40 protein-coding genes and 2 pseudogenes (2 of these 42 running past the window's edge) are annotated in these 57,671 nt (G+C 68.1%); 18 read left to right on the top strand and 24 right to left on the bottom strand.

Going from position 1 to position 57,671, the window contains the following annotated elements; translation table 11 throughout:
- Both aroC and fabI read right to left on the bottom strand, forming a co-directional pair.
- On the bottom strand, positions 1–810 hold the 5' portion of the coding sequence (gene aroC, locus HXX10_RS10370) for a chorismate synthase (RefSeq protein WP_296522108.1). Its footprint begins 357 nt before the window's first position; the window shows 810 of its 1,167 coding nt (coding positions 1–810); its start codon is at positions 808–810; its stop codon lies off the left edge, out of view.
- A 161-nt stretch (positions 811–971) separates the two neighbouring features.
- Positions 972–1,790, bottom strand: a complete 819-nt coding sequence (gene fabI, locus HXX10_RS10375) for an enoyl-ACP reductase FabI (RefSeq protein ID WP_296522109.1) — start codon at positions 1,788–1,790, stop codon at positions 972–974.
- A 405-nt stretch (positions 1,791–2,195) separates the two neighbouring features.
- On the opposite strand from fabI, the pseudogene HXX10_RS28955 reads away from it, so the two are divergent.
- Positions 2,196–2,285, top strand: a pseudogene (locus tag HXX10_RS28955) (FAD-dependent monooxygenase); the annotation flags it as partial.
- Positions 2,286–2,390: 105 nt separating this feature from the next.
- Positions 2,391–3,350, top strand: a complete 960-nt coding sequence (locus HXX10_RS10380) for a hypothetical protein (protein ID WP_296522110.1) — start codon at positions 2,391–2,393, stop codon at positions 3,348–3,350.
- Here the strand turns inward: HXX10_RS10380 and HXX10_RS10385 are convergent.
- A complete protein-coding gene (locus tag HXX10_RS10385) occupies positions 3,341–4,327 on the bottom strand; it encodes a hypothetical protein (protein WP_296522112.1) in 987 nt (328 codons plus the stop codon). The two genes, HXX10_RS10380 and HXX10_RS10385, sit on opposite strands and share 10 nt — an antisense overlap.
- Before the next feature lie 217 nt (positions 4,328–4,544).
- Between HXX10_RS10385 and HXX10_RS10390 the strand changes: the two genes are divergently transcribed.
- Positions 4,545–5,801: a tyrosine-type recombinase/integrase gene (locus tag HXX10_RS10390; protein WP_296522113.1), complete on the top strand. Its 1,257-nt coding sequence runs from the start codon at positions 4,545–4,547 to the stop codon at positions 5,799–5,801.
- Positions 5,802–6,002: 201 nt separating this feature from the next.
- Positions 6,003–8,594, top strand: coding sequence for a hypothetical protein (locus HXX10_RS10395; RefSeq protein ID WP_296522114.1), 2,592 nt, complete (start codon positions 6,003–6,005; stop codon positions 8,592–8,594).
- A 40-nt stretch (positions 8,595–8,634) separates the two neighbouring features.
- On the opposite strand, the gene HXX10_RS10400 is transcribed toward HXX10_RS10395, so the two are convergent.
- Both HXX10_RS10400 and HXX10_RS10405 read right to left on the bottom strand, forming a co-directional pair.
- On the bottom strand, positions 8,635–9,657 hold the full coding sequence (locus tag HXX10_RS10400) for a J domain-containing protein (protein WP_296522115.1): 1,023 nt from the start codon (positions 9,655–9,657) through the stop codon (positions 8,635–8,637).
- Positions 9,658–9,772: 115 nt separating this feature from the next.
- Positions 9,773–10,180, bottom strand: a complete 408-nt coding sequence (locus HXX10_RS10405) for an RT0821/Lpp0805 family surface protein (RefSeq protein WP_296522116.1) — start codon at positions 10,178–10,180, stop codon at positions 9,773–9,775.
- A 174-nt stretch (positions 10,181–10,354) separates the two neighbouring features.
- Here HXX10_RS10405 and pdxH point away from each other — a divergent pair, with 174 nt between their 5' ends.
- Both pdxH and HXX10_RS10415 read left to right on the top strand, forming a co-directional pair.
- On the top strand, positions 10,355–10,996 hold the full coding sequence (gene pdxH / locus HXX10_RS10410) for a pyridoxamine 5'-phosphate oxidase (RefSeq protein ID WP_296522117.1): 642 nt from the start codon (positions 10,355–10,357) through the stop codon (positions 10,994–10,996).
- A 62-nt stretch (positions 10,997–11,058) separates the two neighbouring features.
- Positions 11,059–11,808: an SDR family NAD(P)-dependent oxidoreductase gene (locus HXX10_RS10415; RefSeq protein ID WP_296522118.1), complete on the top strand. Its 750-nt coding sequence runs from the start codon at positions 11,059–11,061 to the stop codon at positions 11,806–11,808.
- A gap of 187 nt (positions 11,809–11,995) precedes the next feature.
- On the opposite strand, the gene HXX10_RS10420 is transcribed toward HXX10_RS10415, so the two are convergent.
- The 4 genes from HXX10_RS10420 to HXX10_RS10435 all read right to left on the bottom strand — a co-directional run bounded on the left by HXX10_RS10420 (position 11,996) and on the right by HXX10_RS10435 (position 17,041).
- Positions 11,996–13,495, bottom strand: coding sequence for a CoA-acylating methylmalonate-semialdehyde dehydrogenase (locus HXX10_RS10420; protein ID WP_296522119.1), 1,500 nt, complete (start codon positions 13,493–13,495; stop codon positions 11,996–11,998).
- 216 nt (positions 13,496–13,711) lie between these two features.
- Positions 13,712–15,571, bottom strand: a complete 1,860-nt coding sequence (locus tag HXX10_RS10425) for a phosphoenolpyruvate carboxykinase (GTP) (protein ID WP_296522120.1) — start codon at positions 15,569–15,571, stop codon at positions 13,712–13,714.
- A gap of 139 nt (positions 15,572–15,710) precedes the next feature.
- A complete protein-coding gene (locus tag HXX10_RS10430; RefSeq protein WP_296522121.1) occupies positions 15,711–16,685 on the bottom strand; it encodes a magnesium transporter CorA family protein in 975 nt (324 codons plus the stop codon).
- Between the two features lie 164 nt (positions 16,686–16,849).
- The gene (locus HXX10_RS10435) at positions 16,850–17,041 is read right to left on the bottom strand and encodes a hypothetical protein (protein WP_296522122.1); all 192 of its coding nucleotides are present in this window, start codon (positions 17,039–17,041) and stop codon (positions 16,850–16,852) included.
- Positions 17,042–17,448: 407 nt separating this feature from the next.
- Here HXX10_RS10435 and HXX10_RS10440 point away from each other — a divergent pair, with 407 nt between their 5' ends.
- Positions 17,449–18,117, top strand: coding sequence for a L,D-transpeptidase (locus tag HXX10_RS10440; protein WP_367141956.1), 669 nt, complete (start codon positions 17,449–17,451; stop codon positions 18,115–18,117).
- A gap of 244 nt (positions 18,118–18,361) precedes the next feature.
- Here HXX10_RS10440 and HXX10_RS10445 read toward each other — a convergent pair whose 3' ends face one another.
- Complete coding sequence (locus tag HXX10_RS10445) at positions 18,362–19,735, bottom strand: aminotransferase (RefSeq protein WP_296522124.1); 1,374 nt, start codon at positions 19,733–19,735, stop codon at positions 18,362–18,364.
- A gap of 229 nt (positions 19,736–19,964) precedes the next feature.
- Here HXX10_RS10445 and HXX10_RS10450 point away from each other — a divergent pair, with 229 nt between their 5' ends.
- The gene (locus tag HXX10_RS10450) at positions 19,965–20,804 is read left to right on the top strand and encodes a DUF1499 domain-containing protein (RefSeq protein ID WP_296522125.1); all 840 of its coding nucleotides are present in this window, start codon (positions 19,965–19,967) and stop codon (positions 20,802–20,804) included.
- On the opposite strand, the gene HXX10_RS10455 is transcribed toward HXX10_RS10450, so the two are convergent.
- On the bottom strand, positions 20,786–21,703 hold the full coding sequence (locus HXX10_RS10455; protein ID WP_296522126.1) for an MBL fold metallo-hydrolase: 918 nt from the start codon (positions 21,701–21,703) through the stop codon (positions 20,786–20,788). The genes HXX10_RS10450 and HXX10_RS10455 overlap by 19 nt on opposite strands.
- A 193-nt stretch (positions 21,704–21,896) precedes the next feature.
- Here HXX10_RS10455 and HXX10_RS10460 point away from each other — a divergent pair, with 193 nt between their 5' ends.
- From HXX10_RS10460 to HXX10_RS10480, 5 genes are all read left to right on the top strand, one after another.
- Positions 21,897–23,090, top strand: a complete 1,194-nt coding sequence (locus tag HXX10_RS10460) for an MFS transporter (RefSeq protein WP_296522127.1) — start codon at positions 21,897–21,899, stop codon at positions 23,088–23,090.
- Positions 23,091–23,259: 169 nt separating this feature from the next.
- A complete protein-coding gene (locus HXX10_RS10465; protein ID WP_296522128.1) occupies positions 23,260–24,126 on the top strand; it encodes an IclR family transcriptional regulator in 867 nt (288 codons plus the stop codon).
- A gap of 82 nt (positions 24,127–24,208) precedes the next feature.
- Complete coding sequence (locus tag HXX10_RS10470) at positions 24,209–25,165, top strand: dihydrodipicolinate synthase family protein (RefSeq protein ID WP_296522129.1); 957 nt, start codon at positions 24,209–24,211, stop codon at positions 25,163–25,165.
- Between the two features lie 179 nt (positions 25,166–25,344).
- The gene (locus tag HXX10_RS10475) at positions 25,345–26,724 is read left to right on the top strand and encodes an MFS transporter (protein WP_296522130.1); all 1,380 of its coding nucleotides are present in this window, start codon (positions 25,345–25,347) and stop codon (positions 26,722–26,724) included.
- A 193-nt stretch (positions 26,725–26,917) separates the two neighbouring features.
- Positions 26,918–27,898, top strand: a complete 981-nt coding sequence (locus HXX10_RS10480; protein WP_296522131.1) for a tripartite tricarboxylate transporter substrate binding protein — start codon at positions 26,918–26,920, stop codon at positions 27,896–27,898.
- A 107-nt stretch (positions 27,899–28,005) separates the two neighbouring features.
- Here the strand turns inward: HXX10_RS10480 and HXX10_RS10485 are convergent, their stop codons facing one another.
- The 10 genes and pseudogenes from HXX10_RS10485 to HXX10_RS10530 form a co-directional block, all read right to left on the bottom strand.
- Positions 28,006–29,304 (bottom strand): type II toxin-antitoxin system HipA family toxin, encoded by a 1,299-nt coding sequence (locus HXX10_RS10485; RefSeq protein WP_296522132.1) that lies wholly within the window; start codon positions 29,302–29,304, stop codon positions 28,006–28,008.
- A complete protein-coding gene (locus HXX10_RS10490) occupies positions 29,294–29,632 on the bottom strand; it encodes a helix-turn-helix transcriptional regulator (protein WP_296522133.1) in 339 nt (112 codons plus the stop codon). The genes HXX10_RS10485 and HXX10_RS10490 overlap by 11 nt, the downstream gene beginning before the upstream one ends.
- A 146-nt stretch (positions 29,633–29,778) precedes the next feature.
- Complete coding sequence (araD, locus tag HXX10_RS10495; RefSeq protein ID WP_296522134.1) at positions 29,779–31,509, bottom strand: L-arabinonate dehydratase; 1,731 nt, start codon at positions 31,507–31,509, stop codon at positions 29,779–29,781.
- Positions 31,509–32,480 carry an MBL fold metallo-hydrolase gene (locus HXX10_RS10500; RefSeq protein WP_296522135.1) on the bottom strand — a complete coding sequence of 324 codons (972 nt, stop codon included), beginning with the start codon at positions 32,478–32,480 and terminating at the stop codon, positions 31,509–31,511. Before HXX10_RS10500 ends, araD begins: the two co-directional genes overlap by 1 nt.
- A gap of 222 nt (positions 32,481–32,702) precedes the next feature.
- Positions 32,703–33,694 (bottom strand): annotated as a pseudogene (locus tag HXX10_RS10505) (Bug family tripartite tricarboxylate transporter substrate binding protein).
- A gap of 129 nt (positions 33,695–33,823) precedes the next feature.
- Positions 33,824–34,831 (bottom strand): tripartite tricarboxylate transporter substrate binding protein, encoded by a 1,008-nt coding sequence (locus tag HXX10_RS10510; RefSeq protein ID WP_296522136.1) that lies wholly within the window; start codon positions 34,829–34,831, stop codon positions 33,824–33,826.
- A gap of 207 nt (positions 34,832–35,038) precedes the next feature.
- Positions 35,039–35,836 carry an HAD family hydrolase gene (locus HXX10_RS10515; RefSeq protein WP_296522137.1) on the bottom strand — a complete coding sequence of 266 codons (798 nt, stop codon included), beginning with the start codon at positions 35,834–35,836 and terminating at the stop codon, positions 35,039–35,041.
- Between the two features lie 187 nt (positions 35,837–36,023).
- Positions 36,024–37,010 carry a zinc-dependent alcohol dehydrogenase family protein gene (locus tag HXX10_RS10520; RefSeq protein ID WP_296522175.1) on the bottom strand — a complete coding sequence of 329 codons (987 nt, stop codon included), beginning with the start codon at positions 37,008–37,010 and terminating at the stop codon, positions 36,024–36,026.
- Positions 37,011–37,297: 287 nt separating this feature from the next.
- On the bottom strand, positions 37,298–38,275 hold the full coding sequence (locus tag HXX10_RS10525) for a tripartite tricarboxylate transporter substrate binding protein (protein ID WP_296522138.1): 978 nt from the start codon (positions 38,273–38,275) through the stop codon (positions 37,298–37,300).
- A gap of 177 nt (positions 38,276–38,452) precedes the next feature.
- On the bottom strand, positions 38,453–39,412 hold the full coding sequence (locus HXX10_RS10530; RefSeq protein WP_296522139.1) for a tripartite tricarboxylate transporter substrate binding protein: 960 nt from the start codon (positions 39,410–39,412) through the stop codon (positions 38,453–38,455).
- Between the two features lie 381 nt (positions 39,413–39,793).
- Here HXX10_RS10530 and pepN point away from each other — a divergent pair, with 381 nt between their 5' ends.
- From pepN to HXX10_RS10545, 3 genes are all read left to right on the top strand, one after another.
- Positions 39,794–42,445 (top strand): aminopeptidase N, encoded by a 2,652-nt coding sequence (gene pepN / locus HXX10_RS10535; RefSeq protein ID WP_296522140.1) that lies wholly within the window; start codon positions 39,794–39,796, stop codon positions 42,443–42,445.
- Positions 42,446–42,840: 395 nt separating this feature from the next.
- Positions 42,841–45,258 (top strand): PAS domain-containing sensor histidine kinase, encoded by a 2,418-nt coding sequence (locus HXX10_RS10540; protein ID WP_296522141.1) that lies wholly within the window; start codon positions 42,841–42,843, stop codon positions 45,256–45,258.
- 92 nt (positions 45,259–45,350) lie between these two features.
- Positions 45,351–47,222, top strand: a complete 1,872-nt coding sequence (locus tag HXX10_RS10545) for a potassium transporter Kup (protein ID WP_296522142.1) — start codon at positions 45,351–45,353, stop codon at positions 47,220–47,222.
- 101 nt (positions 47,223–47,323) lie between these two features.
- Here the strand turns inward: HXX10_RS10545 and HXX10_RS10550 are convergent, their stop codons facing one another.
- On the bottom strand, positions 47,324–51,721 hold the full coding sequence (locus tag HXX10_RS10550; RefSeq protein WP_296522143.1) for an autotransporter domain-containing protein: 4,398 nt from the start codon (positions 51,719–51,721) through the stop codon (positions 47,324–47,326).
- 259 nt (positions 51,722–51,980) lie between these two features.
- On the opposite strand from HXX10_RS10550, the gene HXX10_RS10555 reads away from it, so the two are divergent.
- Entirely contained in the window at positions 51,981–53,750 is a 1,770-nt protein-coding gene (locus HXX10_RS10555) for a winged helix-turn-helix domain-containing protein (RefSeq protein WP_296522144.1), read from the top strand.
- Between the two features lie 87 nt (positions 53,751–53,837).
- Complete coding sequence (locus HXX10_RS10560; RefSeq protein ID WP_296522145.1) at positions 53,838–53,978, top strand: hypothetical protein; 141 nt, start codon at positions 53,838–53,840, stop codon at positions 53,976–53,978.
- Positions 53,979–54,009: 31 nt separating this feature from the next.
- On the opposite strand, the gene HXX10_RS10565 is transcribed toward HXX10_RS10560, so the two are convergent.
- Positions 54,010–56,958 carry a bifunctional [glutamine synthetase] adenylyltransferase/[glutamine synthetase]-adenylyl-L-tyrosine phosphorylase gene (locus tag HXX10_RS10565; RefSeq protein ID WP_296522176.1) on the bottom strand — a complete coding sequence of 983 codons (2,949 nt, stop codon included), beginning with the start codon at positions 56,956–56,958 and terminating at the stop codon, positions 54,010–54,012.
- Between the two features lie 31 nt (positions 56,959–56,989).
- A protein-coding gene (locus HXX10_RS10570; RefSeq protein ID WP_296522146.1) for an ATP-binding protein crosses the window boundary here: on the bottom strand, positions 56,990–57,671 show its 3' end. 791 nt of this gene lie beyond the right edge of the window; 682 of the gene's 1,473 nt are visible here — the last part of the coding sequence; its start codon lies off the right edge, out of view; its stop codon occupies positions 56,990–56,992.

Consider the following 57,671-nt stretch of genomic DNA (forward strand, 5'->3'; position numbering starts at 1 on the left):
GATCCGCATCTCGTCGGCATTCTCCTCGCCGGTGAGCTCGGCGGCGGCGAAGCCGGCCCCGATCTCGACGCCCTTGACGGCGTTGATGCCCATCAGGGCACTGGCGAGATCGGCATCGAGCTTGCCGTAGACCGGCGCGCCGAGCCCGGCCTGCACGCCCTCGGCGACCACCTCGACGACGGCGCCGACCGACGAGCCGCGCTTGCGCACGTCGTCGAGAAAATCGGCGAACACCTGCGCGGCCACGGCGTCCGGACAGAACAGCGGGTTGCGGTCGACCTCGTCCCAATCCCAGCGGGCGCGGTCGATCTTGAAGCGGCCGACCTGGACGAGCGCGGCGCGCACCGAAATGCCCGGCACCACCTTTCGCGCGACCGCCCCGGCCGCGACCCGCGCGGCGGTCTCGCGCGCCGACGACCGGCCGCCGCCGCGATAATCGCGCAGGCCGTACTTGGCGTCGTAGGTGTAGTCGGCATGGCCCGGCCGATAGGTGTCCTGAATGGCCGAGTAGTCCTTGCTGCGCTGGTCGGTGTTCTCGATCAGCAGCGCGATCGGCGTGCCGGTGGTGACCTGGGCGCCGGTCTCGGGGTCCGTGAACACGCCCGAGAGAATCTTCACCGTGTCGGGCTCGCGCCGCTGGGTGGTGAAGCGCGACTGGCCGGGCCGGCGGCGGTCCAGCCGGTCCTGGATCTCGGCGACCTCCAGCGGAATCCGGGGCGGGCAGCCGTCGACCACGCAGCCGAGCGCCGGCCCGTGGCTCTCGCCGAAGGTGGTGACGCGGAAGAGATGGCCGAACGTGTTGAACGACATTTTTTCGGGGGCCCTGTTGCGGGTCTGGTAGCGCGGGGGGCCCCGGGGGTCAAATCGCCCCCTGCCCGCGCCTCGCGCATGCCCCGCCGGCCGCTCGGCCCGGGCTGCGGGAACCCCGTGTGGCCCGATCGGGCGCGCGTCCGCGCCGCGGCCGCGGCCGGTCAGTCCTTGACGACCGAGATATCCGGGGCGTCGGGGCGCTTCATGCCGACCACATGGTAGCCGGCATCGACATGGTGGATCTCGCCGGTGACGCCACGGGCCAGATCGGACAGGAGATAGACGGCGGTGTCGCCGACCTCGTCGATCGTCACGGTGCGCTTGAGCGGCGAGTTGTACTCGTTCCACCGCAGGATATAGCGGAAATCGCCGATCCCGGCGGCCGCCAGGGTCTTGATCGGGCCGGCCGAGATGGCGTTGACCCGGATGTTCTTCTCGCCGAGATCGGCCGCCAGATAGCGCACCGAGGCCTCGAGGCCGGCCTTGGCGATGCCCATGACGTTGTAGTGCGGCATCCACTTCTCGGCGCCGTAATAGGTCAGCGTGAGCAGCGAGCCGCCGTTCGGCATCAGCTTCTCGGCGCGCTGGGCCAGCGCCGTGAACGAGTAGCAACTGATCAGCATCGTCTTGGTGAAGTTGTCCTCGGTGGTGTCGACATAGCGGCCGTCGAGCTGGTCCTTGTCCGAGAAGGCCACCGCATGGACGACGAAGTCGATGGTGCCGAAGGCCTCGGCGGCGGCGGCGAAGACCGCGTCGATGGTGGCCGGCTCGGTGACGTCGCAATGGCCGATCAGCGTGGCGCCCAGCTCGGCGGCGAGCGGCTCGACCCGCTTCTTGAGCACGTCGCCCTGATAGGTCAGCCCGAGCTGCGCACCCTGGGCGTGCGCCGCCTTGGCGATGCCCCAGGCGATCGAACGATTGTTGGCAACGCCAAAAATAAGCCCGCGCTTGCCGCGCAAGAGCCCTGCAGTATCCGGCATGGTGATCCTCTGTGCAACCGGTGACCGGCGCGGCCGCACCTATGGCACAGGCCGGGGGCGGGCGGCAAGGCGAGGGGGGGACGGGCGACCTTGGGCAATTGGGCGTATTTTGACGGGACGGGCGCACTTGAGGAACGAAACGGCGTAAAATTTGGACTCGCGCCGAGTCCCAACCTGCTGGCTCGGTATCAGACTTTGTGACGCCAAGTATTTCCGGCCTGGTTAGCAGGTCCGGCCGCGGAACAACCTCCGATAAAGCGCCGCGAGATGGCAGGATTGCACAGTTTCGCGATATGCGCGATTGTGACCAACGCGACCGCAACCTACGCGCTCAGATCGCCTGTCAGAGTCGAGAATTGCGACGAATAACTCTGAATTATGAACTCCCGCAGATAAGGCACAGCCGTGCATTCAATCGACGTACTGGTCGTCGGCGCAGGTCCAGCAGGGCTCCTTGCTGCCTCCGAGCTTTCTCAAAATCATCGTGTAACGATAATTGACAGCGGCGTTATAGGACGAACACAGAAATTTTGGGTTACGACTGAAAGGCGGCTTCGGAAACATAATCTAACTGACTGTGTCATCAACAGACCAGCTAGAATGACTGCCGGCACCTTCCTTGGTGGGCGGGTTTCTGTTGCTGGCGATTTTGCTGTGGTCGACGACTTAAAGGTTCTGCAAATCCTCATTGAGCGATGTCGCCAAAGAAACGTTTCGATTATCGACCATTGCGCTCTCTTGAATCTTCGATGGAAAAAGGAATCTATTGAATCTACCACAACTAAAGAAATATTTAGCTCTCGTATCGTTCTGGACGCAACGGGCGGCGGGTCGCCAATCGCAAGCGCCTTTCGACTTCATCGAATAGACGGCTTCTACGCGGTTTACGGCGGTCTGCTTCACAATATCAACCTTCATTCCGATGATATCGTTTTAGGTCATGTCGAACATCTTGGAGACCCATGCCCAATCTTCGAAGTGGTGCCAACTAGTCAAAGTAGCGCATATTGCGTAATATTTGTCTTCACAAAAACGCTTGTCACGCCAAACTCACTTGCAACTGCCTTCGAAAGACATTGTCGCCACAATCCGTTTTTCACGCTAACAAAATATACTTGTCAAATCGCAGAGAAGACAGGAGTCATACCAATCGGCCGCGTACGACGCCGAAGGCTTCCTGGTATTGTATCGTTAGGGGAGGCTGGATTTATCCAGCCGCCATTGATGGGAACGGCATTTAATGAAATTTTAGAGTATTCACACTCGATATGCGAGTGCATTTCAAAAAACTTAGAAAGGGATCATTTAGTTTGCCAATTATCAAGCATGCCGTATCCTGTACTAAAGCGACTCCAAGACAGCCTCCAGCTCGCCGTTGCAAGAACGATGATGAGAGGAAACGTGGAACTGTTCGATAAAACGCTTCGCGTCATGAACGGATTTCCCGAAGAAATTATATTCAAGTTCTTTTCTAACGAACTTGCATGGCGGCAGCTCGTCTGGGTTGCGACGAGACTACCTCTAACTTTAGCGTTCATGCGAGAAGACCACTACGTTTGACCCAATATCGGTTTTGCGACGATGATTGCGACATTGAATAAAAGTGGGAGGCTTGTGCGGATTGCAATCCCGAGGTCAACGACATAGTCCGGCGTTCCGCTAATGCGATCAAACAACTGGACCAACGAATTGACTTTCTGAACACCCTCATTGTCAAGACTTTTATAATTGATCAGCAGATTATCTATTTCACTCTGGTAGGAGATGAGTATTTGCTCTTTTGACTTTTTTATAAGCCCGTGCATTGCTAAGTGCGGATATATCAGTGCCGCTGAACAAATGGGCACATATATAAGTGGCCAGAAAAATTGCACAGCTTCAATGTAATCTTGACGGCCAGTCCAATGTCCTTTCATGGTTCCTGCAAACGCGAATGAATATGCAATGCTGAGAATTAGAGTAAATGTCGTAAAGTAGTTAATTAGGTTCCGAAGCTCGGGAGTTCGAGCAGGTGCATACTGAAATGTTTTTATCCCTCGAAATTGCAATTTGTGTATGACCATGATCAGGTCAACCGTGTGAAGGGTCACTACGCCAGCAGCGACGCAGACGGCGCCAGCAGTGCCCCACATGAATAATTGAATTGCCCCTGAGGCGTTGAATCCCATCCCGATAAGGCTCGCCGTTCCAGCAACCGCTATCGTTCCAGCTATCAATACACGAGTACGGCGACCGATGATTCCTTCAGTCACAATGGAGCCATCGATCGAAATTCGAGATGCGCGGTCAATAAGCGCCCCTGATCGAGCGATTAATACCAACCAAGTACCAAACCAGATAAGAAATGAACCTTGTAAGCTCAGCCACTCAGCAATGAACGTTTTCAGATCTCCTTGGAGAAACGCAATAACTACGCCGGCCAGCGTCCATATGACTGCCACACCAAGACCGACTACGAAGTACAGAAAATATCCAACGCGACATGCACTTTCGTTCGTCCTCTTTAAACATTTCTTTGTCTTCGATTGTTTCTTCATTTCGCTTCGTCTGTTTTGTACATGTCCAAAGACCGGGTTTGACGATAATTCAGAGTTATCTTCAGAACTCCTAGTCACCATTCGTCGGCAGGTTGTCTCAGAGGCATGATCGACGCTTGACGTTGCATGAAACTTATCTGGTTAATCCTCCCCGCAATCTCCCCTCGCTTCGGCCCCCGGTATGCCCCATGACGTGCCCGCGCAAAGGGAGGAACCGATGGCGTTCCGGGCGGCGGTCGAGGGTTTTCTGCAGTTCTGTGCGATCGAGCGGCAGATGTCGCCGCACACGGTGGCGGCGTATCGGGCAGATCTCTCTGACTTCCTGAAGTTTTTGCCGATCGGGGCGGCGCCCGGAGAGGTCGGCGAGGCGGCGCTGCGGGCGTATCTGACCGACATGGTGGGGGAGCGCGGGCTCTCGGTCGCCACGGGCCGGCGGCGCTTTGCTTGTCTTCGCGCGTTCTTCCGCTGGCTCACCGAGATATCGACAGGCGCCGTGCTTACCGAGACGGCCGGCGACCGCGCCGTGAGAAACGCATCCTGCGCCGGGGAAACGCCGTCGGTCGGGGGCAGGACGGCCAAGCCGTCGGCCGGCGTGGGGCCGAAGCCCGGCCTTTCGATCGAGGTCGATGGCGTTCGTGGGGCTGGGGCTGGGGCTGGAAGTAGCCTTTCGGCTGGCGGCGGAGCCGAGGTTGAAGCCGGAGACCGGACCGGGCCTGATGTCGACCCCGGCGCTGCGGTGGGGCCCGGCCCCGCCCAAAATCCCACCCTATTGGAAAATCCCTTCAAAACCTTCCGGCTGCGACTGCCGCGGCGAAAGCGGCTGCCCCGCACCTTGTCGCGGCCCGAGGCCGCCGCCCTGATGGGGTCGTTGCGCCGCAGCGTGCCGGAGCGGCCGTCCCCGGCGAGCGGGCGCACTGCCACGGCCGGTCTGCCGCGCGTGTCGCTCTCCCCCGGCGAGGCCGGTTTCGCCATCGCGCTGCAGCTCATGGTGGCGACCGGCATTCGGGTCGGCGAGCTGTGCCGGCTGCGCCTCGACGAGGTGGCGCCGGACGGCGGCGCGCTGCGCATCCACGGCAAGGGGGCACGCGACCGGATGGCCTACATCACCGACGCGGCCTTGGCCGCCGCCCTCGCCCGGTTGCGGGCCGAGCGGGCCGCCTTCGCTGGAGCGGATACGGTCGCCGTGCCGCTGTTCGTCAACCGCCGCGGCACGCCGCTCAGGCCGCAGTCGATCCGGGCCCGGCTGCGGGTGCGGGCACGCGACGCCGGCCTCTCCCGCCGGGTCACGCCTCACATGCTGCGCCACACCGCCGCGACCCTCTTGATCGAGACCGGCGTCGACATCCGCTTCGTGCAGCGCCTTCTCGGCCATGCCAGCATCGCGACCACCGAGATCTACACCCACGTCTCCGACGAGGCGCTACGCACCACGCTGGCCCGCGCCGACGTGCTCGGCGCGCTGCGCCCGCACTGACGGCGAGGCCCGCCTCCCGTCCCTCGCCGCCCCTCCCTGCCCCGACGAAATCCGCCCGGATCGCCCGGCCCCGCCGTTTAGAGGGGGGACGCTGGAGACGGGGGACGAGACATGCGGGCCGAAGTCATGCGGGCCGAAGACACGGGGGCCGAAGACACGGGGGCCGACGCGACGCACCGAACCGGGCAGGCAAGCGCGCCGGTGGGCGAGCCAGCCGCGATGGTCGCGCCGGCGGTGGTCCATGCGGGCGTCGAGGCGACGGCAGTGCCGGCCTGGGACGACGCCCCCGTCACGCCGGCCCGCACCGGCCTGGCGGTCTCGTTCGACGTCTTCGACACCGTGCTGATGCGCCGCTGCACCACGCCGGACGGCGTCTTCGAGCTGGCCTGCCGGCATGCCGGCGCCGATGTCGGCCGCCCCGGCCTGGTCGAGAGCTTCGTGCAGCACCGCAAGCTCGCCGAGACGACGGCGCGGCGCCGCGTTTTTCGCGCCAACTCCGAACCCGCCCGCAGCGGCCGCGTCGACCGTGTCGCCTCGGCCGAAGTGACCATCGAGGCCATCTACCAGGAGTTTCCCCGCCGGCTGTTCGGCCTCGAGGCGCTCGCGCCCGCCGATCTGGCCGAGATCGAGTTCCGCGCCGAGCTCGATCTCTGCGTCGCCGACCCGGAGGTGGCATTCCTGTACGACGAGGCGCGCGACGAGGGCTTTCGCACCGGCTTCGTCTCCGACACCTATTGGGGCGCCGAGCGGCTCGCAAAACTGCTGCGCCACTGCCGGCCCGGCCTCGCCTGGGACTTCCTCTATGCCTCGTGCGACCACGGCACCGCCAAGGCCGACCGCCTGTTCGAGCATGTGCTCGAGGCCGAAAACCTCGATCCGGCGGCGCTGACCCATATGGGCGACAACCCGGCCGCCGATGTCGCCGCCCCGCGAAAGCTCGGCATCGGGGCGCGGCCCTATGCCCAGGCGACGCCCTGGCTCGCCGGCGTCCTCCAGCGCGAGGAGACGATCTTCGCGCTGGCGACCCACGGCGCGCCGATGGGCCGGCGGCTCGACGGCGGCGCCCGCACGCTGCGCCGACGGGCCGCCCGCACCACCCCGGTGACGACGCCCGCCGCCGCGCTCGGCCTTGCGGTGCTGGGCCCGGTGCTCGCGGCCTTCGACCGCTTCGTCGAGGCGCAGGTCCGGCAGATCGAAGCCGAGGGCCGCCGCGTCGCGGTGGCGTTCCTGGCCCGGGACGGCGCCCTGTCGCGCGACGTCTGGACGAGGCTGCACCCGGACCGGCCGGCCGCCTGGCTGGAGATCAACCGCCGCACCGCGGCGCTGGCGGCCGCCGACGGCGAGGCCGGCTTCGCACCGCTGCTCGACCCGATCGACGCCATCGACCGCCCGACCGCGGTCGACATGCTGGGGCTCGACGCGCCGGCGTTGCGGCGTTTCTTCGCGACCAGTGGCGGCGTCGCCACCGGCCCGGCGCTCGCCGCCGCGCTGCCCCGCCTGTTCGGCCGCAAGGCCATCGCGGATCTGGCCGGCGGCATGCGCGACGGCCTCATCGCCCATCTGCGCCGGGAGATCGGCGGCTTCGACGGTCTCGACGACCTGGTGCTGGTCGATCTCGGCTACAGCGGCTCGGTGCAGAAGGGGCTGCGACGCGCCCTCGACCTCGCCCTGCAGGCCGGCGCCGGCCCGGCCGGCCCGCGGCTGCACGGCGTCTATCTGGTCGGCAGGGACGCGGCGCTCGACGACCTCGGCCCCGACACGGCCTCGAGCTTCATCTCCGATCTGGTCGTCTCGCCCCATGTCAAGGAGGCGCTGCTCGGCAACATCGCCGTGCTGGAGCAGCTCTGCGCCGCATCGACCGGCAGCGTACGGGCCTACCGGGACGGCCTGCCGCTGCGCGAGGCGGAGCGACGCGACGCCGCCCATGTGGCGCTCGCCCGCGAGGCCCAGGCCGGCGCGCTGCGCTTCGTCGAAAAGCTCGCCGAGGAGATCCTAGACGGGCGCCCCGATCCGTTCGCCGAGCTCGACACCGCCGCGGCCTGGACGGCGGCGCTGCTGGCCCGGCTGCTGTTTCTGCCGACCGACGACGAGGTGCTGCTGCTCGGCGGCCTCGCCCACGACGTCAATCTCGGCTCGCGCAACACCGTGGCGCTGGCCGATCCGCAAGCCGCCGCCGACGCCGTGCTGGCCCGCGCCCTGCCCGACGCCTGCGCCATGGCGGCGCCGCCGATGTGGCCGGCCGGCAGCCTGGCGGCGCTGTCGCCGCTGCACGGCTTCGCCTATGCGCTGTTCGGTGCCGGCGCGCTGCCGGGCGACGTGTTCGGCGACGTGCCGTGCGGCCGCATCGACGTGACGCTGGTCGGCCCGCGCAAGGCGGTCCCGCTCACGGTGACGTGCCTGCGCACCCCGGCCGGCGATCTGCGCCTGCGGGTGCCGCTCATCGCCGACCGCCGCATCGAGGCCGTCGCCGTGCCGGTCGGACAGCTCGCCGCCCGCGCGCTTTTACGCGGCGTGACGATGCAGCAGGGCGAGACCGGCCGAGAGGCGCTGCACAAGGCGCCGATCACCACGCTCGGGCGGGACCGCCTGCAGGCGGTCGGCGGCACGCTCGCCGACGAGGTGATGCGCAGCGGGCCGGACGGATCGCTGGTGATTCTGCTGCCCAAGACGACCGGCCGGGTCGCCGTGCTGACCCTGGTGCTGACCCCGCTCGGCGGCGCAAGGCCGCTCGCGCTGTCGCTCGCCGACCAGGCCGGCGAGGCGGCGACGACCTCCATCGTGCCGGAGGCGTGAGGAACCGCCCGCGCCCGCCGGCGAGCAGCCGGCGGCGGCCTCACGCCATGTCGCTGCGCGGATCGTAGGGCTTGGCGTCGCGCCAGTGGCGCATCAGGTCGTCGAGCTCGGTGTCGCCGTCCGGCGGCAGCACGATGCGGATGCTGGCGAGCAGGTCGCCGGCACCGCTCTTGGCGGGCAGGCCCTTGCCCTTCAGCCGAAACGTGCGGCCACTCGACGTGCCGGCCGGGATCGCCAGCTCGACCGCGCCGTCGAGCGTCGGCACCCGCACCTTGCCGCCCAGCACCGCCTCGTAGAGCGTCACCGGCAGGTCGAGCCGCAGATTGGCGCCGTCGCGCTCGAACAGCGGATGCGGCGCGATGGTGATGGTGACGAGCGCATCGCCGACCGCGCCGGGACCCGGAAGCCCCTGCCCCTTCAGGCGGATCTGCTGGCCATCGGCGAGGCCGGTCGGGATCTTGACCTCGACCTCCTTGCCGGTCGGCAGGTGCACCCGGCGGGTGCCGCCCTTGGCGGCCTCGTCGAGCGAGATGGTGACGGCCGCCTCGACGTCGCGCCCGGCCGGCGCCTCGCGCATGTCCTCGGGCTCGAACGGCGCGCCGCCGAAGCCGCTCCGGCGGCCCTGGCCGGCCGCGCCCCCGAACATGTCCTTGAGAATGTCCTCGAAGCCGCGCGCGCCCGCCCCGCCGGGACCGCCGCCGCCTCGCCGCATTCCTTCCGGGCCGAACGAGAAGCTCTCGAAATGCGCGCCGCCCGGCCCACCGGCCCCCGCCCCGCCCGGAAACCCGCCCGGGAACCCGCCCGGTTGGGCGCCAGAGCCCTCGAAGCCGTGGAAGCGCGGCTTGCCCTCGGCGTCGATCTCGCCGCGGTCGAATGCCTTGCGCTTCTTCTCGTCGCCGATGATCTCGTAGGCCTGGTTGATCTCGGAGAAGCGCTTGGCGCTCTTCGGATCGTCCTTGTTGGCGTCGGGATGCAGCTTCTTGGCGAGCTTGCGGAATGCGCTCTTGATCGCGCCGACATCCGCCGTCCGCGGCACCCCGAGCACTTCATAGGGGTTGCGCATCGTTCGAAAACTCCAAAATTCCGGTGGGGCGGCGCGCGCCCGGTCGCGGTAAATGTGGGGGGAATCGTCGCTTTCCGCAACGCGGGGGACGCAGTTTGCGGCACGCTCGATGCGTTCAGGCCCGCTTCCACGGCTTGAGCCGCCTCACCTCCCAGCGCCCCGGCGCGATCCGGCAGGCGCCGCCCTCCAGCCAGGTCTCGTGGCCGTCGCGCACATGGCTCGCCAGGAAGTCGCGGCAGGTGCGGCCGTCGTCCTTGTAGGCGGCCGTGAGCGGCGTGACGGTGCCGCGCGCTCCGGTGGCGGGATTCTCCCAGGAGGCGCTCGCCGTGGTGCCGCTGTTGCCGAGCGCTTCGGCGATGGCCGTCCGGGCGACGGCGAGATCAGCCTCGCCCGGCAGGGGGTTCGCCTCGCCCTGGTGGGTCTCGGTCGCGTCCCTGCGGGCCGGCGTCGCGAGCGCGATGCCGCGCCGGCCGAGCGAGCCGGTGGTCGCCGCCTTTCCACCATCCTCGTCGTGGCCGAGCATCGACCCCAATTGATAGGAGCAACCGCCGCCCAAAAGCGCCGCCGCCGCCACGAGCCCGAGCCGGAAGGCTCCCCCGGCACGACGGCGCCATAGGCGTCCGGCCCGGTCGGGCCTATAACCCACGGGCCCGTTCCGGCGGGTCGGCTGCTTGTCTGTCAAGAGGTGCTCCGAGACATGTCCGAGACACGTTCGATTGAACACACGGGTGGGTTAACGTCTGGTGATTTCACCACGGCCGACGAGCCGTTCGTGCTGTTTGCCCAATGGTTCGAGGACGCCCGCCGCAGCGAGCCGGCCGACCCCAACGCCATGGCGATCGCCACCGCCGACGCCGGCGGCATGCCCAATGTCCGAATGGTGCTGCTGAAGGGCTACGACGAGCGCGGCTTCGTGTTCTACACGCACCAGACCAGTCAGAAGGGCCAGGAGATGGCCGCCAACCCGGCGGCCGCGCTGGTGTTCCACTGGAAGTCGCTGCAGCGTCAGATCCGGATGCGCGGCCCTGTCTCGGTGGTGTCGGACGAGGAGGCCGACGCCTATTTCGAGGGCCGGCCACGCCAGTCCAAGATCGGTGCCTGGGCGAGCAAGCAGTCGACCCCGCTGGAGAGCCGGCTGGCCTTCGAGAAGTCGGTCGCCTATTACTCGGCCAAATACGCCATCGGCACGATACCGCGGCCGCCGACCTGGATCGGCTATCGGCTCGCGCCCCTGTCGATGGAGTTCTGGCAGGACCGTCCGTTCCGCCTGCACGACCGCATCGTTTTCAAGCGCGAGCGCACAACCGCACCGTGGACCAAGTTTCGGCTCTACCCTTGAGTTTTCACCACCCCTGAGTTTTTACCGCCGACCCGATTAGTCTCCGACCGAGGGCCGATTCGATGAGCACGTCCATCAGCAACCAGCCGCGCCGCACCCTGTTGCTCACCGGCGCCAGCCGCGGCATCGGCCACGCCACCGTGAAGCGCTTCTCGGCGGCGGGCTGGCGGGTGATCACCTGCTCGCGCCACGCCTTCCCGGAGAACTGCCCGTGGGCGATGGGCCCCGAGGATCACATCCAGGTCGACCTCGCGGACCCGGCCTCGACCCGCGAGGCGATCGCCGAGGTGAAGCAGCGGCTGAACGGCGAGCTGCACGCGCTGGTCAACAATGCCGGCATCTCGCCCAAGGACGAGGAAGGCGGACGCCTGAGCACCATCAACACCACGCTCGACGTGTGGCAGGCGGTGTTCCAGGTGAACTTCTTCGCGCCCGTGATGCTGGCCCGCGGCCTGATCGACGAGCTCAAGGCGGCCAAGGGCTCGGTCGTCAACGTCACCTCGATCGCCGGCTCGCGCGTCCACCCGTTCGCCGGCTCCGCCTACTCGACCTCGAAGGCCGCCCTCGCCGCACTGACCCGCGAGATGGCGTCCGATTTCGGCCGCGTCGGCATCCGGGTCAACGCCATCGCGCCGGGCGAGATCGACACCGCGATCCTGTCGCCCGGCACCGACAAGATCGTCGCGACCATCCCGATGCAGCGCCTCGGCACGCCCGACGAGGTGTCGAAAATCATCTACGTGCTGTGCACCGAGACCTCGTCCTACGTGAACGGCGCCGAGATCCACATCAACGGCGGCCAGCACGTTTAGACAAGCATGATCCCGAAAAGTGGGGACCGGTTTTCGGGACAGATCATGCTCCAAGCAACCGCCCCCGAACCGTCGGTCGTCACCGCCGGACTTGATCCGGCGGTCCATCTCCTTGGAACAAAAGTTTTCCAGGATGGATTCGCGGGTCAAGCCCGCGAATGACGAGTCGAGAAGTCGTGCCGCCGTCTCACTTCATCGTCGGCATCACGAACTCGGCGCCGGAGCGGATGCCGGTCGGCCAGCGGGTCGTGATGGTCTTGAGGCGGGTGTAGAAGCGCACGCCCTCGGGCCCGTGCATGTGGTGATCGCCGAACAGCGACGCCTTCCAGCCGCCGAAGGAGTGGAACGCCATCGGCACCGGAATCGGCACATTGATGCCGACCATGCCGACCTGGATGCGGTGGGCGAACTCGCGCGCCGCGTCGCCGTCGCGGGTGAAGATCGCGGTGCCGTTGCCGTATTCGTGCTCGTCGATCATCCGCGCGGCGGTGTCGAAGTCGGGGGCGCGGGCGACCGCCAGGACGGGGCCGAAGATCTCCTCCTTGTAGATGCGCATGTCGGTGGTCACGCGGTCGAACAGCGAGCCACCGATGAAGAAGCCGTTCTCGTGGCCCTGCAGCTTCAGGCCGCGGCCGTCGACGACGAGCTGCGCACCCTCCTTGACGCCGAGATCGACGTAGCCGCGCACCTTGTCGAGATGCTGCTTCGTCACCAGCGGCCCCATCTCGGCCTCGGGATCGGTGCCGGGCCCGATCTTCAAGGCCCGCACCCGTGGCGCCAAGCGCGCGACCAGCGCGTCTGCCGTCCTCTCGCCGACCGGCACGGCGACCGAGATCGCCATGCAGCGCTCGCCGGCCGAGCCGTAGGCGGCGCCCATCAGGGCGTCGACGGCCTGGTCGAGATCGGCGTCCGGCATGACGATCATGTGGTTCTTGGCACCGCCCAGCGCCTGCGCCCGCTTGCCCGTCTGCGCCGCCGTCTCGTAGATGTATCTGGCGATCGGGGTGGAACCGACGAACGACACGGCCGCGACGCCAGGGTGCAGCAGCAGCGCGTCGACCGCGTCCTTGTCGCCGTGCACGACCGAGAACACCCCGTCCGGCAGACCCGCCTCCTTCAGCCAGTCGGCGATCAGCAGCGAGGCGGACGGGTCGCGCTCGGACGGCTTCAGCACGAAGCAGTTGCCGCAGGCCAGCGCCACCGGGAACATCCACATGGGCACCATGGCCGGGAAGTTGAACGGCGTGATGCCGGCGACGACGCCGAGCGGCTGGCGCAGCGAATGGCTGTCGATGTCGGTGCCGACATTCTCGGTCACCTCGCCCTTGAGGAGCTGCGGCGCACCGGTGGCGAACTCGACCACCTCCAGGCCGCGCTGCACCTCGCCCTTGGCGTCGGACAGCACCTTGCCGTGCTCGGCCGTGATGACGGCGGCGAGCGCATCGGTGCGCTCCTCCAGCAGGCGCAGGAAGCGGTTGAGAATGCGGGCGCGGCGCAGCGGCGGGGTCGCCGCCCAGGCCGGAAAGGCACGCGCCGCCGCCTGGACGGCGGCATCGACCTCGGCCTTCGAGGCGAGCGGCACGGTGCCGGTCTGCTCGCCGGTGGCGGGATTGAACACCGGCGCGATGCGACCGCTGCGGCCGGGCACGCGCACGCCGGCAACGAAATGGGGAATATTGACAGGCATGAGGATCTCTCGTGAGGCAGGAGAGCGATCCTAACGTGAACGCGGCGCGCCGCGCCAGATCGCCCGTGCCTCCCGTCGCGACCAATCCCGGCATTGGTGCGCACGACTGCGCCAGGAGCACCGGACCGGGTCGCCGCGCAGCCGTGGCCGACCCGCTGAAAACGCCGACGGCCGGGCTTTTGAGCCCGGCCGTCGCGTATCAGAGTGCGGAGACGCCTAGCTGTTGATCGTGCCGTAGTCCGGCGGCTGCCAGCGGTTCGGAGACCGATACAGGCCGCTGAGGATCAGGTCGCGCACGGCCAGAAGCTCCTTCGGCAAGCGGTCGAACAGCTTGATGAACAGCTCCTCGTGGCTGAGGATCTCCTTCATCCACTCGGCGCGGTCGACCGACATCACCTCTTCGAACTGGTCACGGGTGAAGTCGATGCCGCGCCAGTCGAGATCCTCGTAGGTCGGCGAGTAGCCGAGCGGGCCCTCGACGGCCCGGGCGTTGCCGTTGGCACGCTCGACGATCCACTTGAGGACCCGCATATTCTCGCCGTAGCCCGGCCACAGGAAATTGCCGTCCTTGTCCTTGCGGAACCAGTTGACGCAGAAGATGCGCGGCGGGATCGGGAACTTGCGGCCCATGTCGAGCCAATGGTTGAAGTAGGTCCCCATGTGGTAGCCGCAGAACGGGATCATCGCCATCGGGTCGCGGCGAACCTCGCCGATATTGCCGAAGGCGGCGGCCGTCATCTCCGAGCCCATGGTGGCGGCGGCGTAGACGCCGAAGGCCCAGCTCAACGGCTGGTAGACCAGCGGCGTCACGGTCGAGCGGCGGCCGCCGAAGATCAGGGCCGAGATCGGCACGCCCTTGGGGTTCTCGTAGTCCGGATCGATGGCCGGGTTCTGCGAGGCGTGCACCGTGAAGCGGCTGTTGGGATGCGCCGCCTTGCGGCCGGAGTCGGGCGTCCAGTCCTTGCCCTGCCAGTCGAGCGCGTGCTTGGGCGGATCGCCGTCCATGCCCTCCCACCAGACGTCGCCGTCGTCGGTCAGCGCCACGTTGGTGAAGATGGTGTTCTTCTCGATGGTCTTCATCGCATTGGGGTTGGACTTGTAGTTCGTCCCCGGCGCGACGCCGAAATAACCGGCCTCCGGATTGATCGCGTAGAGCTTGCCGTCGGGCGCCGGCTTCAGCCAGGCGATGTCGTCACCGATGGTCGAGACCTTCCAGCCCTCGATCTCCTTGGGCGGGATCAGCATGGCGAAATTGGTCTTGCCGCAGGCGCTCGGGAACGCCGCCGCCACGTAGGTCTTGCGGCCCTTCGGGTCGGTGACGCCGAGGATGAGCATGTGCTCGGCCATCCAGCCCTCGTCGCGTCCGAGCACCGAGGCGATGCGCAGCGCCAGACACTTCTTGCCGAGCAGCGCGTTGCCGCCGTAGCCGGAGCCGTAGGACCAGATCAGCCGCTCCTCCGGGAAGTGCACGATGTACTTCACGGTCGGATTGCACGGCCAGGGAATGTCCTTCTGGCCCGGCGCGAGCGGCGCGCCGACCGTGTGCAGGCAGGGCACGAAGACATCGCTGTCGCCGAGCGCGTCGTCGACCGCGCGACCCATGCGGGTCATCAGCTTCATGTTGGTGACGACGTAGGGCGAGTCGGTGATCTCGTAGCCGATATAGGCGATGTTGGAGCCGATCGGGCCCATCGAGAACGGGATCACATACATGGTGCGCCCGGCCATCGAGCCGTCGAACAGCTTGCCGAGCGTCGCCTTCATCTCCTTCGGGTCGACCCAGTTGTTGGTCGGCCCGGCATCCTCCTTCTTGAGGCTGCAGATATAGGTGCGGTCCTCGACGCGCGCGACGTCGCTCGGATCGGACAGGGCCAGGAACGAGCCCGGCCGCTTGGCCGGATTGAGCCGCTTGAAGGTGCCGTTCTTCACCAGCAGCTCGCACAGGGCGTCGTATTCCGCCTGCGAGCCGTCGCACCAGTGCACGTCGGCCGGCTTGCACAGCGCGACCATCTCGGAAACCCACGCCTTCAGGCGCGCGCTTTTCACATGGGGGGGAATCTTGGTGGTGGCCAGCATGTCCCTCGGTCCGCTCCTTGAATTTACCTCCGTCGCTATAGCAGCTTCGGATAACCGTCGCCATGCGGGGGATCGCGCATCGGCTAGGTACTTTTCCGCAGCCCCCGGGCATTACCAGGCCGCGGCGCGGCTGCCTATTTCAGAGCCACTTCTTCCACTTGAAGAGGACGTAGGGCACGATGGCGGCGGCGACCATCAGCAGCAGCGCCATCGGGTAGCCGTAGGCAAACTCCAGCTCGGGCAGGTGCTTGAAGTTCATCCCGTAGATCGAGGCGATCAGCGTGGGCGGCATCAGCACCACGGCGGCGACCGAGAAGATCTTGATGATGTTGTTCTGCTCGATGGTCACCACGCCTACCATCGCATCGAGCAGGAACGTGATCTTGTTGGCCAGATAGGTCGCGTGGTCGGACAGCGACTGGACGTCGCGTTGCATGCCCTTGAGGGTGGCGCGCTGGTCCTTGGCCCAGCGCATCCCGTCCGCCTCGTTGGCCAGATAGAGAAGCAGTCGACCGATCGACACCAGGCACTCGCGGGCCTTGGAGGTCAGGTCACCGGTGCGGCCGATGGCGCGCAGAATGTCCTGGCTCTGGATGCGTTCGCCGTCGGGACGCTCCGGCTCGAAGATGGTGCGGGAGACGCCGTCGACCTCGCTGCCGATTCGCTCGAGAATATCGGCCGAGCGGTCGATGATGGCGTCGAGCAGCTCCATCAGGACGGTCTCGCCCGTGATGCCGGCCGGGCATTGGCGGGCGAGCTTGTTGGCGACGATGCTGAACGGCCGCGGCTCGTCGTAGCGGACCGTGATCAGGCGGTGGCCGGAGAGGATGAAGGTGACGGCCGTGGTGGTCGGATTGTCGGACTCCGACCGGCACATCAACGTCGCCGTCATGTAGCGGGCGCCGTTCTCGACATAGAGCCGGCTGGTCGGCTCGATCTCCTGCATCTCCTCGCGGGTCGGAACGGCGACCCCGATGGCCCGCTCGACCATCTTGTCCTCGGGCGGCACCGGGGAGAGGAGGTCGATCCACACGGCGGCGTCCGGGATGTCGCCGTCGGGATCGACGGCGACGCCCTCGAGCGACGAGCCGGAGAGAAGCCTGACAGCGAGCATCCGGGCCTCGGCGGTTGGTGACGTCCGCCGAAGCGGGATGCTTTAATCGACTGCGAGTCGCGTCCCGCGGCAAGCCCCTTCGGAGCGCCGCCCGCTCCCGCCGCGGGCAGCCGGGGCTCCCCGCCGATCTCGGCGGTGCGGCCGCGGCGCGTCAGTCCGGGAGGTCAGCCGGCAAAGTCGTGCTGATCGCCCCAGCACTCGTCGTCCTCGGCCGTGTGGATGGCCTTGGCAGGTTCTGGCAAGTGCTGGCAATCCAGCGCCGCGGTGACGGCGGCGATACCGATGCGGGCGAAATGCTGGTCGTGGACCGCGTCGGCGACCGCCTCGGCGGTCGAAGTCTTGGCGGGGTCGGTCATCTTATCGCTCCTAGCTTGCCGCCCGGCGGCGTCAGGCCGGGCCGGGCCGCCCCGTCTTGCCGGTACACCTCGGTGGAAATGGGTGAGAAACCGACCGAGAACGGGGCCATTGCGTACCGATCGACGGGCGACCGTGAACCCTTTCATAAGCCCTGGCATGTTAAACGACGTGTAAAGGTGGCCGCATGATTTTCCATCGGTTCAGACATCCGATCAAAACATGAAGACCTCCGTCAAACTCCTGACGACTCGCCGTATTTTTGCCACCTTCGGCGGATGTGCGGCAATCCCGCAACAGGCGCGGGCGTTTGTGCCACGAAAGCGTCCCACAGCCTGGAACGCCGGCCCGGATTTGGTTACACCATGAGTCGAACATGGCATTCGCAGGAACGAAGGTGGGGCCGGCGATGATTTCGAAAGCAATCGTTGTTGTGCTGGCGGGACTGACGCTCGGCGCATGCGTGACGGGGGCGACACCCGAGCCGTCGTCCGATGCGAACCTGAAGCCGCGCGATCGCGAGTATCTGGCCAACGCGCCATACGCCAAGGCGTCGATCCCGGCCCCGTATCAGCGGCACATCGTCGACTACCACCGCATGGAAGCCCCGGGCACCATCGTGGTCGATTCCGATGCGCGTTTCCTCTACTACGTGCTGCCGAACAAGAAGGCGATCCGCTACGGCGTGACGGTCGGCGAAGAGGCTCAAGCGTGGTCGGGCGTCGCCAAGATCGGCAACATGGCCGAGTGGCCGGGCTGGACGCCCACCCAGGGCGAGCACGAGCGTCTCGGCAACCTGCCTAAATTCGTCCCCGGCGGCCCGCACAACCCGATGGGCGCGCGTGCGCTCTATCTCTATGCCAACGGCAAGGACACGCTGTTCCGCATCCACGGGACGAACCAGCCGGAATACATCGGCGCCGCGATCTCGTCCGGTTGCATTCGCCTGACCAACGAAGACGTCATCGACCTCTACGGCAGGGCCAAGACGGGCACGCCCGTGGTCGTGCTGGCGCCGGGCACCGGCGGTCAGTCGCCGATGAGCGGTGCGCGCGTCGCCGCTGTGGGGGGCGGCTGATCGCGCTTGCAAGGCGCGCCGGGCTGGGGGGCTGACGGCGCGATTTCAAAGTCCCGCGTCTTCGAGACGCGGGACTTTTTTTATGCGCGGATGACAGAAAAGCCGTCATTCCGGGGCGCGGGCGGAAAACCCGCGAGCCCGGAATTCATACGCCCTGCGCTGACTGCTCTCGAAAGAGCGGGATTATGGATCCATGGCTCGGCGCGTTGCGCCGCCCCGGGACGACGGATCAGGGAACAGCGTCTCACCCCTTCCGCACCCACTCCAGCGTCCGGGCGAGCGCGCGGTCGAAGCGGACGAACATCTCGTCGATCTCGGCCGGCGAGATGACCAAAGGCGGGCACACCGAGATGGTGTCGCTGGCGAGCGCCCGGACGATCAGGCCCTCCTCCTCGGCGAAGCGCACGCAGCACGCCGCGACGCCACGCTTGGGGTCGAAGCCCTGCTTGGTCGCCTTGTCGGCGACCAGCTCGATGCCGCCGACCAGGCCGAGCCCGCGCGTGTTGCCGACCAGCGGATGATCGGCGAGCCGTCGCAGATGGCCCTGGAACTGCGGCGTCTTGGCCGCGACCTGCTCGACGATCTTTTCGCGCGCATAGATTTCCAGCGTTTTCAGCGCCACCGCGGACGCCACCGGATGCCCCGTATAGGTGAAGCCGTGGCCGAAGGTGCCGATCTTGCGGCTTTCGACCAGCATCGCCTCGTACATCTGCTCGGGGATCGTCACGGCGGCGATCGGGATGTAGGCGGAGGACAGCGCCTTGGCGACCGAGATCGAATCGGGGCGGAAGCCGAGCGCCTGGCAGCCGAACATCTTGCCGGTCCGCCCGAAGCCGCAGATCACCTCGTCGGAGATCACATAGAGGTCGTACTTGTCGCACACCGCCTGGATCTTCGGGAAATAGCTTGCCGGCGGCACCACGACGCCGCCCGCCCCCATCACCGGCTCGGCGATGAAGGCCGCGACCGTCTCCGGCCCCTCGGCCTCGATCAGCGCCTCGAGCTCGGCCGCGAGCCGGGTCGCGAACTCGTCCTCGCTCTCGCCATCCTGCGCGCCCCGGTAGTGATGCGGACACGCCGTGCGGAGGATGCCGGGAATCGGCAGATCGAAATCGGCGTGATTCGCGGCGAGCCCGGTGAGCGAGGCGGAGGCGACCGTCACGCCGTGATAGGCCTTGTCGCGCGCCACGATCTTCTTCTTGCTCGGCCGGCCGAGCGCGTTGTTCATGTAGCGCACCAGCTTGAGCTGTGTGTCGTTGGCCTCCGACCCGGAGTTGCAGAACAGCACCTTGGAGGTCGGCACCGGCGCCAGCGCCTTGAGGGTCTCGGCGAGCTCGATCGCCGGATCGTGGCTCTTGCCGTTGAACAGATGCGCGAAGGACAGCTTGCGGAGCTGGGCCGTGGCGGCCTCGATCAGCTCCTCGTTGCCGTGGCCGAGCGACAGGCACCACAGCCCCGACATACCTTCGATATAATCCTTGCCGCTGGTGTCGTAGACGAACACGCCCTGCCCGCGCTCGAGCATCAAAGGCCCGGTGTCTCGATGGGTGGCGAGATTCGTGTAGGGGTGGAGAACGGTCTCGATGTCGCGGACGGCTTGGTTTCCGAATACGGTCATGTTTGAAACTTTCGACGTGCATGCAAAGGAGCCGGACCATAGCAAGGCTCGCGGCGGAACGCTCGCGCGTCCTCGCCGCGGCCGGCCCGTGCGAAAGGCGCGGCCTTGCCATGATCCAGGCGCCGGACGACACGCTGGGCGAGTTGCCGCGAGCCGTTGCCAGCCGCGGCGCTTCGCTCTATCGGTGAGCCCGACGGGCCCCCGCTTGCGCGCCCGGAAAGGCTGAACGATGGCGCGCCGCCGGCTGGCCGAGGACCCGCTCTCCCGCTTCGCCGTCTGGGCGCGGCGGCTTGCTTTGTTCTCGCTCGCCGTGGTGCTGCTCGCGATCGTCATCGCGCGCGCCGGCCTCCTCGACACCCTCCCCGTGCTGGTGACATTCGGGGCGGGCCTGGTGCTCGCCGTGCTCGGGATCCTGGTCGCCTTCGTCGCCTTCGGGGTGATCTGGCACACCGGCGCACGCGGCTTCGGCCACGCCGTCGCGGGCCTCGCCATCGGCGTGGTGCTGATCGCCTACCCGGCCTATCTCGGCTACAAGGCGACCAAGCTGCCGATGATCGCCGACATCACCACCGACGCGATCGATCCGCCGCGCTTCGAGGCGATCGCGCGGCTGCGCACCCGGCAGGCCAATCCGGTTCTCTATGCCGGCCTCTATGCGGCCGAGCAGCAACGGACCGCCTATCCGGACATCGAGCCCCTGATGGTGACGGTGACGCCGGAGGCCGCCTACGAGGCGACCATGACGCTGGTCACCAAGCGCAAGTGGCGCGTCGTCAACGCCCGCCAGCCGCAACCCGGACGCCGCGACGGCTATATCGAGGCAGTGGCGCTGACCCCTATCATGGCTTTCCGCGAGGACGTCGCCATCCGCATCCGGCCGGTCGGCACCGGCGCCCGCGTCGACATGCGCTCGGCCTCGCGCTACGGCCGCGTCGACTTCGGCGTCAATGCCCAGCGCATCCGCAGCCTGCTCGAGGACGTCGACGACCTCACCAGCATCACCAAGCCGGAGCGCCCGGCGCCGAAGCCGGCCGCGCCCGCCAAGGGCGGTCAGGCCGCCAAGCGATAGAGGCCGGCGACCGACGGCGCGCCCTCGGTCGCGACCACGCCGCGCGTCACCAGATCCTCGAGATGCGCCAGCACCGACAGCCCGGCCGCGCCCGTGAGCCTGGGGTCGAGCCCGATATAGATGGCGCGCACCAGCGTCGGGATGTCGGCCGCGCCCTTGCGCAGCCGGCCCAGGATCGACGCCTCGCGGCCCTCGCGGTGGCGAATGTACTGGACGACGAAGCCTGGCGCGTCGCGCACCGCGCCGCCGTGGCCGGGCAGATAGATGGACTCCGATCGCGTCGCCAGCTTTTGGAGCGAGGCCATGTAGTCGCTCATCGCGCCGTCGGGCGGCGCCACCACCGACGTGGCCCAGGCCATCACGTGATCGCCCGACAGCAGCATGCCGGTGTCGCGCAGCGCGAAGGCCATGTGATTCATCGTGTGGCCGGGTGTCGTGATCGCCTCGACGACGAAGCCGCCGGCCTCCACGGTGTCGCCGTCGGCGAGGATCTGGTCGGGCCGAAAGTCGATATCGTTCGACGCCTCCATGCGCGGCACCTCGCCGAGATTGAGCGCCCGCGCCGCGCGGTGCGGCCCCTCGGCGAGCGTCGGCGCGCCGGTGGCGGCCTTGACGGCCGCCGCTCCCGGCGAGTGGTCGCGATGCGTGTGGGTGACCAGGATGTGCGTGACCGTCTCGCCCCGCACGGCATCGAGCAGCGCCGCGATGTGGCTGGGGTCGTCCGGCCCCGGATCGACGATCGCCACTTTTCCGCGGCCCAGAATGTAGCTCACCGTGCCCTTCCAGGTGAACGGGCTCGGATTGTCGCAGAGGAGGCGCCGCACACCCGGCGCCACCTCCTCGACCCGCCCGGCCGGCAGATCGAAGCTCTTGTCGAACACGATGTCGTTGCTGCTCATCTCTCGGGGGTCCTGCGGGCGCCTGCGGACGTCGACGGTCGACATCCGCGGCGCCGGCTGAGGTAAGCGGTCTTGTTCGCGATGCCAAGCCCTTTGCGGCCGCATGCTTGCGGCCACCTCTGGGCGAACCGCCGGTCGGTCTGGCAGGATGCGCCGCCGCGCCGCAACCCGCCGTTGGTAAAGAAGGTCGTCGATGCCCCCCCCGACTAAGATCCCCTCGGGCGCCGCGCTGGTGCTGGCCGCCGGCTTCGCCGTTCTGTTCGTCGGCGGCGGGGCGCGCTTCGCCATCGGCCTGACGTTGAAATCCGTGGTCGACGACCTGGGCTGGGCGCGAAGTGATCTCGGCGCCGCCGTGGCGCTGTTCCAGGTCGTCTCGGCGACCTGCATGTTCCTGTCCGGGCGCCTGTCGGACCGGGCGAACCCCCGCACCGTGCTGGCCGGCGGTCTCTTGGTCGCCGGCCTCGGCATCGGCGCCATGAGCCTGATGGCGGCGCCCTGGCACGCGCTCGTGCTCTACGGCCTGGTGTTCGCCGCCGGCAACGGCGCCGCCTCCTTGATCCCGGTCAGCGTGATGGTGACGCGCGCCTTCCCGGCGCGCACCGGCCTCGCCAACGCCGCCGTGACGTCGGGCATGAGCCTCGGCCAGCTCGTGGTGATCGCCGTGCTGGCGGCCGTGCTGGTGGCGATCGGCTGGCGCTCGGTCTTCCTGTGGCTCGGCGCCGCGCATCTGATCCTGCTGCCGCTCCTGTTCGGCGCCATCCGGGGCGGCGAGACGGGTGGCGAGGCACACACGCGGCGGGCCGCGAAGGGCCTGTCGATCGGCGACGCGGCGCGGACAAGACCGTTCTGGGCGATGCTCGGCGTCTACGCGATCTGCGGGCTCGACGACTTCTTCGTCTCGACTCATGTGGTGGCGTTCGCGCAGGACCGCGGGCTCGACGCCTTCTTGGCCGGCAACCTGCTCGCCCTGATGGGGCTGACGGCGCTGCTCGGCGTGATGGCGGCCGGCGTGTGGAGCGACCGCGCCGGTCCAGTGTGGCCGGCGGCGGCCTCGTTCATCGCAAGGCTCGCGGTGTTCGGCCTGATCCTGGTGGACCAGTCGACCGTCTCGGTCGCGCTGTTCGCGCTGGTGTTCGGCGCGACCTTCATGGTGACGGCGCCGCTGACCGTGGTGTTCGTCGCCGAGCATTTCGGCAGCCGCAATCTCGGCGCGCTGACCGGCCTCGTCACCATGGTGCACCACATGGCCGGCGGCCTCGGTGCCTGGCTGGGTGCGCTGAGCTTCGATCGGCTGGGCGGCTACGACGCCGCCTTCGCCCTGATGCTCGCCTCGAACATCCTGGTGCTCGGGCTGCTGCCACTGCTGCGGCGGCCAAGGGCCAACTGAACACCCGAAATAAATTCGGAATCCGAAATTATTACCGCGATCCGTACGATTCCGGATGCAGGCACCAAAGTGCTTGTCCGCCGTTGACACAACACGGCCCGGACCCTACTTTCGACCCAAGAACGCGAAATTAATTTCGCTATCCGAATAAGTCAAGGGGAAAACGACCATGGCCTCGCCCAACGGGATCGCGACACAGGCCGCGGCCGGGCGTCCCGGCATGCCCCGGCTCGACCCCAAGGAGGCGAAAAGCTCGGTGCAGTCGCTGGCCAAGGGGCTGCGGGTGCTGGAAGCCTTCTCGGGCGGTGCCGACGAGATGACGCTGAGCGAGATCGCGGTGGCGTCGGGGCTCGACGCCGGCACCACGTTCCGGATGCTCAACACGCTGGTGTCGGCCGGCTATGTCGTGCGCATCCCCGAGAGCCGCCGCTTCCGCCTGTCGCTCAAGGTGCTCGACCTCGGCTTCAACGCCATCGCCCACAAGGACCTGCGCGCCGTCGTCCGGCCGCTGCTGCAGTCGCTGGTCGACGAGGTGAGCGAGGCGGCGAGCTTCGCCGTGATCGAGGGCGGCGACGTCCTCTACATCGAGCGCGTGCGCGCCGGCTTCACAAGGCTCGGCGTCGACATCCGCATCGGCACCACCATCCCGGCGGCCGTCACCTCGATCGGCCGCGCCATCCTGGCCTTCCTGCCCGAGCACCGGCTGGAGCGGGTGCTCGCGACGCCGCCGCGGCACCCCAGCGCCAGCCTTCCGACGCCCGAAAGATCCGTCCTGGAGCCGCTCCTCGCCGCATTGCGGCGTGACGGCTACGTCCTGGAAAAGTCCATCATCACCCCAGACCTGCGCCTGCTCGCCGTGCCGGTGATCGGCGCCGACGGCTGGGCGACCGGCGCCATCAGCGTGGTCGCGCCCTACGCCCAGTCCTCCGACGAGAACCTCAAGGCGCGCGCCCTCGAACCCATGCTGGCGACGGCGCGCCACATTGCCCGTGCCCAGGAAGCGACCGGCAGCACCAGCTCGGTCGCCGCTCCCTGAGGTTCCACCATCGGGCCGACAGTCCCGACGGTTCCTTCCGTTCGTTCAGTGCTCCACAACCCTGCCCCAAGAGGAGGATCAGATGTCGACGAAGAATAAGCTCGATCTCAGGGGTCTCGTTCCCGCCCCCGTCACCCCGTTCACCCGCGACGGGGCCATCGACCACGCGGCGATCCAGCGCCTGGGCTCGTGGCTCGGCAGCTTCAAGGGCGTCAAGGGCCTGGTGGTCCTCGGCCATGCCGGCGAAGGCACCTTCCTGACGGCCGACGAGCAGGCCGCCGTGATCGAGAGCTTCGTCAAGTCGGTCGACGACAAGATCCCGGTCATCGCCGGCATCACGCTCGAAGGCACCGGAGTGGCCGGGATGGAGGCAAAGCGCGCCGTGAAGGCGGGCGCCAAGGCCGGCCTCCTGTATCCGTCGCACGGCTGGCTGCGCTTCGGCTACCAGAAGGGCGCGCCGCAGGACCGCTACAAGGCGGTCTACGAGGCGAGCGGCCTGCCGCTGATCCTGTTCCAGTATCCGGACGCGACCAAGGCGACCTACAATCTCGAGACCCTGCTCGAGATCGCCGAGCAGCCGGGCGTCTTCTGCATGAAGAACGGCGTGCGCAACATGCGCCGCTGGGACACCGAGATCCCGGTGATCCGCAAGGCCAATCCGGACCTGCAGGTCCTCACCTGCCACGACGAGTATCTGCTGCACACGATGTTCGACGTCGACGGCGCGCTGGTCGGCTACGGCAACATCGCGCCCGAGCTGCTGATCGCGCTCATCGAGGCCGGCAAGGCGCAGGACTACGTCAAGGCGCGCGCCCTGCACGACCGCCTGCTCCCGGTGACCAAGGCCGTCTATCACCGCGGCTCGCACATGGAAGGCACGGTGGCGCTCAAGCACGCCCTGGTCACCCGCGGCATTCTCGAGCATGCGACGGTCCGCACTCCGCTGCTGCCGCTGCAGCCCGGCGCCGACGTCGAGATCGCCGACGCGATGCGCTCGGCCGGTCTCGTCAGCACCAAGCCCGCGGCCATCGCGGCCTGACGCCTCTCGCGCCTGCTCCGGCCGCCGGCAGTCCGGCAGCCGGAGCACCTCTGCAACTCATAAGAACGCGACATCAGCCGGAGGCCAATCCTGGACGCTCCGGCTCACCTCTCGCCGGGTGAGAGCTCCTGACGCCCCCGAATGCTCATCAGGTCGCGGTGAAACGGGAGTAGACCATCATGACGGCTCACGTCGTCGATGCCGCCGGGCAGAATGCAAACGCGCTGCTCGTCGCCCGCATCGAGCGCCTTCCCATCTCACGCAAGCTGATGACCATCCGCGTCATCGTCGGCATTGCCACCTTCTTCGACGCCTACACGGTGCTGGCGATCGCCTTCGCGATGCCGCAGCTCGTCACCGAGTGGAAGCTCGCCCCGTCCGAGGTCGGCCTGATCATCTCGGCCGGCTACATCGGCCAGCTCATCGGCGCCCTGTTCTTCGGCTGGCTCGCCGAGAAGGTCGGCCGGCTGCACGTGCTCCTGTTCACCATCGTGATGTTCGTCTCCATGGACATCGCCTGCCTGTTCGCCTGGAGCGGCGCGTCCATGATGGTATTCCGCTTCTTCCAGGGCATCGGCACGGGCGCCGAGGTTCCGGTGGCGAGCGCCTACATCAACGAGTTCATCGGCGCCAAGAAGCGCGGCCGCTTCTTCCTGCTCTACGAGGTGATCTTCCCGGTCGGCCTGATGTTCGCCGGCATGGTCGGCTTCTTCCTGGTGCCGATCTACGGCTGGCGGGCGATGTTCATCGTCGGCCTCGTCCCCTCGATCCTCACCATCCCGATGCGCTGGCTGATGCCGGAATCGCCGCGCTGGCTCGCTTCCAAGGGCCGCATCGCCGAAGCCGAGAAGGTGGTCAAGAGCCTCGAGGACGACATCACCAAGCGCGGCGGCGTGCTGCCCGAGCCGGTCGTGCGCCCAGTCGACCCGCGGGCGACGGCGAAGAGCGACTGGCGCGAGCTGTTCAGGGGCATCTACCTGAAACGCACCCTGACGATCTGGGCCCTGTGGGTGTGCGCCTATCTGGTCAACAACGGCATGATCACCTGGCTGCCGACCCTCTATCGGTCGGTGTTCAAGCTGCCGCTGCAGACCAGCCTCGCCTATGGCTGGACCACCTCGGCCGTCGGCGTGCTCGCCTCGATCGCCTGCGCGCTGCTGATCGACAAGGTCGGCCGCAAGCCGTGGTACGCCGCGGCGTTCTTCCTCGGCGCCATTCCCCTGGTGATTCTGTCGTTCCTCGGCGCCACGTCGGCCGTGCAGGTGCTGATCCTGGCGACCGCCGTCTACGCGGTCCTGCAGACCGTCGCCTTCTCGCTCTATCTCTACTCGGCCGAACTCTACCCGACCCGCCTGCGGGCGATCGGCACCGGCTTCGGCAGCGCGTGGCTGCGGGCCGGATCGTCGATCGGCCCAATCATGGTCGGCTTCCTGATGGCCGACTTCGGCATCAGCTACGTGTTTGCCGCCTTCGCGGCGGTCGCGGTGTGCGGCGGCCTCGTCACGGTGCTGTTCGCCATCGAGACCAAGGGCAAGGTTCTGGAGGAGCTGTCGCCCTGATGTGAAGCACCTCGGCCGGCCCGCATGTGCGGGCCGGCCGCTCTGTTCCTTGCCGTGTTTCCCGGCCTTCGGGCCGACTCGTCCTCCCATTGCGGCGCGCCTCGGCGCGTCGATCGCGTGTCGACCATTGCCCCGTTCACCGGACGTCGCCGGTCTCGAGAACGCGCGACCTCCCCCCGAAAAGGACAGGACCATGCTGCATCGACGTGATTTCCTCATCGCCACCGCGATCGCAGGCCTCGCGCCCGTCGCCGCGCCGGCCTACGCTCAAGGCGAGGCTCCGATCAAACGCCCGATCCGCCTGGTCGTGCCGTTCGCCGCCGGCGGCGGCGTCGACGTGTTCGCCCGCCTGCTCGCCGAGAAGCTGAAGGAGAAGAGCGGCCTCACCGTCGTGGTCGAGAACCGCGCCGGCGCCAATGGCTCGATCGGCGGCTCCGCGGTGCGCATCGCCGAGCCCGACGGCACCACCCTGCTGTTCTCCGCCGCCACCCACGTGATGGCGAAGCAGGTGATGCGCAGCCCGCCCTACGACCCGGTCACCGACTTCACGCCGGTCGCCCGTGTCGGCGAGGCGCCCATGCTGGTCGTGATGGCGCCCAACCTGCCGTTCAAGACCATCGCCGAGGTGGTCGCCGACGCGCGCCAGAGGCCCGACAAGTGGACTTTCGCCACGTCGGCGCTCGGCGCGCCCGGCCATCTGGCCACCGTCGCCTTCAACAAGCTCGCCGGGCTCAATCTCACCATTGCGCCCTATCGCGGCACCGCTCCTGGCCTCACCGACGTCGCCGCCGGGCACGTCCAGCTCATGATCGATCCGGTGCTGGCGCTGCTGCCGATGGCGCGCAGCGGCCACGTCAAGCCGCTGGCCGTCACGGCGCGCAAGCGCGTCGCTCTCGCGCCCGAGATCCCGACTGCGGCGGAGAGCGGCATGCCGGGGCTCGAATACGCCTCCTGGTACGGGGTGTGGGGCCCGAAGGGACTGCCCGGCGACGCCGTCGCGTGGCTCAACAAGGCCTGCGGCGCCGCAGCCGTCGAGCTCGGCGCCTCGGGCCGCCTCGCCGAGCTCGGCATCGAGCCCGTCACGGGGACGCCAGAGGAGTTCGCTCAGTTCATCGCCGAGGACGTGCAGCGCAACACCGAGCTGTTGAGGTCGGTAAACTTCGAGCCGGTGTGAGGCCATCGCGAACGACGACACCTCATGCCCGCGCCCGCTGACGGCATCCGGGCCTCGGACCGGCGGAGCAGGCATGAGGGCTCGGATGGCCGGGACAGACTCGGCGCTCATCCGGGCCGATCGGTCGCAGCGAGCAAGTCGGCCAGATGCATCGGAGCGCCTTCGAACGCGAACGGGTTCAGGATCTGCCTCCGCCACAGGAGATTGCGCTCGACCTCGGACAGCCCGGCATCCCGGCAGAGGCCGGGCCATCCCTCGGTGATCGTCCGGATCTGGTGCTCGGCGACGGCGGCGGCGTCGTGCGGAGACAACAGGAAATTGGCGGCGGCCTCGAGGCACACGGCGATCCGGCTCGACCGCTCGTCGCCGGTGATCAGCATGGCCTGGCTCGCTTCGTTCCCGGCGCGCGGCTGCGGGCAGATGTCGTAGGCCGGCGTCAGGCGCAGGTCCTTGCCGGTCCAGAAGGCCGCATGGTTGCGGGCATGGTCGTCGGTGTTTCCGCAGAGAATGTTGAAGACGAGCCGGCCGAACAGCTCGCGAAGCGTTTCCTTCGGCGCCGTGAAGCGATGGCGGATGATGGTCGCGAGATCCTCGTAGCTCGCATAACGGGCCATCATCTCGTCGAGTCCGAAGAGCGTCAGGGCCGAGACCATCGCGTTCCGCTGCCAGCCGGCATCGACCTTCTCGCGGTCGAAACGTTCGATCAGAATGACGTCCTTCACGTCGACCTTGGCCAGCTCGACGTGCGCGACGTCGAGCCCGACGAGCGCGGCGAGGCGCATGGCCACGAACTCGCCCTTCACGACATTCGTGACATCGGTCCGCGACGAGAACTTCGCGATGTACTTCTTGTCGCCTTCGACGATCATCGCCTTCGGCCGGGCGCCGCCCAGCGAGCTTCCATCGAAGAGCGCCTGATCGAGCTCGGGCGTGAGCGGCGTGCCGTCCTCGACCCGTCTCGCGGCATCGAGGAGCTCCTCCAGCGTCGCGCCGGCCGCCTGGCGCGGTTCGTAGCGCGTCGGCGATGCCTGGAAATCCAACGCGCCGATCCGGTCGGAGCCCGACTCCAGCAGATAGGTCAGCTCGTCGATGTCGGCCGTATCGACCTCCCGGCCCTTGCGTCCGAACCTCCTGTTCAGGATGACGCGCCGCCCCCATGCGTCGGGTGCAGCGTCCCGGAGACAGCTCGGCATGGTCAGGCCGGCCGCCGGCGGCAGGGCCCCGAGGCGGAGAGGCAGCTCGGGCAGATAGATCGGGATCGCGTCTTGGCGCTGGAGATAGCTGCGGCCGTAATTGAAGACGAACTGGCCGTCGACCCTCGCCAGCCGTCCGGCCACCACCGGCTCGGTCCGGTCGGGCAGCCATATCCAGACAAAGGCCTCGCCGGGAGCCGTATCAGAAGTCATCCTTGACCGCCTTCGTCGAGACGCGGACGGACTTCGGCAGCAGCGTCAGTGTGGCGGCGTTGGCGGACATGGTCGCGGCGATCGCCGACCGATCCGCATCGAACAGCTTCACGCCCGTGACGGCGGCGGCCTCGAAGACGGAGCCGATCGAGCAGCCCGGATCACCCCGCTCGATGCGTCGGAGAAGCCCCCGCGAGATGCCGGTCCGTTGCGCGACGTCCTCGGCGGTCAGCTTGCGCTCGATCCGGCCGCGCCGGATCAACTGGCCGAGAAGGGCGGCCGCATCGCGGCTGTAGCGGGAGTATGGACGACTCGCTGGCTTCACCATGGCTCATAAATCGACCTGGAGGGGCTTCTACGATCCATTAATGGATCATATTGGCACCATGAGGCCGATACGTCAACAAATGGGCCATCAACGGTCCAAAAGACAATCTCCCGGTCCGTTAATAGACCAAGACCCCTCCTCCCCGCTCAATGAATCTCCGGCTCCGCCGTCGGCGCCGTGCCCTGCAAGAAATCGAAGTCGCAGCCTTCGTCGGCCTGGCCGACATGGGCCGAGTACATCGCCCCCCAGCCGCGCTCGTAGCGCGGCGGCGGCGGCGTCCAGGCGGCGCGGCGACGGGCCAGCTCCTCCTCGCCGACATGCAGATGGATGCTGCGCCCGTCGGCGTCGATCTCGAGGCGGTCGCCGGTCCGCACCAGCGCCAGCGGGCCGCCGACGAAGCTCTCCGGACAGACGTGGAGAATGCAGGCGCCGTAGCTGGTGCCGCTCATGCGTCCGTCGGACACGCGCACCATGTCGCGCACGCCGGCGCGCAGCAGCTTTTTAGGGATCGGCAGCATGCCCCATTCGGGCATGCCGGGGCCGCCCTTGGGGCCGGCGTTCTTCAGCACCAGCACGTGGTCGGGCGTGACCTCGAGGTCGTCGCGGTCGACCGTGCGGGCCATCTCGTCATAGGTCTCGAAGGCGAGCACGGGCCCGCAGTGCTTCAGGAGCCGCTGATCGGCGGCCGGCGGCTTCATCACGCAACCGCGCGGCGCCAGATTGCCGGTGAGCACGGCCGTAGCGCCCGATCGCGAGACGGGATCTGACATCGGCCGGATGATGTCGCGCCGATGCACGCGCGCGCCCTCCAGCGCCTCGCCGAGCGGTTTGCCGACGACGCCGACGCAGGAGAGATCGAGCGCCTCGCGCAGTTCCCCCATCAGCGCCTTGAGACCGCCGGCATAATAAAAATCCTCCATCAGCCACTGGCCCGAGGGGCGCACGTTCGCGAGCACGGGAATTTCGCGAGAAAGAGCGTCGAAGCGCCCCATGTCGAGCGTCAGGCCGGCGCGCCGCGCCATCGCGACCAGATGGATGATGGCATTGGTCGAGCCGCCCATGGCCATGTGAACCCGGATCGCGTTGTCGAACGCGGCCGTCGACAGGATGCGGGCCGGGGTCTGGTCCTCCCACACCATGTCGACGATGCGCCGGCCGGAGGCGGCCGCCATGCGCGAGTGCGAGGAATCGACGGCCGGGATCGACGATGCGCCCGGCAGCGTGAAGCCGAGTGCTTCGGCGATCGCCATCATGGTGGCGGCCGTGCCCATCACCATGCAGGTGCCGAAGGAGCGGGCGATGCCGCCCTCGATCTCGGTCCACTCGGTCTCGCCGATATTGCCGGCGCGCTTCTCGTCCCAGTATTTCCAGGTATCGGCGCCGGAGCCGAGCGTCTCGCCGCGCCAGTGGCCGCGCAGCATCGGTCCGGCCGGCACGTAGATGGCCGGCAGGCCCATGCTGATCGCCCCCATCAGCAGGCCCGGCGTGGTCTTGTCGCAGCCGCCCATGAGGACCACGCCATCGATGGGATGGCTGCGTAAAAGCTCCTCGGTCTCCATCGCCAGGAAGTTGCGGTAGAGCATCGCCGAGGGCTTGACGATCGGCTCGGCGAGCGACATCGCCGGCAGCTCCAGCGGCAGGCCGCCGGCCTGCAGCACGCCGCGCTTCACGTCCTCGGCGCGCTCGCGCAGATGGCCGTGGCACGGGTTGATGTCGCTCCAGGTGTTGACGATGCCGATCACCGGCTTGCCGACCCAGTCGGCCGAATCGTAGCCGAGCTGGCGCAGGCGCGAGCGGTGCCCGAAGGATCTGAGATCGGAGACCCCGAACCAGCGGTGGCTGCGGAGGCTTTCGGCGGTCTTGCGTTTGGATGTCATCACAGCACGTAGCGTTTGCCGACGACCGACGGCGCGACCACGCCATCGCCGAAGGTGTTGGTGAGGGCAGTGACGGCGCGCCAGCCGGTGCAATGACCGGCGGCGATCACCTTCAGATCGAACTGGCGCAGCGCCGCCACCGTGTCGGGGATGATCGCCTCGGTCGCGCCCGACAGGTGCAGCCCGCCGAGCACACCGAACACCGGCACGCCGGGATGGCAGTCGCGCGCGTGGAGAAGCACGTTGACGACGCCGGCATGCGAGCAGGCCGTGAACACGAACAGGCCCTTGCCGGCGACATGCACGGCGAGGAAGCGCTCGTCCATGATCCAGGGGTCGGGCTCCCAGTCGCGGCCGTCGACCGTGCGGCGATACTGGCCGGGCAGGCCTTTCTCGAACGGCGTGACGCGCGGAATCTCGCCGCTGAGGAAGAACATCTCGTCGAGGAAGACCTGCGGCTCGACCGTATTGACGACGGTGGCGCCGTGCTCGGTCAGCCCTTCGACGCTCGGGATGTCGTCCATCAGCCGCATGGTGCCGTTCGGCAGCTTCACGCCGCGCGAGCGGAACATGCCGGGATGCGTGTAGAACGGCACGGCGCGGCCGCCATTGCGGCTGCGGATCATGCCGAGCGCCGTGACCATGCCGCCGGCGTGATCCCAATGGCCGTGCGACAGCACCATGGTCTCGACGGCGCCGAGATCGACCTCGAGGCGCGTCGCGTTGCGCTCGAACGCATAGGGCTCCGGCCCGGCGTCGAACAGCACCGTGCGGCAGCGGTCGCCGCGCCGCGCCGTGATCAGGCAGGACAGGCCGTGCGCCGCGCAGCACAGGCAGCTCGCCCGCAGCGGCGAGCCGCGCCGCAGCAGATAGGGCCACTCGGCCTCGGCGTATTTGGGCACGGTGGAGAGGCTGTCCACCGCATTGTCGACGAGGATCTGGATTTCGAGAGAGTCGACGGGAGCCAGCATGTCTCCGGCCATCCTTCCACGGCGGTCCCGGAGGCGGGACGGGACAGGATCGACCGCCGTGTCGACGAGCCTACTGCATGGGCCGGCGTCGGCGAAGCGCCGAAGGCCGGCGCTCCCGACAGAGCGGCCCTGCGGCGGATGCGCCGTCCCCGCGCGGGCCCCGGAGACGGCGGCGCGGCCCGGCCGGCGGGACTCGCCCGCCGGGCTTCGACGGTGCGGCCGTCAGTCGATGCTGGCGCCGGAGAAGCGGACCACCTTCTCCCACTTGTCGGTCTCGTCCTTCATGATCTTGCCGAAGTCCTCCGGCGGACCGATCAGGGGGGCGCCGCCGAGCTCGGCCAGCCGCGCCTTCAGCTTCGGGTCGGCCAGTGCCTGGTTGACGGCGCGGTTGAGCTTGGCGATCACGGCCGGCGGCGTGGCCTTGGGAGCACCGATGCCGAACCAGGCGCTCGCCTCGTAGCCCGGCACGGTCGCGCCGACGGTCGGCACGCCGGGGAGCTGGTCCGACGGCGTGTCGGTCGTCACCGCGATGGCGCGCAGCTTGCCGGCCCGGATGTGCTCGATCGACGACGGCAGGTTGTCGAAGATGACGTCGACGGTGCCGGCGATCAGATCGGTCAGGGCGGGACCTGCACCGCGATACGGCACGTGGGTCATCTTGATGCCGGTCAGCGCCATCAGCATCTCGCCGACAGATGCACCGAGGTGCCGTTGCCGGACGAGGCCATGTTGATCTTGCCGGGGTTCGCCTTGGCGTAGGCGACGAACTCGGCGACCGTCCTGGCCGGGAAGCTCGGATTGACCTCCATCACGTTCGGCACCCGGACGAGGCCGGCGACCGGGGCGATGTCGCGCAGGACGTTGAAGTTGAGCTTCTTGTAGAGCGTGGCATTGATGCCGTTGGCCGGATTGACCAGCAGCAGCGTGTAGCCGTCGGGCGGCGAGTTCACCACCATCTCGGTGCCGATATTGTTGCCGGCGCCGGGCTTGTTCTCGACCACGAACTGCTGGCCGAGAATCTCCGAGAGATGCTGGCCGACGATGCGGGCGAGAATGTCGGTGGTCCCGGCGGGCGGATACGACACCACGAAGCGCACCGGCCGGTTGGGATAGTCCGTCGCCTCGTCCTGCGCGACCGCAGCGCCCGCGACCGCGAAGCTCGCGGCCAACGCGAACGCCGTCACGCGAGAAACGAAAAGTCCCACAACCCGCATTGCCTTGCTCCTGTGCGGCGCCATGCGCCTGTGCGTCCGATCGGCCGATTCACCCGGCTCTTTCGTTGCATCCTAAGCGGGCGCTTGCTCGCGCCACAACCAACTCTTCGTCAGATCATGAATGTCGCGTCAATCGACCGAGGCGCCGGAGAAGTGGACGGCCTTGGCCCACTTGGCGGTCTCGTCGACGATGACGGCCTGGAACTCGTCCGGCGTGGTCTTCATCAGGATGCCGCCGAGCTCGAGCAGGCGGTCCTTCAGCTTCGGGTCGGCCAGCGAGTCGGTCACGGCGGCATTGAGCCGGTCGACGATCTCGCGCGGCACCGCCTTCTGCACGCCCAGCCCGAAGATGCCGCTCGCCTCGTAGCCCGGCACGGTCTCGGCGATGGTCGGCACGTTCGGCAGCATCTCGGAGCGCACCGCCGTGGTGACGGCAAGTGCCTTGAGCCGGCCGGCCCGCACATGCTCGATGGCGGAGGGCAGATTGTCGAACATCACATGCACCTGCCCGCCGAGCAGATCCGTGATGGCGGGCGCCGAGCCGCGATACGGCACGTGGGTCATCTTGGCGCCCGTCATCGCCATGAACAGCTCGCCCGACAGATGGATCGAGGTGCCGTTGCCGGACGAGGCCAGGTTGACCTTGCCGGGATTGGCCTTCACCCAGTCGATGAACTCGGCGACCGTGTTGGCCGGCACCGACGGGTTCACCACCATCACGTTGGGCACCCGGATGATGCCGGCGACGCCCTGCATGTCGCGCACGTAGTCGAACGACAGCTTCTTGTAGAGCGTCGCGTTGATGGTGTTGGCCGGATTGACGAAGAACAGCGTGTAGCCGTCCGGCGGCGCGTTCACGGCGATTTCGGTGCCGATATTGTTGCCGGCGCCGGCGCGGTTCTCGATGAAGACTTGCTGGCCGAGCCGATCGGACATCGCCTGCGCGACCAGGCGCGCCGTGATGTCGGTCGCCCCGCCGGGCGGATAGGAGACGATCCAGCGCACCGGCCGAACAGGATAGTCGAGCGCCGATGCGGAGGACGCCGCGAATCCCGCGACGGCAGCGAACGCCAACGCGAGCGCGGGCACGATTGCGGACAGAATCGTGGATGCAATGGCCGAAAGGCGACGGATCATGGACGCTCCCTCATGGCCGTGGTCCGGCAGGAGTGCACGGCCCGGCGATTTGTTTTGTTTGGTGGGGGAGCTTATGCGGGACGCCGGGCCGCGAGCAAGGCCCCGATGCGCCGGTTGGCCAAACTGCTGATGCCAAAAAGCGGCTGCCGCGGAACGGGTCCGCGGCCGCCGTTATGCAGGATCACGAATTCTTTTCGGACAGGCCGTTCAGGCGGCCACGTCGGGGGCCGCCAGGGCGAGCTGCAGGGCCTTGGGATCGAGGACGACGGCCTGGCATCCGGCATTGACCAGGTCGGCGCGGGCGAACAGGCCGCTCAGCAGGCCAACCGCCCGCACGCGGGCGAGATGTGCCGCCTCGGCATCGTAGGGGCTGGAGCCGATCAGCAGCGCGTCGGCAGGCTGCCGGATACCGAGGCGATCCATCGCCGCGGCGAGCAGCTCCGGATGCGGCATGCCACGGGCGACGTCGTCGCCCGAGACCACGGCCTGCACCAGGTCGTCGACATTGAGAAGCGCGCGGTAATGCGCCATCGCCTCGCCGCCGGTCGCCGAAACCAGCGCCACCTTGGCGCCGCGTCCGACCAGCTCGCCGATCAGCTCGCGCACGCCCGGCATGGCACGCAGCGTCGGCAGAATATCGGCGACATAGCGCGACCGGTACTTGGCGAGGATGAGCTCCTTGGTCTCGCGCGCCGCGCCGTCCGGCAGCAGGCGGTCGAGCATCTCTTCGGCGTCCATGCCGTGGAAGCGGTGGACATCGGCGGTGCGGAACGTGAAGCCGAACTCGGCCAGCGTCTGCACCCAACAGTTCACCGAAGGCAGCACCGTGTCGACCAGCGTCCCTTCGACGACGAACACATAGGCCTTGGCCTCGGCGAGCGACCCTGCGGTCCTCGCCCGCACGGCGAGATGCCGGACGACCGGCCTGCGAACCTCCGGAGTCTGTGCAGTCTTGTTGGCGGCGCTCATCCAGCCGCGTCGACGAACCCTGTGCGCAACAGCCATACGTCCCTCGTTCGCTCCCCGCCCCATTGGATTGGTGAGTTCACTAGCGACGCGAGGAGCGGACCCACGCACCTCGACCCGGCGACTCCGACATATAACGGTCTCGCAACCGCCGGGTTCCGGCCGGAGCCGGTCATATTCTCGACCTGTTGCCGTTTCGCGTTGAATACGCTGACAAATTTCCATATCAGCCGCAGCCGAGCACCGCCGCGCCCTGCAGCCGGCCGGCCCGCAGATCGTCCAGCGCCCGGTTGGCGTCCTCCAGCCGATAGCGCGTGACCTCGGTCCACAGCGTCAGTCCCGGCACCGCGGCGAAGAAGGCGCGGGCGTCCTCGCGGGTGAGATTGGCGACCGAGCGAATCTGCCGCTCCTCCCACAGCAGCGCATAGGGAAAGGAGGGGATGTCCGACATGTGGATGCCGGCGCAGACCACCCGGCCGCCCTTTCGCACCGCGGCGAGCGCCGCCGGCACCAGCGCGCCGACCGGGGCGAAGACGATGGCGGCGTCGAGCGGCTCCGGCGGCCGCTCCTCGGCGGCGCCCGCCCACGCAGCGCCGAGCTGTCGCGCGAAATCCTGCGAGGCGACATCGCCGCGTCGCGTAAAAGCATAGACGCGCCGGCCCTGCTGCACGGCGATCTGCGCCAGGATATGGGCGGCGGCGCCGAAGCCGTAGAGGCCCAAGACCCTGCCCTCGCCGGCCATCCTGTAGCTGCGCCAGCCGATCAGGCCGGCGCACAGGAGCGGCGCGATGGCGGCGTCGTCCATGCCGTCCGGGAGCGGCACGCAGAAGCGGCTGTCCGCGACCGTGTGGGTCGCGTAGCCGCCGTCCCGCGTATAGCCGGTGAACTGCGGCGCGTCGCACAGGTTCTCGCGGCCGTCGCGGCAATACGGGCAGGTGCCGCAGGTGGCGCCGAGCCACGGCACGCCGATGCGCTGCCCGAGATGGAAGCCCTCGACGCCGGCACCGACCGCCAGAACGCGGCCGACGATCTCGTGGCCCGGCACCACCGGCAGGGTCGGCCGCGTCAGCTCGCCGTCGACGACATGGAGGTCGGTGCGGCAGACGCCGCAGGCCGAGACCGACAGCAGCACCTCGCCGGGCTTCGGATCCGGCACCGCCCGCTCGCGCAGCACCAGCGGCGTGCCGGGCCGCTCCAGCACCATGGCGCGCATTGTTTCAGCGGGCATCGCCGGCATGGCCGCCTCCGGGTCGATTGATCGACCGATCTCCGAGGTGCCATTCACGGCCTACGGACGCAAGAGCGCCTTTCTCACGGCGACGGAAATGGGCACAACTTCACCTCCCCCTGGAGGGGGGAGGTCGGCGGACGAAGTCCGCCGGGAGGGGGTGACAGCGCCGCTGGTGCGTGGGGCTTCACCCCACCCCGGAGCGCGCCTTTGGCGCGCCCCGACCCTCCCCCTCCAGGGGAGGGTGAAGTGCCGCGGCATCAGTTGTGGCCTCAGTTCGTGCCGATGCCGGCCTCGCGGAGAACCTTGGCGTAGAACTCGGTCTCGCGGGCGAGCTGGGCGTCCAGCGCCTCCGGCGTCCCCGGCGAGGCGACGGCGCCGAGCGTGTCGAGCCTCTCGATCACGTCGGGCATCTTCAGCACCCTGCCGATGTCGGCGTTGATCTTGGTCACGACAGCCTTGGGGGTGCCGACCGGCGCCATCACGGCGAACCACGAGTCGTAGTCGTAGGACGGCACCGTCTCCTTCACGGTCGGCACATCCGGCACCTTGGCGTTGCGGGCGCTGGAGTTGATGGCGATCATCTTCACCTTGCCGGCGGTCGCGAGCTCCTGCGCGTTCGGGATTGGTGCGAAGTAGAGCTGCGCGTCGTTGCGGATCACCGCCGTCACGGCGTCCGGCACGCCCTTGTAAGGCACATGCACGATGTTGATGCCGGCACCCTGGCGCAGCAGCTCGGAGCCGAGGAACGACGTCGAGGCGACACCGGCCGAGGAGAAGTTCAGCTTGCCTGGCTTCTCCTTGGCGAGTGCGACGAAGTCGGCGAGCGTCTTCGCCTCGAGCTCGGGCGGCACGATCGCCACCAGCGGCACCGAGGCGACCTTGCTGACGCCGACGAAGTCCTTCACCGGATCGAACTGGATGTTCTTGTTCACCGTCCCGGCGACCGTGTGGCCGTTCGAGGTGAGCATCAGGGTGTAGCCGTCGGCCGACGACTTGGCGACCGCCGTGGTGCCGGGCAGGCCCGGCCGGTTCTCGACGATCACCTGCTGCTTCCACACCTCGCCGAGCTTGTCGGCCAGGATGCGGGCGAGGTTGTCGGTGATGCTGCCGGCCCCGAACGGCACGACGATGCGTACGAGCTGGTTCGGATAGCCGGCGGCATCCGACCCCGGCGTTTGCGCGACCGCCGCCGTTCCGAGGACGAGCAGGGCCGCGCCGGCCGCGATGGTCGTCTTCAATCCCGTCATTTCAGTCCTCTCCCTTGGGCTCGCCCGATCCGGTCTGCGACCGCTCGGGCGGGTTTGTTCTTATGTGATGGTTTGCCGCCGGGTCGGCATGCGCCGCGACCGTCGTCGCGGCGCTCCCGGTCGTTCGGCGAGGCGGCGGCCCGACCCAAAGGCCGCTCCGCCCCCGCAGCACCCGAGTCAGTTGGTGCCGACGCCGGCGTCGCGCAGAACCTTGGTGTAGAGCTCGGTCTCGCGCTTCACCTGGGCGTCGAGCGCCTCCGGGGTGGTCGGCGACGGCACGGCGCCCTGGGCCTGCAGCTTCTCGATCACGTCCGGCATCGCCAGCACCTTGGCGATGTCCTGGCTCACCTTGTCGATGATCGGCTTCGGGGTGCCGGCCGCGACCAGCACGGCGAACCACGAATCGTAGTCGTAGGACGGCACCGTCTCGGTGACGGTCGGCACGTCGGGAAGCTGTGGGCTGCGCTTGCTCGAATTGATCGCGATCGCCCGGACCTTGTTGCCGGCGGAGAGCTCCTGCGTCATCGGGATCGGCGCGAAATAGAGCTGCGCGTCGCCGCGGATGACCGCCGTGGTCGCCTCCGGCGTGCCCTTGTAGGGCACGTGGACGATGTCGATCTTGGCCGCCTGCTTGAGCACCTCCGACGACAGATAGGTGGTCGAGGCGATGCCGGCCGACGAGAAGTTCAGCTTGCCGGGCTTCTCCTTGGCGAGCGCGATGAAGTCGGCCATCGTCTTCACCGGCAGGTCGGGCGGCACCACCGCCACCATCGGCACCGAGGCGACCTTGGTGACGCCGGCGAAGTCCTTCACCGGGTCGAACTGGATGCTCTTGTTGATGACGCCCGCAATGGTGTGGCCGTTCGAGGTCAGCATCAGGGTGTAGCCGTCGGCCTGGCCTTTGGCGACGCTGGTGGTGCCCGGCAGGCCAGGCCGGTTCTCGACGATCACCTGCTGCTTCCAGACGTCGGCGAGCTTGTCGGCGAGGATGCGGGCGAGGCCGTCCGTGACGCTGCCGGCCGAGAACGGCACGACGATGCGAACCATCTGGTTCGGGTAGGCGCCTTGCGCCGAGGCGCTGGTCGCCAGCGCCAATAGGGCGGCGCCTGCCAGCGCCATGGTCCTCAGCATCCGCATGTGTTCCACTCCCTTTTTTTCTGATGTCTCGCCGGGTCCGATGGTCCGGCAGGTCGATCTGCCGTGGCCCGTGCTTTGTTGGCCGATCCGCCGCCCGGCGGAGGCACGATGTGCGGGATCCTCACCTCGGAGAAAGCTGCCCGAGCGGACGGCCATCGGGGTTGCCGCGCGCTCCGGCCGACATCACGGGATGCCGGCGCCCTGTCGTTCGCTGCGATCGGTATCGGAGTTGCAATAAAGCACAAAGGTCGAATGGCGCAAATCCACGCGTTGCGCGCGTGCTGCGGCGAATTGGCCACGGCGGCGCGCGGCGATATGCGCCCACCTTGGACTTCCGCCGCCACCAGGATTACATGGCGCTCGCAGCCATCGAGGACATCCATGCGAACCGAACAAGCCAGCCCGATCCGCCTGTCGGATTACCATCCGCCCGATTGGCTGGTCGACACGGTCGATCTCGATGTTGCGCTGCACCCGACGAGGACCCGCATCCGCGCCCGCCTGGCGCTGCGGCCGAACCCGCAGGCGGGAGGCCCGGCCCCCTTGGTGCTCGACGGCGACGAGCTGACGCCGCTTGCCGTCATGGTCGACGGCACCGCGCTCGATGCGTCGGCCTACAGCGCCACCACCGACGGCCTCACCATACCGCAGCCGCCGGCCGGCCCCTTCGTGCTCGAGGTCGAGACCGAGATCGACCCCTCCGCCAACACCAAGCTGATGGGGCTCTACCGCTCGAGCGGCAACTATTGCACCCAGTGCGAGGCCGAGGGCTTCCGCCGCATCACCTACTTTCCCGACCGCCCCGACGTGATGGCCGTCTACACGACCCGCATCGAGGCGGAGCGCGACGAGGCGCCGGTTCTGCTCGGCAACGGCAATCTGGTCGCGGCCGGCGAGGTCGCCGGCACCACAAGGCACTTCGCGGTCTGGCACGACCCCTTCCCAAAACCCTGCTACCTGTTCGCCCTGGTCGGCGGGCGGCTCGCCGCCCGGACCGCGACATTCACCACCATGTCCGGACGAAAAGTCGATCTCGCCATCTATGTCGAGACCGGCAAGCAGGACCGCGCCGGCTACGCGCTGGAGGCGCTCGATCGGTCGATGCGTTGGGACGAGGAGGCGTTCGGGCGCGAATACGACCTCGACGTCTTCAACATCGTCGCGGTTGCCGACTTCAACATGGGGGCGATGGAGAACAAGGGCCTCAACGTCTTCAACGACAAGTACATCCTCGCCTCGCCCGAGACCGCGACCGACGCCGACTTCGCCGGCATCGAGGCCGTGATCGCGCACGAGTACTTCCATAACTGGACCGGGAATCGGATCACCTGCCGCGACTGGTTCCAGCTCTGCCTGAAGGAAGGCCTGACGGTCTTCCGCGACCAGGAGTTCTCCGCCGACATGCGCTCGCGGCCGGTGAAGCGCATCGCCGACGTGCGGGTGCTGCGCGGCCACCAGTTCGTCGAAGACGCCGGTCCGCTGGCCCATCCGGTGCGGCCGGAGACCTATCGCGAGATCAACAATTTCTACACGGCGACCGTCTACGAGAAGGGCGCCGAGGTGGTGCGGATGCTCGAGACCCTGCTGGGTCGCGAGCGGTTCCGCGCCGGCATGGACCTCTATTTCACCCGCCACGACGGCCGCGCCGCCACCATCGAGGAGTTCGTCGCCTGCTTCGCCGAGGCCGGCGGCGTCGACCTCTCGCAGTTCATGCTGTGGTACGCGCAGGCGGGCACGCCCGAGCTCGCGGTGACGCGCCGCTGGGACCCGCAGGCCAGGACGCTGTCGCTCGACATCGCCCAGGTCGTGCCGCCGACGCCGGGTCAGCCCGCCAAGGCCCCGATGGTGATCCCGCTGGCACTCGGCCTGGTCGGGCCGGACGGCGCCGACCTGCCGCTGGTGCTGGCCGGCCACGGGCCGGTCGAGCGCGGCGTGCTGACGATCACCAGGCCGGCCGAGACCTTCGTGTTCGAGGGCGTCGGCGGAGCCGTGGTGCCGTCGCTCAATCGCGGCTTCGCGGCGCCCGTGAAGATCAATGCGGATCTCACCAGCGACGACCTGCGCTTCCTGGCCGCCAACGACTCGGACCCGTTCAATCGCTGGCAGGCCGTGCAGACGCTCGCTTCCGAGATGCTGATCGAGAACGTCGCGGCGCTCCGGGCCGGCGGCGGGGTGCGCCACGACGGCGGCCTCGTCCATGCGCTCTCGGCCGTGCTGGCGGACGACCGGCTGGCGCCCGCCTATGTGGCGCAGGTGCTGGCGATCCCCTCCGAGGGCGACATCGCCCGCGACATCGGCCGCGACGTCGATCCGGAGGCGATCTATCTGGCCCGCCATGCGCTGCGTCGCGCGCTCGGCAACGACCTCGCCCCGACGCTGCGGACCCTGCACGACCGCCTGCGCGACGACGGCCCCTACTCGCCCGACGCCACCAGCGCCGGCCGCCGGGCGCTGCGCAATGTCTGCCTCGACCTGCTCGCCGCGCCGGGCCACAGCGGCGCCATCTCGCTCGCCGCCGCCCAATATGCCGAGGCCGACAACATGACGGACCGGATGGCGGCGCTCGGCACGCTCAGCCTGCACGACACGCCGGAGCGCGAGGAGGCGCTGGCCGATTTCTGCGAGCGCTACCGGGACAACCCGCTGGTGATCGACAAATGGTTCGCCCTGCAGGCCATGATCCCGGCCGCCGACACGCTGGCCCGCGTCCAGGGGCTGGCCGAGCATCCGGCCTTCTCGCTCGGCAACCCGAACCGGGTGCGCGCCCTGATCGGCTCCTTCGCCCAGGCCAATCACACCCAGTTCAACCGCGCCGACGGCGCCGGCTATGGCTTCGTGGCCGACATCGTGCTGGCGCTCGACGCCCGCAACCCGCAGGTCGCGGCCCGGATGATGACGGCGTTCCGGAGCTGGCGGGCGCTCGAGCCGGTCCGCCGCGCCAAGGCGCGCTCGACGCTCGAGCGGGTCGCCGCGGCCGCGTCGCTGTCGCGCGACCTCGCCGACATCGTCGAGCGCTCGCTCGGCGAACGTTGAGACTCGCCCAGGCTGATCTCCTCGGGTCTCACCCTCTCCCCTTGTGGGAGCGGCAAGAGGCCCGACAGGCGCGGCGTGACCCTCCGGATCCTGGACGACGCGGCGCAGCGCGACGCAGCGCGACGCAGCAAGCCGACGCATCGACGCAAAGCAACGTCGCGACGCAGCGACACGGCGTCACACGAGTCCCGCGGCCCGCCGAACGCCCTCGGCGCGCCTGAGTCTGATCCGCTAGATCCCGAGATTTACGTACGTTTTTCTCACGACGGAAAAATGTGGCCGAAATCGATTCGGGGACTCTCGACAAATCGTTAATATTCGATTCCAATGCCGCCGTTCGGGAGATGCGGCACATCCTCCGACATTATCAGGACTGACCCGAACGGAGGCTGGCGATGGCGCCCGCTCACGGTGCGAGCGCGTCGGCGAGTACCGATTCCATCAAGGCTCTGGCGCAGTCCGTCGCCAAGCCGGCGTACCGCCGATTGCTGGTGGCGGAACCGGTTCTCAGGCGTGCAGTTCCGGTCCTCATCGTCGTCTTCCTGATCACGATCGCGACCGGCGCGGCCGTCCAGATCCGCGACAATCATCGCCATGCGATAGCGGCTGCGGCCTACGAGATCGACCTTCTCGGCGCCCTCCTCGCCGAGCGGCTCGACCGCCTCGCCCACACCGCTGCACCGACTCGCCTGCAGGACGAGGTGACGGCGCTGATCGGCGCCGATCCGGCGCTGCGCGACCGCGACGTCTTCGTCACCAATTCGGCCGGCATGGTGATCGCCTCGACGCCGCCCGAGCGCGGCCGCGGCCGGCGGATCGCCGACCTCGCCACGCCGGTCGGCGGTGCCACGCCGTTCGGCCGCCGTGAGGCCGTGATCGAGAGCGACCTCGCCGACGGCGGCACCGGCCTGACGACGGTGAGGACACTCGACGCTCCACTCGGCCAGGTGCTGGTGGTGATCCCGACCGCCTATGCCCTGGCGGCCTGGCGCGCCGACACCGCGATGACCATCACGCTGTCGGCGACCACCGGGTTCGTCGTGCTGATCCTCGGCTTCGCCTTCCATTGGCAGGCGATGCGGGCCCGCGAGGCCGACCTGATCCACGACACCGTCCGCCACCGCATCGACACGGCGCTGAACCGCGGCCGCTGCGGCCTGTGGGACTGGGATCTCGCCTCGGGGCGGATTTTCTGGTCGCATTCGATGTTCGCCATCCTCGGCATCGAATGCCGAGACGAGCTGCTCGCCTTCGAGGACATCGAGGCGCTGGTGAACCCGCAGGACGTCGACCTCGCGGCACTGGCCGCCCAGATCGCCGACGGCCAGACCAAGGCGATCGACCGTGCCTTCCGTATGCGCCACGCCCGCGGCGACTGGGTGTGGCTGCGGGCGCGCTGCGAGATCATCCGCCAGGCCGACGGCTCCGGCCCGCATCTGATCGGCATCGCGGTCGACATCACCGAGCAGAAGAGCCTGGTCGAGAAGACGGTCGCGGCCGACCTGCGCCTGCGCGACGCCATCGAGACGGTGCCCGAGGCCTTCGTGCTGTGGGACTCCGAGAACCGCCTGGTGCTGTGCAACTCCAACTTCCAGGAGCTCTACAATCTCGCCGACTCCGCCGTCGTCGCCGGCACGTCCTACGAGGCGGTGCTGGCGGCCGGCAGCCAGCACGTGGTGCGCACCATCGTCAACGAGAGCGGCGCCACCGCGGCAGGCGGACGCACCTTCGAGGCGCAGCTCGACGACGGCCGCTGGCTGCAGATCAGCGAGCGGCGCACCAAGGACGGCGGCTACGTCTCGGTCGGCACCGACATCACCAAGATCAAGCGCCACGAGGAGAAGCTGATCGAGAGCGAGCGCCGCCTGATGGCGACCATCTGCGACCTGCGCAACTCGCAGCAGACGCTGCAGGCGCAGGCCCGCCAGCTCGCCGAGCTCGCCGAGAAATACGCCGTCGAGAAGACCCGCGCCGAGGACGCCAACCAGGCCAAGTCGAAGTTCCTCGCCAATATGAGCCACGAGCTGCGCACGCCGCTCAACGCCATCATCGGCTTCTCGGAGATCATGGAGTCGCGGCTGTTCGGGCCGCTCGGCGTCGACCGCTACGACGAGTACTGCCGCGACATCCGCGAGAGCGGCCAGTACCTGCTCGACGTCATCAACGACATCCTCGACATGTCGCGCATCGAGGCGGGCCGGCTGCGCCTCGATTTCGAGACCGTCGAGATCGACCATATCCTCGGCGAGGCGATCAGGGTCGTCGCCAAGCGCGCGCGGGACAAGGCCCTCGCGGTCACGGCCCGGATCGCGCCCGGCATCGCCCTCGTCGCCGACCGCCGCGCCGTCAAGCAGGTGGTGCTGAACCTGCTGTCGAACGCCGTGAAGTTCACGCCGGAGGGCGGCGAGATCCGGGTGCACGGGCGATACACCGGCAACGCCGTGGTGATCGCCATCGCCGACACCGGGATCGGCATCACCCGCCAGGCGCTCGCCCGCCTCGGCCGTCCGTTCGAGCAGGTCGAGGACCAGTTCACCAAGAGCCACCAGGGCTCCGGCCTCGGCCTCGCCATCTCGAAGTCGCTGGTCGAGCTGCACCGCGGCACCATGCGGCTGCGCTCGACCCCCGACAAAGGCACCGTCGTGGTGGTGCGGCTGCCGCTCGACTCGAGCCGCCACGAGCCCAACCGGAGCGGCGAGCTGCAGGCCGCCGCGCGCCGCTTCGACGCCGCCCTCACCTATGCGGACCTCGAAGGCGTCGTGGCCCGCACCTGCGACTGCGCGGCGAGTGCCGGGGTCGCCGTCAGCCCATAGGGCTTGCCCTTATTGCATCGCAGCATCCCCGGCCATATCGTCCCCGGGACATTCCGAGCCTGCGCCCACTGCAGCCAACTCAGAGGGGCTTCATGGCCTCGCGTCGCACGTCCAAGAACATGAATGGGCTGGTTCTCGGCGCGATCGGCGTCGTCTTCGGCGACATCGGCACGAGCCCGCTCTACGCCCTCAAAGAGACCTTCGCGGGGCGCCATGCGCTGGAGGTCGAGCCGGCCAGCGTCCTCGGCGTCGTGTCGCTGATGTTCTGGACCATCATGGTGCTGGTGACGGTGAAATACGTCGCCATCATCATGCGGGCGGACAACCGCGGCGAAGGTGGCAGCCTGGCGCTGCTCGCCCTGGTCACCGACCTGACCAAGAAGTCACGGCTCGCCTCGGTGGTGACGGCGCTCGGCATCTTCGCCGCGGCGCTGTTTTACGGCGACAGCATGATCACCCCGGCCATCTCGGTGCTCAGCGCCGTCGAGGGGCTCGAGATCGTCGCGCCGGAGCTCAAGACCTACGTGATCCCGATCACCATCGGGGTGCTGTGCGGCCTGTTCTGGATCCAGCGGCGCGGCACCGAGCTGATCGGTATCCTGTTCGGGCCGATCATGTGCGTCTGGTTTGCGGTGCTGGCGGTGCTCGGCATCGTCAACATCCTGCACGACCCGACCGTGATCGCCGCCCTCAACCCGCTCTACGGCGCCGAGCTGATCATCCGGCATCCCTGGCAGAGCTTTCTCGCCCTCGGCGCCATCTTCCTCGCCGTGACGGGCGGCGAGGCTCTCTATGCCGACATGGGCCATTTCGGCCGCGTGCCGATCCGGCTCGCCTGGTTCGCCTTGGTGCTGCCGGCGCTGGTGCTCAACTATTTCGGCCAGGCCGCACTGATCCTGCACGACCCCACCACGCTGGAGAACCCGTTCTATCGCCTGGCGCCGGACTGGCTGCTCCTCCCGCTGGTGGTGCTCGCCACCGCGGCGACCGTGATCGCCTCCCAGGCCGTCATCTCGGGCGCTTTCTCGGTGGCGCACCAGGCCGTGCAGCTCGGCTATCTGCCGCGTATGGAGATCAAGCACACCTCGTCGAGCGAGGCCGGCCAGATCTACGTGCCCTTCACCAACTGGACGCTGTTCTTCGCCGTGATCGGGCTCGTCGTCTTCTTCCAGTCCTCGAGCAATCTCGCCGCCGCCTACGGCATCGCGGTGGCCGGCACCATGATCATCAGCACCATCATGATCTCGTTCGTCGCCGTGAAGGTGTGGAAGTGGCCCAAATGGGTGGCGCTGCCGCTGCTCGGGACGCTGCTGCTGATCGACACGCTGTTCCTCGCCTCCAACACCATCAAGATCGGCCAAGGCGGCTGGTTCGCGCTGGCCATCGCGGCCACGTCCTTCATCACGCTGACCACCTGGAAGCGCGGCCGCGTGCTGCTGCTCGACGCGATGGCCAACAAGACGATGCCGCTCGACGAGTTCCTGCGCATCAAGGAGCCGAGCGTGCTCCGCGTGAAGAACACCGCCGTCTATCTCACCAGCCGGCCCGAGGGCGTGCCCTCGGCGCTGCTGCACAATCTCAAGCACAACCAGATCCTGCACGAGCGCAACGTGCTGGTCACGGTGGCCACGGCCGAGATCCCGTTCCTCGAGGAGACGGACAGGACCACGGTGACGAATCTCGGCAAGGGGTTCTTCCGCATCCTGGTGCGCTACGGATTCATGGAGCGGCCCGACATTCCGGCCGCGCTCCGGGACGTCTCCGAGCACGGCCTCGACTTCGATCTGGAGCGGACGACCTTCTTCGTCAGCCGCGAGATCGTGCTGCCGCGGCTGCCGCCCGGCATGGCGGTGTGGCGCGAGCTGTTTTTCAGTTGGATGATGCGCAACGCCGTCAGCGCGACGGACTTCTTCCGCATCCCGCCCGAGCGGGTGGTCGAGCTGGGAACGCAGGTGGAGATCTAGCCCGCGAGGCTGTCACGCCGACCTCGCTCGTCGCCGCGCACGGTCCCCGAGACCGGACGTGCAACAGGTCCGCCGTCATGCCCCGCGACGGTGGGGGCATTCTACCATGTGTATCGCGCCGTGCCTTTGCCGGCATAGCTTCTGGTGCTGCCGGAGAATTCGCCTTCGAAGGTTCCGGCGATCGAGAAGCCGCTCAGCCATTTCATTTCGGCGCCGCCGGTGAGCAGCGCGGAATCGGCGGCCGGCCGTGCGCCGTCGACCGTGAAGCTCGCGCCGGGCAGCGCCTGGAAGGCCGCGGTGACGGGCCGGTCGGTGTTCGAATCGTGCGCCCAGGCGAGCCGGCCGCGCAGCGTCAGCAGGCCGGCGCCCACCAGAATGCCCTTGTCCACGCGCGCACCGAGCTCGGTGCGGAGATTGGTCGTGGTCTGCGCGGCGTAAGCGAGGGCGAACTGGTCGCTGCCGGCGGCCGCGCTCTCGGTGTAGCCGGGCAGATGGAAGCTGGTGACCTGCAGCGCCGTATAGGGCGTCACGCCGAACGTGGTCGCGGGCCACGGTGAGAGGCGCCAGCCCGCTTCTGCGCGCGCCGCAAACGTGCTGGCCTTGAAGGTCCCGGTCAGCTTGTCGGTTCCCGATACCATCACCGAGCGGTCGGTGGTGACGTCCTGCCAGCCGTAGGCGAGCGTCGCGGCGACATAGGCCGGCCCGATGCCGCGCCGGCCGTAGAGGCCGGCGTGGAACAGGTCGGCACGGCCGCTGCCGAGCCCGTCCGACAGCGAGAAGTTGAACCCCGCGCCGGCGAGCGCGAAACCGACGAGCGTGTCCGGCGACGCGCGATAATCGGCGCCGACCACGGTGCCGTAGACGCGGCTGGTGGTGGTGCTGGTGCCGGTGCTGGCACTGCCGTTCACCGTGCTCGATCCGCCGTAGCCGGAGGCCCATACGCCCCAGCGACCGTCGAACGAGCGGTCGCGCGGCGTCACCGCGGCGTAAGCCTCGCGGACCTTGGCGTTGCGTTTGTCCCCCGCGGCATAGGGGAGCGCGTCCTCCTCCTCGGTGAACGCGCTCACGCCGCGCTCGCTGCCCGGATTGGCGGCGAACGGATCGAGCAGCGTGATGAACTGCTGCATGGCGGTGAACGATGCCTGCGTGCCGGCGGCGCCCGGCTGGCCCGAAATCTGGTTCAGCGCGCGGCCGAGCTGCGGCCCGCTCATGTTCAGGAGCACGTCGAAGCCGGCCGGCGGCGTCGCGCCGCTCTCGACCGCCCTGTTGATGCCGGAGGCGACGTTGGTCTGGTTGCCGCTCGCACCTTGCGGCAGCACCAGCGTGCCCGGATCGAGCACCAGATAGGCGTTGGTGGGATCGTAAGCGAGATGCGGATTGCGCACGCCGGAGCCGAAGCTGCCCGTGACGGTGAGCCCGGCGAACTGCGTGCCGCCGAAGCCGCCGGCCGCGTTGACGATCGTGTAGGTCCGCGAGCGGAAGCTGCCGGGCAGCGCCACCGCCTGCACAGTCGCGCCGGACAGGGTCGCGACGCCGGTGACATCGGTGCGGTCGGCCGCGGTCGGCGACACCTCGACCCGGTAGGTCGAGCCGGCCGCGAAGGTGAGGTTGCCGGCGACCGTGATGGTGCCGATCGAGTTGCCGGGCGCGAGCGTACCGCCGCCCGCGATCGTGGTCGTCGGCACGATGCCGGCGCCGCCGAGCGTCGCGCCATTGTTCACCGTCACGCCGCTCGAGGCGGCGATCGAGCCGTCGACGCTCAACGTGCCGCCGTTCACGACGGTCGCGCCGGTGTAGGTGTTGGTCGCCGACAAAGTCAGCGTGCCGGTGCCGGTCTTGATCAGCGAAGTTCCGGTCGTGAGCCCGTCGCCGGTCAGCACGCCGGTCACCTCGGTCGACAAATTGTTGCTGCCGACCGTCAGTTCTGCGCTGTTGAGGTCGAAGCGGCCGCCGCCGGCGAGCGAGCCGGCGGTGATTCGGCCGTCGCTGGCCGGGCCGGGGGTCCAGAAGTTGACGACGGCGCCGCTTCCGCTGTTGATCAGTTGCGCGCTGCCGGCCGTCGAGTTGCCGTCGAACAGCACGGTGCCCGAGTTGGTGATGACGGCGCTACCGGCTGTCGTGTTGCCATAAAACGTCAACTGATTGTTATTGACGATCGATGCAGTGCCGGCCGTGCTGGTGTCGTTAAACTCGATCGTGCCGCCGGCGTTGTTAGTGATCGATGCGCTGCCGGCCGAGGCGCTGTTGGCATAGGCCAACGTGGCGTTGTTGGTCACCGTGCTCGATGCAATGCTGCCCACGATGGTCAGATTGCCGGCGTTGACCGTGGTGGCACCGGTATAGGTATTCGTCCCGGACAGGGTCAGCGTGCCGGCACCGGTCTTAGTCAGGCCGCCGGTGCCGGTCAAAGCTTGGCTGAGCGCGAACGTGTTGGCGGCGCTGGCGATCTCCAATGTGCCGCCGCCTGTGCCCAGGCTGATGGCGCGCGCTGTCGAGGTGAAGGTCGTGCCAGCGACCTGCAAGGTGCCACCGGTGAAAGTGAGGCCGCCGGCCGCGGCACCGAGATTGGCATCGGATGACACGCTGACGGTGCCACCGGCGAAGGTCGTGCCGCCGGTATAGGTATTGGTGCCGGAGAGCGTCAGCGTGCCGGTGCCGGTCTTCACCAGCGAGGCGCCGGTGCCGCCATGGGCGCCGCCGTCGGCGATCACGCCGCTGAACGTGGTCGACAGGTTGTTGGAGCCGACCGTCAGCGCGTTGGCGCCGAGAGAGAGCGTGCCGTTGCCCGCGATCGAGCCGGCCGAAACCTTGTTGTCGCCATTCGGGCCGGAGCCGTAAGAGAAATCGAAGGCAGCGTTTGCCGCGTTGTTGATCAACTGCGCGTTGCCGGCGGTAGAGTTCTCGTAGAAATAGGTCTTGCCGCCGGAACTGTTGGTAATCTTTGCGTTGCCGCCCGTGCTGATGTTGTAGAAAAACGTCGTACCGTTGGTGTTATCGATGGCGGCGTTGTCGGCAGAGCTGAAGCTCTTGAAGTACATATAGGAGTTGTTGGTGAAGCTGGCGCTCCCCGCCGTGCTATTATCAAAAAAGTTCAGATAAGAATTATTGCCATTAGTGATGGTGGCGCTGCCAGCCGTGCTGCTGGAGAAGAAATTTATGTAGATAGGAACGGCGGCGTTACTGCTGGTAATGGTGGCACTGCCCGCCGAACTTGAGCCGTAGAAACTCAGGTTGGCATTGTTGGTGATGGTGGCGCTGCCCGCCGAGCCGTAGAAACCCAGGTTGGCATTGTTGGTGATGGTGGCATTGCCAGCCGTGGCGGTGTTGTTGAAATTCAGTGTGTGGTTGTTTGTAATGACGGCATTGCCTGCCGAACTTGAGCCGTAGAAATCCAGGTCGGCATTGTTAGTGATAGTTGCATGATCGGCTGAACTGCTGTTGGTGAACAACAGGTTGTTGTTGGTGGTGATGGTGGCGCTGCCTGCCGTGCTGTTGTTGTAGAAAATCGTGAGGCCATCGTTCGTGATCGTCGTGATGCCGCTTGTGTTGGCGTTGACGATCTTGAACAAGCTTCCACTACCGACGGTGACCGCCCCCAGAATGGAGCCAACCCCACCGGTGGTATTGCCAAGCCACAGTTCGCTGCCGACGCCGCTGATGGTGGTGCCGCCGGTATAGGTATTGGCGCCGGACAGTATCAGTGTGCCCGTGCCGGTCTTGACCAGCGAGCCGCTGCCGGAGATGACGCCGCTCACCTCGGTCGAGAGATTGTTGCTGCCGACCGTCAGTTCGTTGGCGCCGAGGATATAATTGCCGGCCCCGGCGATCGAACCCGCGCTGACCTTGTGGTCGCCGTTGGGCCCCGTCGTATTCGAGAAATCGACCGTTCCACCGCCATTGTTGGTAAGGGTGGCGAGTCCGGCCGTAGCGTTGCCGAAGAAGTTGAGCGTGCGGTTGTTGGTGATCGTGGCGTGGTCGGCCGAACTGGAGGCGTTGAAGTAAAGCATGTAGTTGTTGGTGATAGTGGCAGTACCCGCCAGGCTGGTGTCGTAGAAGTCCAGCTCGTTGCTGGTGGTGATGGTGGCGCTGCCGGCCGTGCTGCTGCCCAAGAACGTCAGCAAATCGATGTTGTTGATGGTGACGCTTCCGCCGTTAACGGCAATGCCGGCGCCGTTAAATTGCAACGTGGCGCTGGAGTTGAACGTGTAGGCCGATGCCCCCGCATTGAACGTCCAGCCGCCCAAGGTTGCGTTGTTGTTGATGGTCAGCGCCGTTGTGGCCGAGGTGTCGAAATACGCCGTGCCGGTCGGCACGCTGCCCGTGCTCCAGTTTGTGCCGGTGTTGAGGTCGGCGGTGCCCGGATTGGCGAGCCAGGTCGCGTCCTGCGCCCGCGCCGGACCCGTCGGCGGCATCACCGCGGCCATGGCTAATGCCGAGGACGCCAGCAGGGCGGCCCGCACGCGCCGCCGCCGCTCGTTCTGTTGTTCGATATTGATCACCGCCGGGCCTCCCCGTTCGCCATCTCGGGCCCGCCGCCCCTGACAGGGGACAGGGCGGACCTCGGTTCCGGCCCCCGGGAAGGCCCGGCGGCATCGCGATGGTGGGAAACGGCGCTCGCGAAGTCCTGAAAGGGCGCGAATGCGGTTCTGAAATTTCCCTGAAATTTGCCTTTTCGGACCGGGCTAGTTACCGTCGAGCCACACTCATGCTGGATTGGCGCGCGGCATTCGGGTCCGAACAGGCTCCGGACGGTGGGACATGCTTCGGTTCGACGGCTTTCGACTCGACCCCGACCGGGCGGAGCTGCGCGGCGCCGACGGCGGCGCCGTGAAGCTGCGTCCGAAAACCTTCGATATCCTGCGGCTGCTCGTCGCCAATGCGGGCCGGATCCTCAGCAAGCAGGAGCTGATGGAGGCGGTCTGGCCGAACGTCCATGTCGGCGAGGACAACCTGTTCCAGTGCATCCGCGAGATCCGGGCGGCGCTGGGCGACGACACGCGGCAGGTGGTCAAGCTCGTGTCCGGCCGCGGCTACCTGTTCACGGCCGCGGTCTCGGTCGAGCCGGCCGACGGTGGTGCAACCCCGGCCGAACCGTCCGGGCCGGCTCCGGGCATGCCGAACGAGCCGCAAGCCGGTGCGCGGCAAGCCGATGCGGGGCAAGCCGATGCGGGAGCCGTGCCCGCACGCGCGAAATCGCGGTGGCGCCAGTTCTGGCCCGTGCCGGCGGCGGTCGGCGCGCTGGCGGGGCTTTGCGCGGTCGTCGGAATCGCCGTCGCGGCGTCGGTCTTGCGGCCCGACGCCATCTTCCGACGGACGCCGCCGACGATCGCGATGATGCCTATCGTCGACACGAGCCCGGATCGCCAGGGTGCCGCGATGGCGGCCGGCGTCACCGACCGCCTGACCGACGGCCTGGCCAGGATCGACAATATCCGCGTGCTGGCGCCGCAGACCAAAGCTGCGGCTGCGGCGCCCGAGCCGGCGTCGGCGCGACCCGTCCAGGCCGATGTCCTGATCCAGGGCGAACTCGAAAGAAACCCGCAGGCGTGGACCTTGCGGGCGCGCATGATCAAGCCCGCCACCGGCGAGATTCAAGCCGTCGCCACGGTGTCGGTCGGCGTCGACGCGGCGGACCTGCCGCTCCAGCAGTCGCGGCTGGCCGCCGGCGCGGGCGACCTGCTGGCGCGCCGCCTCAATGCTCTTCTCGATTCCGGTGGGGAGCCGCCCGCGCGCGGCAGCGCGCACGCCGGCCAGGCCAAGGTGGCGATCGAGCAGGCCGTCGCCTCGATCAACCAGACGACCCGCGAGCGCTTCGCCACGGCGCAGACGATGCTGGACAAGGCGCTCGCTTCCGACCCCGGCAATGTCGACCTGGAGGTCACGCTGGCTGCGCTTCAACTGCGCGGTATCCAGATGGTCTGGTACGGCCCGGAGGAGGCGCGCGCGGCGGAGAGCACGGCCGGCGCGATCCTGGAGCGCGCCCTGCGGGCGAAGCCCAACTCGATTCCCGTGCTCGAGACCTACTGCCGCTTTCTCAGCGCGACCAATCGCTTCGCCGAAAGCCTCGTGGCCTGTGCAAGGGCGCTGAGCTTCGATCCGTGGAACGGCCTCGCCCTCTACCTCGTCGGGCTGGGGCAGCTTCACCTGGGCCGCTTCGAGGACGCGCTGGCGACCTTCCGGCAGGCCGACCGTTTCGACACGCCGCCGGTGTCGCGCTGGACATGGCTGCTCGGCGCCGGATGGGCGAACCTGATGCTGGACCACGGCGCGGAGGCGGCGCCATGGATCGAGCGGTCGATCGCCATCACGCCGGGAACCGGGCGCTCGCACATGCTGCTCGCCGCAGCCTACCAGCAGGCCGGCCGCACCGAAGAGGCCCGCGCCGCCATGCGGGAGGGCTTGCGGCTGCGGCCCGGCACGACGGCGCTCAATGTCGCGCCGCCGACCAAGAATGCCAGTCCGGTCTATGTCGCAACAGCCGAACGGATCATCCAGCAGATGATCGCGGCCGGATTGCCGGAGCGCTGAACCCGGCCGGCCGCTGATCGCGCTGCGACCGAAGGCTGGACCTGTCGGCGCCCCCCGAACCGCGATCCTAAGGGCTTCTACCGCATCATGGTGCGCTACGGTTTCATGGAGCGGCCCGACATCCCGGCCGCGCTCCTCCATGTCTCGGCGAAGGGCCTCGAGTTCGACCTCGACCGGACGACCTTCTTCGTCAGAGCCTCGCTCCCGAGTACCAAGGGCCGTATTTGATCAACCAGCGCGGCGTAGCCGCGCCGGCCCGCTACGGCTCCTCGCCCAAAATCCGCACGAAGCTCGCCCGCACCCGCTCCTGGGTGTCGGACAGGTGCGCCTCGAGACTGGGGAAATCGGGCACGTCGGCGGCGCGGGTGAGCAGCGCCAGCAGGCCGGCGCCGGCCGCCTCGGGCTTGAACGGGCCGCCCAGGCACAGCCGCAGCACATGGGTGAGGTCGTGGAAGAGGCGCGCCGCCGGGCGCAGCACCTCGGCCTCCTCGACCGGCAGCAGGCCGTGGCGCGCCGCCTTGTCGAGCACCCTTATGGTCGACGTGTCGAGGATCGCCGGCGTCGTCGCCGCATGGACGAGCTGCAGGTACTGGGCGATGAACTCGATGTCGATCAGCCCGCCGGCGACGTATTTGAGGTTCCAGCGGTCGTCGTCGCCCTTCTCGGTGGCGATGGCGCGGCGCATCTCGACGACGTCGCCGGCGACCGCCGTGGCGTCGCGCGGCACGCACAAGACCTCGCGGATCGCCCGCTCGACCGCGACCGTGAAGGCCGGCGACGCCGACACCACGCGGGCGCGCGTCAGCGCGAGATGCTCCCAGGTCCACGCCTCGGTGCGCTGATAATCCCGGAAGGCGGCCAGCGACGTCGCGACCGGCCCGGAGCGCCCGGACGGGCGCAGCCGCATGTCGACATCGTAGAGCCGGCCGTGATTGGTCTGGGTGGTGAGCGCGTTGATCAGCCGCTGGGTGAAGCGCGCATAGTACTGGCTGCCGTAGAGCGAGCGGGGACCGTCCGACTCCGGGCGGGACTCGTCGAAGTCGTAGATGACGATCAGGTCGAGATCGGACGAGGCCGTCATCTCGCGGCCGCCGAGCTTGCCCATCGCCAGCACGGCGCTCTCGCCGCCGGCGAGCTTTCCGTAGCTCGCCGTGAAGCTCTTGCTGATCGAGCGGTGCAACGCCTTGATGACCACGTCGGCGAGCCCGGCGAAGGAATCGCCCGCCTGCACGGCCGAGACGGTGCCGGACAGGATTCTCGCGCCGATCAGGAACATGTGCTCCTGGCCGAACAGCCGCACGCGGTCGAGGAAGTCCTCGTCGGAGCGCGCCTGCGCCAGCGAGCGCTCGAGCTCGGCATCGAGCCGCGCCGCGTCGGGCAGCGCGCCGAAGAAGGCCGGGTCGATCAGCGGGTCCATCACCTGCGGATGGGCCGCCAGGATGTCGGCGAGCCGCGGCGCGGTGCCGAGCAGCAGGGCGACCAGGGCGACCAGATCCGGGTTCTGATTGAGAAGGGCGAACAGCCGCGCGCCACCATGCAGGCCGTTCAGGAAGTGGTCGAAGGCCAGCACGGCGCCGTCGGGATTTTCCGAGCTGGCGAGCTGGTCGAGCAGCATCGGCACGAGCTGGTCGAAATGGTTGCGGGCCGTCTCGCCGCGCAGGCCGCGCGGCGCACCGGAGAGCCAGCGCCGTACCGTGGTCGACACCTCGAGCGGCGCCCGGAACCCCATGGCGCCGAGCTTGTCGAGCGTCTCCTTCTCGTCGCGATCGGGCGGAAAGGAAAGGCCGCGCTGCTCGGCCGCACGCGCGGCGGCGTCCTCGAACAGCGCCGCGTAATGGCGCTGCACGACAAGCATCTCGGTGAGCAGCGCCTGCGCGAAGCCGTCGCGCCCTTCGAAACCGAGGAAACGGGCGAAGCGATCGAGCGCCGGCCGGTCGGAGGGGAGATTATGGGTCTGCTCGTCGGCGACCATCTGCAGGCGGTGCTCGACCTCGCGCAGGAAGCAGTAGGCGCGGGCCAGCTCGGTCGCCGCCTCCGGCGCGATCCACTGCCCGTCCGCCAGCACGTCCAGCATGGCCAGCGTCTCGCGCCCGCGCAGCACCGGGTTGCGACCGCCGGCGATGAGCTGCTGCGTCTGCACGAAAAACTCGATCTCGCGGATGCCGCCGCGGCCGAGCTTGACGTTGTGGCCCTCGACCGCGATGTCGCCATGGCCCTTGTAGGCATGGATCTGGCGTTTCATCGCGTGGACGTCGGCGAGCGTCGCGAAGTCGAGATATTTGCGCCAGACGAACGGCGTCAGCTCCTTCAGCAGAAGCCCGCCGAGGGCGAGGTCGCCGGCGCAGGGCCGCGCCTTGATGAAGGCGGCACGCTCCCAGTTCTGGCCGATGCTCTCGTAATAGCCGAGCGCCGCCGGCACCGAGACGGCGACCTGGGTCGAGGCCGGATCCGGGCGCAGGCGAAGGTCCACCCGAAAGACGTAGCCGTCCTCGGTGCGCTCCTGCAGCAGCTTGATCAGCGTGCGGGTCAGCCGCACGAACAGGAGCGCGGGCTCGATGCCGGGCGCCAGCGGCGCCGTCGGATCGAAGAACACGATGAGGTCGATGTCGCTCGAATAGTTGAGCTCGTGCGCCCCCATCTTGCCCATGGCGAAGACGACGTAGCCGCAGTGCTCCTCGATATGGTCGGGGTCTGGCGGCACCAGCTTGCCGGCCCGCATGGCGCCGAGCAGCAGATGGCGCACGGCCGCCCGCACGGCCGTGTCGGCGAGGTCGCTGAGCGCCCGGGTCACGTGCTCCAGCGGCCACACGCCGCCGATGTCGGCGAGCGCGATCAGCAGCGCCGACTCGGCCTTCAGCCGGCGCAGCAGCCGCATCACCTCGGCGTCGTCCCGACTCTGCGCCGCCGCCCGAAAGGTCTCCGACATACGCTCGCGCAGCCGCGTGGCGGGATCGGAGCGAAGCAGCGTGACGAAGCGAGCCGGATCGCGCCGGATCAGCTCCCACAGGAAGGGCGAGCCGTCGGCCAGCGCCTCGGTCAGGGGACGCAGCAACGGCTGCGCCGCAGCCAGCCCGGCGAACACCGCCCCGGCCTCGCCGGCGCCGGCGAGCCAGTCGTCGACGGCCTTGCGGGCCGCCTCGGGGTCGGCCGAAAGCGGCGCCCGCACGAGGCGTTGCGCCAGCGTCTCAGGACCCTGGTCCACGGCCATCGCTGCCGGTTGGTGAGCCACGAAAGAACCTTCAGGCGGGCGCCGCACGAGGAAGGGACAGGATGACCCGAAGACCCGGCGCATTGTCTTCGAGCCGTAATTCCCCTCCATGGAGCCGCGCGATCGCGGATGCAAGGCTCAATCCGAGCCCGGAGCCGGGCTGCGAGCGGCTCTGCTCCAGCCGGACGAATCGGTCCAGCACCCGGCTGCGGTCGGCCGCGGCGATGCCGGGTCCGCGGTCGGCGACCGCGATCTCGACCCGGTCGCCCACAGTCGCGGCCGTCATCACCACGTCGGCCGACGGGCGGGCCGGGAACATCGGCGGCGGATCGGGCAGCACCGGGGCACCGGCACCGGCCTCGGCCGGGATCAGCGAGGCCGCCGGCACGACCGTCTCGGCCGCGTATTTGATGGCATTGTCGATCAGGTTGGCGAGCGCCTGGCCGATCAGCTCGCGATTGGCCTTGATGGGCGCGGGCTGCGCCGCCTCGACCCGCAGAGCGAGCCCCTTCTCCTCGGCCAGCGGCTCGTAGAGCTCGCCGACATCGCGGGCGATCTCGGCGGCATCGAACACCGTCATGTCGGCGCGCGGCTCGCCCGATTCGGCCCGGGCGATCATCAGCAGGGCGTCGAAGGTGCGGATCAGCCCGTCCGACTCCTCGAGGGTGGCTTCGAGCGCCTGCCTGTAATCCGCCTCGCTCCCGCCGTGGCGC

This window comes from Rhodoplanes sp., from assembly GCF_013377085.1.
In the GTDB taxonomy this organism is placed as follows: Bacteria; Pseudomonadota; Alphaproteobacteria; order Rhizobiales; family Xanthobacteraceae; genus Rhodoplanes.

What these genes read in the sequence shown, in the direction of transcription:
- fabI (WP_296522109.1), bottom strand. Translation starts at nt 1,790, where the DNA reads ATGCCGGATACTGCAGGGCTCTTGCGCGGCAAGCGCGGGCTTATTTTT.
- HXX10_RS10380 (WP_296522110.1), top strand. Translation starts at nt 2,391, where the DNA reads ATGACTGCCGGCACCTTCCTTGGTGGGCGGGTTTCTGTTGCTGGCGAT.
- HXX10_RS10385 (WP_296522112.1), bottom strand. Translation starts at nt 4,327, where the DNA reads ATGAAGAAACAATCGAAGACAAAGAAATGTTTAAAGAGGACGAACGAA.
- HXX10_RS10390 (WP_296522113.1), top strand. Translation starts at nt 4,545, where the DNA reads ATGGCGTTCCGGGCGGCGGTCGAGGGTTTTCTGCAGTTCTGTGCGATC.
- HXX10_RS10400 (WP_296522115.1), bottom strand. Translation starts at nt 9,657, where the DNA reads ATGCGCAACCCCTATGAAGTGCTCGGGGTGCCGCGGACGGCGGATGTC.
- HXX10_RS10405 (WP_296522116.1), bottom strand. Translation starts at nt 10,180, where the DNA reads ATGCTCGGCCACGACGAGGATGGTGGAAAGGCGGCGACCACCGGCTCG.
- pdxH (WP_296522117.1), top strand. Translation starts at nt 10,355, where the DNA reads ATGTCCGAGACACGTTCGATTGAACACACGGGTGGGTTAACGTCTGGT.
- HXX10_RS10415 (WP_296522118.1), top strand. Translation starts at nt 11,059, where the DNA reads ATGAGCACGTCCATCAGCAACCAGCCGCGCCGCACCCTGTTGCTCACC.
- HXX10_RS10420 (WP_296522119.1), bottom strand. Translation starts at nt 13,495, where the DNA reads ATGCCTGTCAATATTCCCCATTTCGTTGCCGGCGTGCGCGTGCCCGGC.
- HXX10_RS10425 (WP_296522120.1), bottom strand. Translation starts at nt 15,571, where the DNA reads ATGCTGGCCACCACCAAGATTCCCCCCCATGTGAAAAGCGCGCGCCTG.
- HXX10_RS10430 (WP_296522121.1), bottom strand. Translation starts at nt 16,685, where the DNA reads ATGCTCGCTGTCAGGCTTCTCTCCGGCTCGTCGCTCGAGGGCGTCGCC.
- HXX10_RS10435 (WP_296522122.1), bottom strand. Translation starts at nt 17,041, where the DNA reads ATGACCGACCCCGCCAAGACTTCGACCGCCGAGGCGGTCGCCGACGCG.
- HXX10_RS10440 (WP_367141956.1), top strand. Translation starts at nt 17,449, where the DNA reads ATGATTTCGAAAGCAATCGTTGTTGTGCTGGCGGGACTGACGCTCGGC.
- HXX10_RS10445 (WP_296522124.1), bottom strand. Translation starts at nt 19,735, where the DNA reads ATGACCGTATTCGGAAACCAAGCCGTCCGCGACATCGAGACCGTTCTC.
- HXX10_RS10450 (WP_296522125.1), top strand. Translation starts at nt 19,965, where the DNA reads ATGGCGCGCCGCCGGCTGGCCGAGGACCCGCTCTCCCGCTTCGCCGTC.
- HXX10_RS10455 (WP_296522126.1), bottom strand. Translation starts at nt 21,703, where the DNA reads ATGAGCAGCAACGACATCGTGTTCGACAAGAGCTTCGATCTGCCGGCC.
- HXX10_RS10460 (WP_296522127.1), top strand. Translation starts at nt 21,897, where the DNA reads ATGCCCCCCCCGACTAAGATCCCCTCGGGCGCCGCGCTGGTGCTGGCC.
- HXX10_RS10465 (WP_296522128.1), top strand. Translation starts at nt 23,260, where the DNA reads ATGGCCTCGCCCAACGGGATCGCGACACAGGCCGCGGCCGGGCGTCCC.
- HXX10_RS10470 (WP_296522129.1), top strand. Translation starts at nt 24,209, where the DNA reads ATGTCGACGAAGAATAAGCTCGATCTCAGGGGTCTCGTTCCCGCCCCC.
- HXX10_RS10475 (WP_296522130.1), top strand. Translation starts at nt 25,345, where the DNA reads ATGACGGCTCACGTCGTCGATGCCGCCGGGCAGAATGCAAACGCGCTG.
- HXX10_RS10480 (WP_296522131.1), top strand. Translation starts at nt 26,918, where the DNA reads ATGCTGCATCGACGTGATTTCCTCATCGCCACCGCGATCGCAGGCCTC.
- HXX10_RS10485 (WP_296522132.1), bottom strand. Translation starts at nt 29,304, where the DNA reads ATGACTTCTGATACGGCTCCCGGCGAGGCCTTTGTCTGGATATGGCTG.
- HXX10_RS10490 (WP_296522133.1), bottom strand. Translation starts at nt 29,632, where the DNA reads ATGGTGAAGCCAGCGAGTCGTCCATACTCCCGCTACAGCCGCGATGCG.
- araD (WP_296522134.1), bottom strand. Translation starts at nt 31,509, where the DNA reads ATGACATCCAAACGCAAGACCGCCGAAAGCCTCCGCAGCCACCGCTGG.
- HXX10_RS10500 (WP_296522135.1), bottom strand. Translation starts at nt 32,480, where the DNA reads ATGCTGGCTCCCGTCGACTCTCTCGAAATCCAGATCCTCGTCGACAAT.
- HXX10_RS10510 (WP_296522136.1), bottom strand. Translation starts at nt 34,831, where the DNA reads ATGATCCGTCGCCTTTCGGCCATTGCATCCACGATTCTGTCCGCAATC.
- HXX10_RS10515 (WP_296522137.1), bottom strand. Translation starts at nt 35,836, where the DNA reads ATGGCTGTTGCGCACAGGGTTCGTCGACGCGGCTGGATGAGCGCCGCC.
- HXX10_RS10520 (WP_296522175.1), bottom strand. Translation starts at nt 37,010, where the DNA reads ATGCGCGCCATGGTGCTGGAGCGGCCCGGCACGCCGCTGGTGCTGCGC.
- HXX10_RS10525 (WP_296522138.1), bottom strand. Translation starts at nt 38,275, where the DNA reads ATGACGGGATTGAAGACGACCATCGCGGCCGGCGCGGCCCTGCTCGTC.
- HXX10_RS10530 (WP_296522139.1), bottom strand. Translation starts at nt 39,412, where the DNA reads ATGCGGATGCTGAGGACCATGGCGCTGGCAGGCGCCGCCCTATTGGCG.
- pepN (WP_296522140.1), top strand. Translation starts at nt 39,794, where the DNA reads ATGCGAACCGAACAAGCCAGCCCGATCCGCCTGTCGGATTACCATCCG.
- HXX10_RS10540 (WP_296522141.1), top strand. Translation starts at nt 42,841, where the DNA reads ATGGCGCCCGCTCACGGTGCGAGCGCGTCGGCGAGTACCGATTCCATC.
- HXX10_RS10545 (WP_296522142.1), top strand. Translation starts at nt 45,351, where the DNA reads ATGGCCTCGCGTCGCACGTCCAAGAACATGAATGGGCTGGTTCTCGGC.
- HXX10_RS10555 (WP_296522144.1), top strand. Translation starts at nt 51,981, where the DNA reads ATGCTTCGGTTCGACGGCTTTCGACTCGACCCCGACCGGGCGGAGCTG.
- HXX10_RS10560 (WP_296522145.1), top strand. Translation starts at nt 53,838, where the DNA reads ATGGTGCGCTACGGTTTCATGGAGCGGCCCGACATCCCGGCCGCGCTC.
- HXX10_RS10565 (WP_296522176.1), bottom strand. Translation starts at nt 56,958, where the DNA reads ATGGCCGTGGACCAGGGTCCTGAGACGCTGGCGCAACGCCTCGTGCGG.